General features: G+C 70.2%; 46 protein-coding genes (2 of these 46 only partly in view). 33 read left to right on the plus strand and 13 right to left on the minus strand.

The window, feature by feature from the left end; genetic code table 11:
* Together pip and AB0K67_RS18240 are read right to left on the minus strand one after the other, a co-directional pair.
* Nucleotides 1–282, minus strand: partial view of a prolyl aminopeptidase gene (gene pip / locus AB0K67_RS18235; RefSeq protein ID WP_364060852.1) — the start only. Its footprint begins 684 nt before the window's first position; only the first 282 of its 966 coding nucleotides appear in the window; it begins with the start codon at nucleotides 280–282; the stop codon falls past the left edge of the window.
* Nucleotides 283–305: 23 nt separating this feature from the next.
* The gene (locus AB0K67_RS18240) at nucleotides 306–881 is read right to left on the minus strand and encodes a hypothetical protein (protein WP_364060855.1); all 576 of its coding nucleotides are present in this window, start codon (nucleotides 879–881) and stop codon (nucleotides 306–308) included.
* Nucleotides 882–1156: 275 nt separating this feature from the next.
* Here AB0K67_RS18240 and glgX point away from each other — a divergent pair, with 275 nt between their 5' ends.
* The 4 genes from glgX (at nucleotide 1157) to AB0K67_RS18260 (ending at nucleotide 8702) form a co-directional block, all read left to right on the plus strand.
* A complete protein-coding gene (glgX, locus tag AB0K67_RS18245) occupies nucleotides 1157–3250 on the plus strand; it encodes a glycogen debranching protein GlgX (RefSeq protein WP_364060858.1) in 2094 nt (697 codons plus the stop codon).
* Nucleotides 3243–5390, plus strand: a complete 2148-nt coding sequence (treY, locus tag AB0K67_RS18250) for a malto-oligosyltrehalose synthase (RefSeq protein ID WP_364060861.1) — start codon at nucleotides 3243–3245, stop codon at nucleotides 5388–5390. The genes glgX and treY overlap by 8 nt, the downstream gene beginning before the upstream one ends.
* Nucleotides 5391–5415: 25 nt before the next feature.
* Nucleotides 5416–7149, plus strand: coding sequence for a malto-oligosyltrehalose trehalohydrolase (treZ, locus tag AB0K67_RS18255; RefSeq protein ID WP_364060864.1), 1734 nt, complete (start codon nucleotides 5416–5418; stop codon nucleotides 7147–7149).
* Between the two features lie 191 nt (nucleotides 7150–7340).
* On the plus strand, nucleotides 7341–8702 hold the full coding sequence (locus tag AB0K67_RS18260) for a hypothetical protein (protein WP_364060867.1): 1362 nt from the start codon (nucleotides 7341–7343) through the stop codon (nucleotides 8700–8702).
* Between the two features lie 92 nt (nucleotides 8703–8794).
* Here the strand turns inward: AB0K67_RS18260 and AB0K67_RS18265 are convergent, their stop codons facing one another.
* From AB0K67_RS18265 to AB0K67_RS18300, 8 genes are all read right to left on the minus strand, one after another.
* Complete coding sequence (locus AB0K67_RS18265) at nucleotides 8795–10387, minus strand: FAD-dependent monooxygenase (RefSeq protein WP_364060870.1); 1593 nt, start codon at nucleotides 10385–10387, stop codon at nucleotides 8795–8797.
* Between the two features lie 1429 nt (nucleotides 10388–11816).
* A complete protein-coding gene (locus AB0K67_RS18270; protein ID WP_364060873.1) occupies nucleotides 11817–12107 on the minus strand; it encodes an MTH1187 family thiamine-binding protein in 291 nt (96 codons plus the stop codon).
* An 817-nt stretch (nucleotides 12108–12924) separates the two neighbouring features.
* Nucleotides 12925–13251 (minus strand): hypothetical protein, encoded by a 327-nt coding sequence (locus tag AB0K67_RS18275; RefSeq protein WP_364060876.1) that lies wholly within the window; start codon nucleotides 13249–13251, stop codon nucleotides 12925–12927.
* Between the two features lie 10 nt (nucleotides 13252–13261).
* Nucleotides 13262–13939, minus strand: a complete 678-nt coding sequence (locus tag AB0K67_RS18280; protein WP_364060879.1) for a uracil-DNA glycosylase — start codon at nucleotides 13937–13939, stop codon at nucleotides 13262–13264.
* A gap of 540 nt (nucleotides 13940–14479) precedes the next feature.
* Nucleotides 14480–15391, minus strand: a complete 912-nt coding sequence (locus AB0K67_RS18285; protein ID WP_364060882.1) for a carbohydrate ABC transporter permease — start codon at nucleotides 15389–15391, stop codon at nucleotides 14480–14482.
* Nucleotides 15388–16728 carry a sugar ABC transporter permease gene (locus AB0K67_RS18290; RefSeq protein WP_364061382.1) on the minus strand — a complete coding sequence of 447 codons (1341 nt, stop codon included), beginning with the start codon at nucleotides 16726–16728 and terminating at the stop codon, nucleotides 15388–15390. The genes AB0K67_RS18285 and AB0K67_RS18290 overlap by 4 nt, the downstream gene beginning before the upstream one ends.
* A 48-nt stretch (nucleotides 16729–16776) precedes the next feature.
* On the minus strand, nucleotides 16777–18102 hold the full coding sequence (locus AB0K67_RS18295) for an ABC transporter substrate-binding protein (RefSeq protein WP_364060884.1): 1326 nt from the start codon (nucleotides 18100–18102) through the stop codon (nucleotides 16777–16779).
* A gap of 7 nt (nucleotides 18103–18109) precedes the next feature.
* Nucleotides 18110–19357: an ABC transporter substrate-binding protein gene (locus AB0K67_RS18300; protein WP_364060886.1), complete on the minus strand. Its 1248-nt coding sequence runs from the start codon at nucleotides 19355–19357 to the stop codon at nucleotides 18110–18112.
* Nucleotides 19358–19487: 130 nt separating this feature from the next.
* Between AB0K67_RS18300 and AB0K67_RS18305 the strand changes: the two genes are divergently transcribed.
* The 3 genes from AB0K67_RS18305 to AB0K67_RS18315 are packed head-to-tail and all read left to right on the plus strand — an operon-like array spanning nucleotide 19488 to nucleotide 22983.
* Entirely contained in the window at nucleotides 19488–19994 is a 507-nt protein-coding gene (locus AB0K67_RS18305; protein ID WP_364060889.1) for a PadR family transcriptional regulator, read from the plus strand.
* Nucleotides 19991–20719 carry an ABC transporter ATP-binding protein gene (locus tag AB0K67_RS18310; RefSeq protein WP_364060892.1) on the plus strand — a complete coding sequence of 243 codons (729 nt, stop codon included), beginning with the start codon at nucleotides 19991–19993 and terminating at the stop codon, nucleotides 20717–20719. Before AB0K67_RS18305 ends, AB0K67_RS18310 begins: the two co-directional genes overlap by 4 nt.
* Nucleotides 20716–22983, plus strand: coding sequence for an FtsX-like permease family protein (locus AB0K67_RS18315; RefSeq protein WP_364060895.1), 2268 nt, complete (start codon nucleotides 20716–20718; stop codon nucleotides 22981–22983). The genes AB0K67_RS18310 and AB0K67_RS18315 overlap by 4 nt, the downstream gene beginning before the upstream one ends.
* On the opposite strand, the gene treS is transcribed toward AB0K67_RS18315, so the two are convergent.
* Complete coding sequence (treS, locus tag AB0K67_RS18320) at nucleotides 22970–24733, minus strand: maltose alpha-D-glucosyltransferase (protein ID WP_364061385.1); 1764 nt, start codon at nucleotides 24731–24733, stop codon at nucleotides 22970–22972. The two genes, AB0K67_RS18315 and treS, sit on opposite strands and share 14 nt — an antisense overlap.
* A gap of 264 nt (nucleotides 24734–24997) precedes the next feature.
* Nucleotides 24998–26635, minus strand: coding sequence for an asparagine synthetase B family protein (locus AB0K67_RS18325; protein ID WP_364060899.1), 1638 nt, complete (start codon nucleotides 26633–26635; stop codon nucleotides 24998–25000).
* Between the two features lie 72 nt (nucleotides 26636–26707).
* On the opposite strand from AB0K67_RS18325, the gene AB0K67_RS18330 reads away from it, so the two are divergent.
* The 6 genes from AB0K67_RS18330 (at nucleotide 26708) to AB0K67_RS18355 (ending at nucleotide 35058) form a co-directional block, all read left to right on the plus strand.
* Nucleotides 26708–28558, plus strand: coding sequence for a glycosyltransferase family A protein (locus AB0K67_RS18330; RefSeq protein WP_364060902.1), 1851 nt, complete (start codon nucleotides 26708–26710; stop codon nucleotides 28556–28558).
* Between the two features lie 274 nt (nucleotides 28559–28832).
* Nucleotides 28833–29444 carry an anticodon-binding protein gene (locus AB0K67_RS18335; RefSeq protein ID WP_364060905.1) on the plus strand — a complete coding sequence of 204 codons (612 nt, stop codon included), beginning with the start codon at nucleotides 28833–28835 and terminating at the stop codon, nucleotides 29442–29444.
* A 120-nt stretch (nucleotides 29445–29564) separates the two neighbouring features.
* Entirely contained in the window at nucleotides 29565–30947 is a 1383-nt protein-coding gene (gene lysA, locus AB0K67_RS18340; RefSeq protein WP_364060908.1) for a diaminopimelate decarboxylase, read from the plus strand.
* Nucleotides 30944–32239 carry a homoserine dehydrogenase gene (locus AB0K67_RS18345; protein ID WP_364060911.1) on the plus strand — a complete coding sequence of 432 codons (1296 nt, stop codon included), beginning with the start codon at nucleotides 30944–30946 and terminating at the stop codon, nucleotides 32237–32239. The genes lysA and AB0K67_RS18345 overlap by 4 nt, the downstream gene beginning before the upstream one ends.
* Nucleotides 32240–32329: 90 nt before the next feature.
* Nucleotides 32330–33421, plus strand: coding sequence for a family 2 glycosyl transferase (locus AB0K67_RS18350; protein WP_364060914.1), 1092 nt, complete (start codon nucleotides 32330–32332; stop codon nucleotides 33419–33421).
* Nucleotides 33418–35058, plus strand: a complete 1641-nt coding sequence (locus tag AB0K67_RS18355) for a glycosyltransferase (protein ID WP_364060917.1) — start codon at nucleotides 33418–33420, stop codon at nucleotides 35056–35058. The genes AB0K67_RS18350 and AB0K67_RS18355 overlap by 4 nt, the downstream gene beginning before the upstream one ends.
* 270 nt (nucleotides 35059–35328) lie before the next feature.
* On the opposite strand, the gene AB0K67_RS18360 is transcribed toward AB0K67_RS18355, so the two are convergent.
* Nucleotides 35329–36891, minus strand: coding sequence for a glycosyltransferase (locus AB0K67_RS18360; RefSeq protein WP_364060920.1), 1563 nt, complete (start codon nucleotides 36889–36891; stop codon nucleotides 35329–35331).
* Between the two features lie 211 nt (nucleotides 36892–37102).
* Here AB0K67_RS18360 and thrC point away from each other — a divergent pair, with 211 nt between their 5' ends.
* The 20 genes from thrC to atpD all read left to right on the plus strand — a co-directional run.
* Nucleotides 37103–38161 carry a threonine synthase gene (gene thrC / locus AB0K67_RS18365; RefSeq protein ID WP_364060923.1) on the plus strand — a complete coding sequence of 353 codons (1059 nt, stop codon included), beginning with the start codon at nucleotides 37103–37105 and terminating at the stop codon, nucleotides 38159–38161.
* 27 nt (nucleotides 38162–38188) lie between these two features.
* Nucleotides 38189–39109: a homoserine kinase gene (thrB, locus tag AB0K67_RS18370; RefSeq protein WP_364060926.1), complete on the plus strand. Its 921-nt coding sequence runs from the start codon at nucleotides 38189–38191 to the stop codon at nucleotides 39107–39109.
* Between the two features lie 457 nt (nucleotides 39110–39566).
* A complete protein-coding gene (gene rho / locus AB0K67_RS18375; RefSeq protein WP_364060929.1) occupies nucleotides 39567–41489 on the plus strand; it encodes a transcription termination factor Rho in 1923 nt (640 codons plus the stop codon).
* A gap of 364 nt (nucleotides 41490–41853) precedes the next feature.
* A complete protein-coding gene (gene rpmE / locus AB0K67_RS18380) occupies nucleotides 41854–42072 on the plus strand; it encodes a 50S ribosomal protein L31 (RefSeq protein WP_364060932.1) in 219 nt (72 codons plus the stop codon).
* Between the two features lie 89 nt (nucleotides 42073–42161).
* Nucleotides 42162–43214, plus strand: coding sequence for a peptide chain release factor 1 (gene prfA, locus AB0K67_RS18385; protein ID WP_364060935.1), 1053 nt, complete (start codon nucleotides 42162–42164; stop codon nucleotides 43212–43214).
* Nucleotides 43211–44065: a peptide chain release factor N(5)-glutamine methyltransferase gene (gene prmC, locus AB0K67_RS18390; RefSeq protein WP_364060938.1), complete on the plus strand. Its 855-nt coding sequence runs from the start codon at nucleotides 43211–43213 to the stop codon at nucleotides 44063–44065. The genes prfA and prmC overlap by 4 nt, the downstream gene beginning before the upstream one ends.
* Nucleotides 44066–44186: 121 nt before the next feature.
* On the plus strand, nucleotides 44187–44834 hold the full coding sequence (locus AB0K67_RS18395) for an L-threonylcarbamoyladenylate synthase (RefSeq protein ID WP_364060941.1): 648 nt from the start codon (nucleotides 44187–44189) through the stop codon (nucleotides 44832–44834).
* An 89-nt stretch (nucleotides 44835–44923) separates the two neighbouring features.
* Nucleotides 44924–47863 carry a hypothetical protein gene (locus tag AB0K67_RS18400; protein ID WP_364060944.1) on the plus strand — a complete coding sequence of 980 codons (2940 nt, stop codon included), beginning with the start codon at nucleotides 44924–44926 and terminating at the stop codon, nucleotides 47861–47863.
* Nucleotides 47863–48240, plus strand: a complete 378-nt coding sequence (locus AB0K67_RS18405; protein WP_364060947.1) for a hypothetical protein — start codon at nucleotides 47863–47865, stop codon at nucleotides 48238–48240. Before AB0K67_RS18400 ends, AB0K67_RS18405 begins: the two co-directional genes overlap by 1 nt.
* A gap of 549 nt (nucleotides 48241–48789) precedes the next feature.
* On the plus strand, nucleotides 48790–50055 hold the full coding sequence (gene glyA, locus AB0K67_RS18410; protein WP_364060950.1) for a serine hydroxymethyltransferase: 1266 nt from the start codon (nucleotides 48790–48792) through the stop codon (nucleotides 50053–50055).
* A gap of 57 nt (nucleotides 50056–50112) precedes the next feature.
* Nucleotides 50113–51402: an undecaprenyl/decaprenyl-phosphate alpha-N-acetylglucosaminyl 1-phosphate transferase gene (locus AB0K67_RS18415; protein WP_364060953.1), complete on the plus strand. Its 1290-nt coding sequence runs from the start codon at nucleotides 50113–50115 to the stop codon at nucleotides 51400–51402.
* A gap of 131 nt (nucleotides 51403–51533) precedes the next feature.
* A complete protein-coding gene (locus tag AB0K67_RS18420) occupies nucleotides 51534–51956 on the plus strand; it encodes a hypothetical protein (protein WP_364060956.1) in 423 nt (140 codons plus the stop codon).
* Between the two features lie 66 nt (nucleotides 51957–52022).
* Nucleotides 52023–52238 carry an AtpZ/AtpI family protein gene (locus tag AB0K67_RS18425; RefSeq protein WP_355429926.1) on the plus strand — a complete coding sequence of 72 codons (216 nt, stop codon included), beginning with the start codon at nucleotides 52023–52025 and terminating at the stop codon, nucleotides 52236–52238.
* Between the two features lie 67 nt (nucleotides 52239–52305).
* Complete coding sequence (atpB, locus tag AB0K67_RS18430; RefSeq protein ID WP_364060960.1) at nucleotides 52306–53103, plus strand: F0F1 ATP synthase subunit A; 798 nt, start codon at nucleotides 52306–52308, stop codon at nucleotides 53101–53103.
* A 78-nt stretch (nucleotides 53104–53181) separates the two neighbouring features.
* Nucleotides 53182–53412, plus strand: coding sequence for an ATP synthase F0 subunit C (gene atpE, locus AB0K67_RS18435; protein ID WP_138666586.1), 231 nt, complete (start codon nucleotides 53182–53184; stop codon nucleotides 53410–53412).
* A 28-nt stretch (nucleotides 53413–53440) separates the two neighbouring features.
* Nucleotides 53441–53989 carry a F0F1 ATP synthase subunit B gene (locus AB0K67_RS18440; protein WP_364060963.1) on the plus strand — a complete coding sequence of 183 codons (549 nt, stop codon included), beginning with the start codon at nucleotides 53441–53443 and terminating at the stop codon, nucleotides 53987–53989.
* A gap of 88 nt (nucleotides 53990–54077) precedes the next feature.
* Nucleotides 54078–54887, plus strand: a complete 810-nt coding sequence (locus AB0K67_RS18445; protein WP_364060966.1) for a F0F1 ATP synthase subunit delta — start codon at nucleotides 54078–54080, stop codon at nucleotides 54885–54887.
* Between the two features lie 23 nt (nucleotides 54888–54910).
* Nucleotides 54911–56560 (plus strand): F0F1 ATP synthase subunit alpha, encoded by a 1650-nt coding sequence (gene atpA, locus AB0K67_RS18450; protein ID WP_364060969.1) that lies wholly within the window; start codon nucleotides 54911–54913, stop codon nucleotides 56558–56560.
* 3 nt (nucleotides 56561–56563) lie between these two features.
* A complete protein-coding gene (locus AB0K67_RS18455; RefSeq protein WP_364060972.1) occupies nucleotides 56564–57466 on the plus strand; it encodes a F0F1 ATP synthase subunit gamma in 903 nt (300 codons plus the stop codon).
* A gap of 1 nt (nucleotide 57467) precedes the next feature.
* Nucleotides 57468–57671, plus strand: the 5' end (the start) of a protein-coding gene (gene atpD / locus AB0K67_RS18460; protein ID WP_364060975.1) for a F0F1 ATP synthase subunit beta. The gene runs 1245 nt beyond the window's last position; only the first 204 of its 1449 coding nucleotides appear in the window; its start codon is at nucleotides 57468–57470; its stop codon lies beyond the right edge, outside the window.

Raw genomic sequence — 57671 nt, forward strand, 5'->3', positions numbered from 1 at the left:
CACCAGGTGCCAGGTCGTGTTCGTGCTCAGGTCGGTGGCGGGGTCGGAGGCGTGCGGCAGACTGCGTCCGCAGTTGCGCTGGTCGAACAGGACGATGCGGTAACGCTCAGGGTCCCACTGGCGCCGGTGGCTCGCGCTGCACCCGCCGCCGGGACCGCCGTGCAGCATGACCGCGGGCTTGCCTTCGGGGTTGCCGCAGACCTCGTAGTAGATCTGGTTGCCGTCGCCCACGTCGAGCAGGCCGGAGTCGTACGGGTCGATGGGCGGGTACAGAGTTCTCATAAGCCCAGATCCTGCCGCATCGGTCACTGAGACCACGTGTGCCGGTTGAGGAAGCCCCGTTCGCCGGTCGCGTACTCGTGGAACGCCTGCCGCACCTCCGCCAGCTCCTCCACCGTCGTGCGCACCAGCGTCCCCTCCTTGTACTCCAGCTCGTACCCCGGTGACACCTGGATGAAGTGCCGGCCGAAGTTGACCAGCGCCACGAACGGGTTCTGCGCCGACATCGTGCCCAGCACGTCGTGCACGAGCCCGAGGTCCGGATCGTGCACGATCATGCCGTCTCCGGTGTGGAGCTGCATGCCCTCGTAGACGCCGAGCGGCGCGACGTTGTGCACCAGGTCGCGCTGCGGGTCGTAGCAGACCATGCCGTGCGCGCGGGCCACGGTGAAGACCTGCGCGGAGACCTCGTCCATCGTGTCGAGGTCCATCGTCACCAGCACGTGCCCGGGGTAGAGCGTGATCTCCCCCGGGAGCTCCTTGGCGACGTCGGGTACGGGGCCGCCGCCGGGTTCGGTCCGCTTGACCGCCAGGTACGTCGCGCGCGCCTGGTCCCTGCTGATCGGTACCGGTTCGTCCCAGACCATCAACTCAACGCTCATCGGTCCATCTTGACGGACCCGCACCCGTGCCGTGTGTCACTACCTGGGTTTTTCCTAATCCGGCACCAGGTGGGCCGTGCATTGGCGCGCCTCGGGGCAGGCACTCGGGGCCGATCGGCGGCTTTCGCGCCGTCGGGGACGGCCCACCCCGTTGACCTGGGGCCCGGCGGAGTGATCACGGGCGTGGCGTGGGAAGGAACAGGGTCGTCCGGGGGGCGGGCTTGTCGCGTGGAGCGGGGGAACGGAACATGGGGAAAGACCGCAAGGGAGCCTCGATGATCGAGATCTGGCCGGGAGACCCCTATCCGCTCGGGGCCACGTACGACGGGGCCGGCACGAACTTCTCGCTTTACACCGAGGTCGCGGACAAGGTCGAGCTGTGCCTGTTCGACGACGACAACGTCGAGTCGCGGGTGCCGCTGACCGAGGTGGACGGCTTCATCTGGCACGGCTACCTGCCGGGCATCGGGCCCGGCCAGCGTTACGGCTACCGCGTGCACGGGCCGTACGACCCGGCGCGCGGGCTGCGCTGCAACCCGGCCAAGCTGCTGCTGGACCCGTACGCGATGGCCATCGAGGGCGGCGTGCAGTGGCACGAGGCGGTCTACGGTTACCGCTTCGGCCAGCCCGACTCCAGGAACGATCTCGACTCGGCGCCGTACGTGCCGCGCTCGATCGTCATCAACCCGTTCTTCGGGTGGGGTCATGATCGGCCGCCGGCGACGCCGTACCACGACACGGTGATCTACGAGGCCCACGTGCGGGGGCTGACGATCAGCCACCCCAAGATCCCGAAGCATCTGCGCGGCACGTACGCGGCGCTCGGCCACCCGGAGATCCTCGACCACCTCACCAAGCTGGGCGTGACGGCGATCGAGCTGATGCCGGTGCACCAGTTCGTCACCGATCACATCCTGGAGCAGCGCGGCCTGTCCAACTACTGGGGCTACAACTCGATCGGGTTCTTCGCCCCGCACAACCGCTACTCCAGCCAGGGGCAGCGCGGCGGGCAGGTGCTGGAGTTCAAGGCGATGGTGCGCTCGCTGCACGAGGCGGGCATCGAGGTGATCCTCGACGTCGTCTACAACCACACCGCCGAGGGCAACCATCTCGGGCCGACGCTGAGCTTCCGCGGCATCGACAACATCAACTACTACCGGCTGGTCGAGGACGACCCGCGCTATTACGTCGACACCACGGGCACCGGCAACAGCCTGCTCATGCGCTCGCCCCACGTGCTGCAGATGATCATGGACTCGCTCCGCTACTGGGTCATCGAGATGCATGTCGACGGGTTCCGCTTCGACCTGGCCTCGACGCTGGCCAGGGAGCTGCACGAGGTGGACCGGCTGAGCGCGTTCTTCGACCTGGTGCAGCAGGACCCGGTGCTGTCGCAGGTCAAGCTCATCGCCGAGCCGTGGGACGTCGGCCCCGGCGGCTACCAGGTCGGCAACTTCCCCTCGCGCTGGACGGAGTGGAACGGCCGCTACCGCGACACCATCCGCGACCTGTGGCGCGGCCAGCCGGCCACGCTGCCGGAGTTCGGCTCCCGCTTCACCGGCTCCAGCGACCTCTACAAGGACGACAGCCGCCGCCCCGCAGCCTCGATCAACTTCGTCACCTGCCACGACGGGTTCACGCTTCAGGACCTGGTGTCGTACAACCACAAGCACAACGAGGCGAACAAGGAGGGCAACCGCGACGGCACCGACGACAACCGGTCGTGGAACTGCGGCGAGGAGGGCCCGGCGGGCATCGCCGTCGAGTCGCTGCGCGAGCAGCAGAAGCGCAACTTCCTCACCACGCTGTTCCTGTCGCAGGGCGTGCCGATGCTCTCCCACGGCGACGAGCTGGGCCGCACCCAGAAGGGCAACAACAACGGCTACTGCCAGGACAACGAGCTGACCTGGGTGGACTGGTCCGACGTCAGGGAGAACTGGCTGCTGCTGGAGTTCACCCAGAGCCTGGCGGCGCTGCGCAAGAAGCATCCGGTCTTCCGCCGCCGCCGCTTCTTCTACGGCAAGCCCGTACGCGGCCTGAGCGACATCGCCTGGCTCACCCCGGCAGGGGAGGAGATGACCGACAGCGACTGGAACGTCGGCTACGCCAAGTCGCTGGCCGTCTTCCTCAACGGCGACGCCATCACCGAGCCCGACCGGCGCGGCCGGCCGATCAGGGACGACTCGTTCCTGCTGCTGTTCAACGCGCACCACGACACGATCACGTTCACGATCCCCAAGGACTATGGCGAGATGTGGCACACCGAGATCGACACGGCCATGCCGATCAGGCTCGACGCTCGCATGGTGAAGGCGGGGGACGCCATCGACGTGCCGGGCCGCAGCGTACGGGTGCTGCGCCGTGCCTGAGCCCGCCGTGGTGAAGCCCACGTCCACGTACCGGGTGCAGCTCACCCCCGACTTCGGTTTCGCGGAGGTGGCCGAGATCGCCGGCCAGCTGCGCGACCTCGGCGTCAGCCACGTCTACCTGTCGCCGATCCTGCAGGCCACGCCCGAGTCGCGGCACGGCTACGACGTGACCGACCACTCCCGCATCAGGGAGGAGTTCGGCGGCGCGACCGGCTTCAGAGAGATGGCGCAGCAGCTCGCCGCGCACGATCTCGGCATCGTGCTGGACATCGTGCCCAACCACATGAACACGATGAACGCCGCGTTCTGGTCGGTGCTGAAGGACGGGCCGGAGTCGCCGTACGCGAACTGGTTCGACATCGACTGGGTGGACGGGAAGGTCGCGCTGCCCGTGCTCGGCGACGACGTGGAGCCCGTCGTGGACGGCGACGTGCTGCGCTACCACGAGCACGCGTTCCCGTACCCGGGCCACTACCGGCTGGTCGACTGGCGCGAGGGCCCCGGCTACCGGCGCTTCTTCGACGTGTCGTCGCTGATCGGGCTGCGCGTCGAGGACCCGGCGGTGATGTTCGCGACCCACGAGGTGATCTTCTGGCTGCTGGACGAGGGGCTGGTGGACGGGCTGCGCGTCGATCACCCCGACGGCCTCGCCGACCCGCGCGGCTACCTCGAACGCCTGCGCGCCCGCGCGGGCAACGCATGGACGGTGGTCGAGAAGATCCTCGTCGGACCCGAGCGGCTGCCCGCCGACTGGGCGTGCGACGGCACCACCGGCTACGACGTGCTCAACCGGGTGGGCGGCCTGTTCGTCGATCCCGAGGGCAAGGAGCCGCTGATCGAGCTGTTCACCCGGCTGACCGGCCAGCCGGCCGACTACCGGCAGGTGATGGCGCAGGCCAAGCGCGAGGTGATCGACCTGTTCTTCGGTGCCGAGGTGGAGCGGCTGGCCAGGGTCACCTCGTGCGCGCCCGAGGCCGTGCGGGAGCTGCTCGCCGCGATGCCGGTCTACCGCGCGTACGTGGTGCCGGGCGAGCCGCCGCCGCCCGAGTCCGTCGAAATCGTCGAGCGGGCCGCCGCGACCTGCTCGCCCGCCGTCCGCCCGCTCGTCCAGGAGGTCCTGTACGGCTCCGCCGAGTCGATCGTGCGCTTCCAGCAGGCGTGCGGCCCCGTCATGGCCAAGGGGGTCGAGGACACCGCGCTCTACCGGTGGTTTCCGCTGGCCTGCCTCAACGAGGTGGGCGGCGAGCCGGACGTCTTCGGAATCCCGGTGGAGGAGTTCCACGAGTTCTGCGCGCGGATGCCGCCGTACGCGATGACCACGCTGTCCACTCACGACACCAAGCGCTCGGAGGACGTACGGGCGCGGCTCGCCGTGCTGTCGGAGATGCCGGGGGAGTGGGCGGCGGCCGTGGCCGAGTGGTCGGCGCAGGTCAGCTTCGACCCGCACCTCGACTACCTGGCCTGGCAGAACCTCATGGCGGCCTGGCCGATCTCCGTCGAGCGCTTCACCGACTACCTGCTCAAGGCGGCGCGCGAGGCCAAGACCGCGATCTCCTGGGTCAGCCCCGACCCCGCCTACGAGCGGCGGCTGCGGGCCTTCGCCGAGGCCGCCGTGCGCCTGCCGGTCGGCGGGTTCACCGAGCGCATCGACCCGTACGCGATGTCCAACTCGCTCGGGGCCAAGCTGGTGCAGCTCATGATGCCCGGCGTCCCCGACGTCTACCAGGGCAACGAGACCACCGACTTCTCGCTGGTCGATCCCGACAACCGGCGGCCGGTGACGTACCCGCGCAAGCCCGAGACCGCATGGGACTCCGCCAAGCTGCTCGTCACCACCCAGGCGCTGCGGCTGCGGCGGCGGCTCGGCGGCGAGGCCGCGTACCTGCCGCTGCGGGCCGAGGGCGAACGCGCCGGGCACGTGATCGCCTTCGCCAGGGGCGACCGGCCGCGCGCCGTCGCGGTGGCGACGCGGCTCCCCGTACGCCTGGCCGCCGCCGGCGGATGGGGGGCCACCACGCTGACGCTGCCCTCCGGCACCTGGAGGGACCTGCTCACCGGCTGCCTGCACACCGGTCGCATCCCGCTCGCTCACCTGCTCGGTCAGTACCCGGTCGCACTCCTGGAGAGACATGATCTTTGAGGTCTGGGCACCGAAGGCGACGGCGGTGGAAGTCGAGACCCTGGGCTCCCGCCGGGCGATGGAACGCGGCGAAGGAGGGTGGTGGTCGCTGGAGGTCGCGGAGGCCGGCCACGGCACCCGGTACGCGTACCTGGTGGACGGCGACGGCCCCTTCCCCGACCCGCGCTCCCGCCGCCAGCCCGAGGGCGTCTTCGGGCCGAGCGCCGTCTACGAGCACGACCGCTTCACCTGGTCCGACCACGACTGGAAGGGCCGCGACCTGCGCGGCGGCGTGATCTACGAGCTGCACATCGGCACGTTCACTCAGGAGGGGACGTTCGCCGCCGCCATCGAGAAGCTGCCGCACCTCGTCGAGCTGGCCGTGGACTTCGTCGAGATCATGCCGGTCGCGCCCGTGCCCGGCACGCGCAACTGGGGCTATGACGGGGTCGATCTGTACGCGGTGAACGAGACGTACGGCGGGCCCGACGGGCTCAAGATGTTCGTGGACGCCTGCCACCGGGCCGGGATCGGCGTCATCCTCGACGTCGTCTACAACCACCTCGGGCCGTCCGGCAACTTCCTGCGGCCGTTCGGGCCGTACTTTGCCGGGTTCGAGGGCAGCTACTGGGGCGAGGCGGTCAACCTCGACGGGCCCGGCTCCGACGAGGTGCGCCGCTACTTCATCGGCAACGCCCTGCAGTGGCTGCGCGACTACCACATCGACGGGCTGCGCCTCGACGCCGTGCACGCGCTCCACGACCGGCGCGCCACCCATCTGCTGGCCGAGCTGTCCGCCGAGGTGGACGCGCTGGCCTGCGCCGTCGGGCGTCCCCTGGCGCTGATCGCCGAGTCCGACCTCAACGACCCCCGCATGGTCCGCTCGCTCGACGCGGGCGGCCTCGGCATGACAGCGCAGTGGAACGACGACGTCCACCACGCCCTGCACTGCGCGGTCTCCGGCGAGAGCCACGGCTACTACCAGGACTTCGCCGATCTCTCCGCGCTCGCCAAGGTGCTCACGCAGGGGGTCGTGCACGACGGTACGTACTCCAGCTTCCGCGCCCGCTCCCACGGCGCCTCCTTCGCCGGCGTCCCCGGTCATCGGCTCGTCGCCTGCCTGCAGAACCACGACCAGATCGGCAACCGCCCGCTCGGCGACCGGCTCTCGTTGACGGCGCTCAAACTCGGCGCCGGGCTGCTGCTCACCTCGCCGTTCACGCCGATGCTGTTCATGGGGGAGGAGTGGGGCGCGCGCTCGCCGTTCCTGTTCTTCTCCGACCACGTGGACCCCGAGCTGCGGGAGAGCGAGGGGACGCGGCGCGAGCGGGAGTTCGTCGGCTTCGGCTACCGGTGGGACGCGCCCGATCCGTCCGACGAGGAGACGTTCCTGCGCTCCAAGCTCGACTGGAGCGAGGTGAAGGAGGAGGCGCACTGGTCGCTGCTGTGCTGGTACCGCGACCTGATCGCGTTGCGCAAGGCCATGCCCGAGCTGTCCGACCCGCGGCTCGACCGGGTGCGGGTGGAGATCGATCCTTTGTCGCGGTGGCTGCTCATGTGGCGGGGGACGCTGGCGGTGGCGGTGAACTTCGCGGACGAGACGGTGACGGTGCCGGTGGGGAGAGGGCCGGTGGGGAGAGGGCCGGTGGGGAGAGGGCCGGTGGGGAGGGGACCGGTGGGGAAGGGGACGGTGCTGCTCGCGTCGGACGAGCCGGTGAAGTACGACGAGAACGGCCTGCGCCTCCCCGGCCAGTCACTAGCGATCACCCGCCCCGCCTGACCCTCGTACGCACGGGCCAGAGGACTGTCCACAGACCGCGCCGCCCCGCAAGTACCTGTCCACAGAATGGAGTTCGGATCCTCGGGCCCCACCCGCCTTCGCCGATCCTGGGTGCCTCCTGATCCGGAGCTCGGCTCCCTTGGCCGGATCGTCGCAGCCCGTTCACCCACGTTTCCGCGAAGGCACGACCAATGAAGATCACTCTCCCCCTGCCTGCGACGACGACCTGCCGCTTCGTCGTCGCCATGGAGCGCCTGCCGTTCGATCCCACGTCCTTCATCCCGTGGCGAATAGGCGCCCCCTACCGGCGTGCGGCGATCACCGCCGCGTCCACCGGCATGCTCACGGTGACCCACCACCCCACGCCGTGGAAACCGGCGGGCACCGGCCTCACCGATGACGACAGACGCCGCCTGCGCCGTACCAAGCAGCACCTCGTGGTCACCTCGACGGCACCACCGCACCGGCTGCCCACCGCCGCGCAGGTGGCGAGAGCGGCGGCCAGAGCCCTGGCCAAGGAGTGCGACGGCATCCTGATCGACCCGCTGACCGCTACGACCATCCTCACCTGCGGCCGCTGCTCGGGCGAGCCCACCCACTTCCGCCTCACCGACGACTGGCTGTCCTGGGACGTCCAGGTCCACGACGCCGCCACCTGCCCGCCCTGGGACCCCGCCGACCCGGGCGCCTGCGACTGCCTGCGGGTCACGTCGAGGGGCCTGCGCCGCTTCGCCCTCCCCGAGATCACGCTCGACGGCGCCTCCTGCGCCCACAGCCTCTGCGCGACCAACCTCCTGCGCACGGTCGCCAACCGCCTGGTGACCGACCACCTGTCCTACCTCAACGCCCACCCGGGAGCCGCCGCCCGCAAGATAGACGACTTTCTCCGCATCCACCCCTCTGACCTGCCGGACGGCGGCCTGCCCTTCGGCGTTCAGCTCACGCCGTACGACGCCGACGCGGGCGAGCTGGGCCGCACTGGCAGCATCCGCCGCCTCAAGATCGGCCCGGCCCCCGGCGCCGGCCGGATCACCTGCCTCAAGGTCGGCCCGCCCTCGGGCTTCAGCGGCTCACTCAACTCCTGGCTCTGCGCCACCCAAGCTGGCCGCCACGCCCCCGTGGCTCGCTCTCAGGCCACCATCACCACCCCCGCCCCCGACCCCCGCACAGCCGCGACCGCAGAGACCTCAGGCACCCCGGCCCCTGCCGCCGCAACGGCAACCGTCGCCTCGCTCACGCCCGCCACCGGTACGGCTGCTGCCACGGGAGATTCCGGCGCTCCGGCCTCGGCCCCCTCCGTCACACCCGAAAGCCACAGCGCCGTTGCTGCCGAGGGCTCTTTCACCTCGGCCCCCGTGACAGTGCTCGCTTCCGATGCCCGCACCACCGTTCCTGCGGAGGAGGATCCTGCCGACTCGGCCACCGTCACCTCGCTCACCCCCGCTACCCGAGCTGCGCGCAGAACAACTGGTCCAGGCGAGCACGCCGCAGAGATCGCATGCGACCTGAGCAGGCTGGATCCTGGCGACTTCGACGCCGCCATGGCCGCATGACCCCCTTGGTGAGGGCCCGAACCTGCCGGTCGGCACCCGCCCGCGCAGGACCCCGCAGAGTCTCCTCGATCAGAGGCCGGGCGAGTCCGGACTCAGCGGCTGAGGATGCGGCGGAGGACGCGTTCCAGAGTGCCCATCGGGTCGGGGCCGGCCTCGGGGGAGCGCCAGGCCACGTACCCGTCCGGCCGGACGAGGACGGCCCCGCTCTCGGTCACGCCGTACCGCTCGGTGAAGCGCCCTTCCACGTCGATCAGCTCGTCACCCACGAGCAGCCGGGTGAGGCGGATCCCGAGCCGCTCCTTGACCAGCCGCCCAGCGTCCATCCACGCCTGACCGCCGGGCTTGGCGGCCAGCAGGACGAACCCGGAGCCGAACAGGTCGATGGTGGAGATCCGCTGGCCGGCCCAGTCGAGCACGACGTGCGGGGCGCGGCTGCCGGGCCGCCCGGTCGGGACGCGCGGGTCCTCAAGAAGCGAGCCGTCGTCGCCGGGCTCGTCGATGATGGCCGTGGAGTGGTAGCGGCGGCCGAGGAGCACGCCGACCGGGTCCTTCAAGGGCTCGGGGTAGCCGACGCGGGCCTCGGGCGGCATGCGGACGCCGAGGTTGGCGAGCTGCGCGTCGGCCATCAGCTCGCCGATGGGACGGCGCTCGGCGTCGTAGGTGTCCAGGAAGTCCGGTCCCGCCTGCCCGGTGAGCACGAGCCAGAGCCGCCAGGCCAGGTCGCAGCCGTCCTCGAGGGCGGTGCTGCCGCCCTGCCCGCCGGTGGGCGGCATGGTGTGGGCGGCGTCGCCGGCGAAGAACACCCGCCCGACGCGATAGGTGTCGGCCAGCACGTGGGAGATGCTGAACACGGGCCGGTCGAGGACGCGTACGTCGAGGTCCGGCCGCCCGGTGGCCAGGCGTACCAGCTCGACGCAGCGTTCGTCGGTGAAGTCGGCCTCGGTCTCGCCCTCCTTGAGGTTGACGCCGAGCACGTGGCACCCGGTCCCGGTGCCGGTGACGATCACGCCGGTGAAGACGTCGTTCTGCAGGTACCAGAGGGTGACCTCGCGGTCCCTGACCAGGCCGGACAGGTCGGCGTCGAACATGATCGAGCACAGCCGGCTCAGCGGGCCCTTGCCGGAGGTCGGGACGTTCAGCGCCTTGCGGAGCGGGCTGCGGGAGCCGTCGGCGGCCACCACGTAGTCGGCCCGTACGAGGCGGTCGCCGTCCTTGTCCCTGATCCGCGCGGTCACGCCGGTGCCGTCCTGCTCGAGGGAGATCAGCTCGGTGGAGAAGCGCAGGTCGGCGCCGAGGTCTTCGGCCTTCCTGCGCAGGATGCGCTCGACCTCCGCCTGCGGCGCGCCCACCCTGGGGGCGGGGCTGAGGTCGGACAGGAAGGCGAGATCCTCATCCTCGTGGATGATCATGTGGGGCTGCGGGTCGGCCAGGCTCGAGGCGATCGCGATGCGCATGTCGTCCCCGATGCCCGCCCAGATGGCGTTCAGCTCCTCCTCGATGCCCGGTACGATGCGCAGGAGTTCGAGCGCCTGCGGCCCCACCCCGAACGCCTTGGGCTGCACGGACGTGCTCGCGTGCCGCTCGACCAGCATGACGGGGATCTCGCGCCAGGCCAGGAGCGTCGCCGCGCTCAAGCCCGCGTACCCGCCGCCGACCACCAGGACCGGCACTCGCTCTTGCTCCATTGCCCGCTACCTCCGAGTCGCGTACTATCGCGTTTACGCGAGTCACGATATGTCGCGTGCATCGCGACAGTCAAGATATATCTCGACTTCGTTCTCTGCGATCTTTGGGGACTGCTCGGTGTCGTACGTGCCGTACGGCCCTGGCGTTCTAGCCAGTCCCTGGGCGGAGCGAGCGGCGCACAGCGTTCCCGAGCCGAGCGGAGGAGGTGGCGGTCGGCCCTCCCGTTCGAGACGGGAGCCCACCGGCGGCTTCACCTCGAAAGTCGCGGCTGCCCTGTTCGCGTCAGGGGCTCACCGACGGTTCCGCCTCGGAGGTCGCGGGGTGCCCGGTTCACAGCAGTTGACCCATCGACGGCTTCCATCTCGGAGGTCGCGGGGTGCCTGGTTCGGGGCATGACCCATCGACGGCTTCCATCTCGAAGGTCGGTCGCAGCGGTCGCGGAGGGGTGCCCGGCGGCGCGAGTCGCCGCAGCGCGTCCGGGCGGTACAACGGGAGGCGACGGCGGTGAAGAACGCCATCCGATTGCGGAACGGCAGCGTCCGGTCGAACCTCACGCCGGCAGGCTCGACGTTCCGGTCTTCGTACAAGGGACCTTGGCCGCCTCCTCCTTCGACGCCCGCGGCACGACGACGCGGTCAGCCGACTGCGGCGGCGCGGCGGTGCGGTCAGCCGACTGGGGCGTGGCGGTGCGTTTAGTCCACCGCGGTGTGGTGTCGGTGCGTTTAGTCCACGGGGGTGTGGTGGCGGGGTCAGCCGACGACGGCATGGCGGCGCGGCCGGCCGATCGTGGCGTGATGGTGAGGTCAGCCGACGGTGACGCGATGGTGGGGCCGGCCGATCGCGGTGTGTCGGTGCGGCCGGCCGATCGTGGCGTGATGGTGAGGTCAGCCGACGGTGACGCGATGGTGGGGCCGGCCGATCGCGGTGTGTCGGTGCGGCCGGCCCACCGTGACGCGAGGGCATGGCCAGCCGGCTCTGGCGTGACGGCGCGCCATCATGATCGGGACGCCACGATCGCCACCATAGAGCGGGTCTGCTCAACGGCGTGTGTGCGACCCTGCTTGTCCTGCGCCGTCGGCCTTGCGATCAGGTCGGTGGTCCGGTCTGAGCGCTCAGGCTACGACCGGTCCGAGCGGTCGGGTTGAACGACCAGTCCGAGCGGTCGGGCCGAGCGGTCGGTCCGAGCGGTCGGGCTGAACGGCCGGTCCGAGCGCTCGGAGGGAACGCTGGGCGGTTGAGGTGGGCTGAGGGGGCAGACGGCGGGCGCGAGCCCCGGCCACGTATGCGTTCGGCGCGGAGGCCGGCGCGAGGATGGCGAGCCATTAGATGGCGGCGGTGCAGGTCAGCGCAGTCCCGGTGCTCAGGGGCCAGCCGGCCGAGGAAGGCGGCGATGGCCGTACCGAGCAGGGCTGAGTGCGAGGCCGGAGGTCAGGAGAGGTGGCGTTCGAGGGATTCGAGCTTGGACGTCATGCCGTCCGTGACGCCTTCCCTGATGTCGGCCTTCAGTACGAGGCTGACCCGCGGCGCCACCTCGGCCACCGCGTCCACGGCGCGCTTGACGACGTCCATGACCTCGTCCCACTCGCCTTCGATGGTGGTGAACATCGCGTCCGTACGGTTGGGCAGCCCGCTGTCGCGGACGACCTTGACGGCGCGGGCGACGTGCTCGGCGACTCCCTCGCCGACGCCCAGCGGGGTTATGGAGAATGCGACGATCATGGGAGCTTCCTCTCGGCGATCTCAGAAGCAGATCCTAACCAGCGAGCGCCCATGCCCTTCCTGGGGCCGAGTCCTTCTTGCGGGCCGAGGTGCCTCTGTGGGCCGAGGTGCCTCTGTGGGGTGAGGTGCTTCTATGGGCTGAGGCGTTCCTGTGGGCGACGTGGGAAGGCCGTTGCGTCGCCGCAGACCCTCTTTCCGCCAACCCGTCTTCCGATACCGCCTCCTCCGCACTCCCCTTGCTAACGCCTCCTTCGCAGACCACGCTCCTTCGAATTGCGCTCCTGTAGGCCGTCTCGGGTGGGTCGCCGCGGGCCTGGGCCGTGCTCCTGTGGGCTGTGTTCGCGTGGATGGCGTTAGTGCGGTCGTGCTCGCGTGGATCGCGCTGGTGCGGGTCGTGCTTGCGTCGGTGGTGCTGATGCGGGCTGTGCTCGCCTGGGGCGCGCGGGTCAGGGCATGCTCGCCTGGGGCGCGCGAGCCAGGGGTGTGCCCGCGTGAGGTGCGCTGCCGCGAGCCGTGCTCTTGTGGCTGTGTTCGCGTGGACCGCCTTGGTGCGGGTCGTGCTCGCGTGGGTGGTGCTGGACGGGCTGTGCTCGCCTGGGTCGTGCTTGTGTGGACCGCGGGCCGTGGCCGGCGCTCCCGTGAATCTTGAGCTCGGCTGGAGAAGCGCACCAAGGTCAGACGGGTGAAGCCGACACCTGTCCTAGCCGGCCGTCTTGCCTATGCCGGGGGCGTTCGAGTCGGGAAGGGGGGAGTGGGGGGAGGGTGATCGAGCGAAGAGCCACGACGCTCGGAAAACGCCGTGGCCGCCGCCGTACGGTCACGCGTGGTCGTGCTCTTCCTCGTCCTCTTCCTCGCTCGGCCCCTCGGACGGCTCGACGCCGAGGACGGCTTCGCGAGGTTCGATCTCGTCGATGTGGTCGACGAGCTGCAGCACGTGATCGGGTTCGATCAGCCACTGCAGGGCGGAGGCGCCGCTGTCGTCGGATGCGACCAGTTCGGCCTGCTCCGTGCGCTCCTCCTCGGTTAGGTCGGCGTCGGGGTGCCTGATCTCACGCAGCGCCGCCGCCTGAAGCGCGTCCATGTCGAGCACTTCGACGGTCAGCTCGACCGTGAGGCGCAGGAACTTCGGTTCTTCATCACTCATGGCGACGATGCTAGGGCAGCTTCCACTCGACAGGCGCGGCGCCTTGCTGGATGAGGAGCTCATTGGCACGGCTGAAGGGCCGCGAGCCGAAGAAGCCGCTGCGTGCGGAGAGCGGGGAGGGGTGGGCGGACTCGATGCGCGGGACGTCGCCGAGCATGGGGGCCAGGTTGCGGGCGTCGCGGCCCCACAGGATGGCGACCAGGGGCTTGCCCCGGGCGACGAGGGCGCGGATGGCCTGCTCGGTGACCTCTTCCCAGCCCTTGCCGCGGTGGGAGGCGGGCTTGCCCGGCATGACGGTGAGCACCCTGTTGAGCAGCAGCACACCCTGCTCGGCCCACGGGGTGAGGTCGCCGTTGGAGGGGCGGGGCAGGCCGAGGTCGCTCTCCATCTCCTTGAAGATGTTGACCAGGCTGCCCGGCAGCGGCCTGACGTCGGGGGCGACGGAGAACGACAGCCCGACGGGGTGTCCTGGCGTGGGGTAGGGGTCCTGCCCCACGATCAGCACCTTGACGTCATCGAAGGGCTGGTTGAAGGCGCGCAGGACGTTCGCGCCGGCGGGCAGGTACTGCCTGCCTTCGGCGAGCTCCTTGCGGAGGAAGTCGCCCATCTGGGCGATCCGATCTGCGACGGGCTCCAGCGCGCGGGCCCATCCGGCTTCGACGACTTCGTGCAGTGGACGACCGGCCATGAAGGTTGAGCTTAGTCAGGTCTGGTACGGCTTGCCGCCGAAACGTCTGCCCTGGCCGTACCAGAATGATCACAAGGGAGCCCTGCACCGTCCTGGGCGCCGGCCCATCCTCGCAGGCGGCACATCCCGTGCTGGGGGCGAAGACGAGGGTGTTAGGAGGTCCTGCGAGGGGCGCGGGCGGCGGGTGCCGGTGACGTACTGACGTCCCAGCGGTGGGTGCCGGTGACGTGCCGATGTCCCAGCGGTGGGTGCCGCTGACGTGCCGACGTCCCGAGACGCGCGAGCGCCCGCATGCGAACGCGCCAAGACGCGCCAAGACACGCCGAACGCACTAAGACGCGCCGAACGCGCCAAGACGCGCCGAACGCGCCAAGACGCGCCCACGCGCCCGAGGCGCGCGAGCGCCCACTTGCCGAACGTGCCTAAGACGCGTCCACGCGTCGAGCGCGCCCAAGTCGCGCGCCCACAGCCCTCGAAACGTGCGAGCGCCCGCCCACCTCGAGCGGGTGGGCGGGCGCCTCCGTCAGCCGGCGTGGCCCGTCACTTCACGGAGCCGGCCATCATGCCCTGGACGAAGTACCGCTGGAACGCGAAGAACAAGATCAGCGGAATGATCAGCGACATGAACGCGCCCGACGACAGGATGTCGACGTTCGATCCGAACTGCCGCATCTGAGACTGCAGATACTTGGTCATCGGCTGGTTGCCGGTGTTGGCGAAGACCAGCGCGATGAGCATGTCATTCCACACCCACAGGAACTGGAAGATGCCCAGCGAGGCGATGGCGGGCTTGCCCAGCGGGAAGACGACCGAGCGGAAGATCTTCCACTCGGAGGCGCCGTCCATGCGGGCGGCCTCCAGCAGCGAGGCGGGGATGCCGACGAAGAAGTTCCGCAGCAGGAAGATCGCGAACGGCAGGCCGAACGCGACGTGGAACAGCACCACGCCGGGGATCGAGCCGAAGATCCCGGTGGCGCCGTAGAAGGACGCGATGGGGATCAGCGCGATCTGGATCGGCACGATGAGCAGGCCGACCACGACGAGGAAGGCGAGGTCGCGGCCGGGGAAGTCGACCCAGGCGAAGGCGTACGCCGCCATGGCCGCGATGCCGATCACCAGGATCGTGCTGGGCACCGTGATGAGGACGGTGTTCCAGAACGAGGCGGTGAACCCGCTGCCGAGCAGGTTGGCGTAGTTCTGCAGGGTCAGCTCGGCCGGCTTGGTGAAGATCGTCCACCAGCCTTCGGCGTTGTTGACCTGCGTCGTACGCAGCGAGACGACGAGCAGGCCGAGGGTCGGCACCAGCCAGAACAGGCCGAGCAGGATCATGACGACCTGGACGACTCCGCCGCCCACGCGATCGACGATCTTGCCCAGCGTGCCCCGCTGCGGCGCGCCCGAGGCCACCCCCGACGGCGCGCCGGAGGATGCGGTGGCGGTCGCGGTGGTCATGACTCTCCCCTCCGGAACCGTCGGATGTTCATGATCATGAAGGGAAGGACCAGGATGAGCAGGAAGACGGCCAGTGCGCTGCCCAGCCCCTGGTTGTTACCGCCGCCGAACGACACGCGCCACATCTCGAGCGCGACCACGTTCGCCTGCGGCTGCACCGAGGACGGGGCGATGATGAACACCAGGTCGAACACCTTCAGGGTATTGATGATCATCGTCACGAAGACGACGAGCAGGACCGGCGACAGCAGCGGCACGGTGATCTTGCGGAACACCTGCCACTCCGTGGCGCCGTCGATGCGGGCGGCCTCCAGCGCGTCACGCGGGATGCCCGCGAGGCCGGCGGCGATGAGCACCATGGCGAAGCCGGCCCAGACCCAGACGAACGCGCCGATGATCGCCGGGGTGATGAGCGTCGGGCCGAGCCAGGTCAGGCCGTTGTAGGCGGCCTCGAAGTTGTCCTTCGGCAGCCGTACGGTGTAGGCGCCGTCGGCCAGGCCCTCGAAGCGGAAGGTGCCGTCGGCGGCGGTCGTGGCGGTGGCCTTGACCTCGCCGTTCTGCACGGCCTCGACGGTCATGCCGGGCAGGCCCTTCTCGGTGCCGTCCACGACGTTGGTCTGGCCGCCGCCGCCCGGCGTGAAGTCGAACCACACCGTTCCGGACAATCCCGGTCCGGCCGTGGCGGCCTTGGCGGGCTCGGCGTCGGCGGGCAGCACGTCCGGCTTGACGCCGACGATCGGGATCAGCACCGGCTGCCCGGTCTGGACGGGCTGCTTGGTGACGACCGCGCCGTTGTCGGCGGCGACGGGCGACTGGTCGCCCTCGCGCGGACGGGCCTCGGGGTAGCCCTGCGAGGAGGAGAACGTGTCGTGGACGGTGGTGAGGATGGCGTTGGCCAGGCCCTTGTCGGGGTTCTCCTCGTAGACGAGGCGGAAGATGACGCCCGCGGCCATCAGGGAGACGGCCATGGGCATGAACACGATCAGCTTGAACGCGGTGGCCCACTTGATCCGCTCGGTCAGCACCGCGAAGATCAGTCCCAGCGTGGTGACGATGATCGGTGCGACGACGACCCAGATGAGGTTGTTGCGGATCGTGGTGAGCATGCCCGAATCGGTGAAGATCGTGGCGTAGTTGCCCAGGCCCACGAATCCGGTGCCCGCGGCGTCGAAGAGGCTCCGGAAGATGGAGTAGACGATCGGATAGACCACCCAGATGCCCAGCAGCAGCGCCGCTGGGAGGAGGAAGGCGATGGCGACCGCCGGGGAGGGGCCGAGGCGTTGTCTCGTGCGGGGGGTTTCAGCCGGTCCGGTGGGAGGCTCGCCCGCGGTGGCCACGGGCGAGTCCTGCCGGCCGTCCAACCGTTCGGTCACGGCCTTACCTCTTTACTTCCAGGCCTTCTTGGCCTCGGCTTCGAGCGCCTCCTGGGTGCCCTTGACATCGCTGGGGTTGCGCAGGAAGTCCTGCAGGACCTTCCACTCGCCCTTGCCATCCGTGCCACCGAACGCGCTGGGGGCGAGGTCGGACATGTCGTAGCGGACCGCGTCACCGGCGGAGACGATGGTCTGGCCGAGCTGCTTGGTCAGCGGGTCGGGGTAGTTGTCGGGGGAGACGTTCTTGTTGGGCGACAGGTAGCCGGGGAGCTTGGCCCAGACCTCGCCGCCCTCCTTGGAGGCGAGGAACTGCACCAGCGCCATCGCGCCGGGGCTGTCCTTCATCGCCACGGCGACGTCGCCGCCGAGCACGACCGGGGTGGTGTCACCGGCCTTGGGGAACGGGAAGTACTTCGCCTCCTCGCCGACCTTGGCGCCCGACTGGTCGGCCTCGACGGCCACGAAGTCGGCCTCGATGACCATGGCGGCCTTGTCGGTGCCGTACACCTTGCTGACGCAGGTGGGGAAGTCGGTCTGCATGGTGCCGGAGGTGCCGTCGACCAGGAACTCGCTCTTGGAGACGATCTGCTGGATCTTCTCCAGGGCGGTCTTGACGGAGTCGTCGGTCCACGGGATCTCGTGCTTGGAGAGCTTGTCGTAGTTCTCCGGGCCGGCGGTGGACAGGTAGACGTTCTCGAAGAGGTCGGTGAGCGTCCAGCCGGAGGCGCCGCAGAACGAGAACGGCGGGGTGCCGGAGTCGGCCAGCGTCTGCGCGGCCTTGACCATCTCGTCCCAGTTGGTGGGCGGCTGCACGCCGGCGTCCTCGAACGCCTGCGAGCGGTACCAGACCAGCGACTTGTGCGCGGCCTTGACCAGCACGCCGTACACCTTGCCGTCGACGGAGCCGAGCTCCTTCCAGTACGGCGTGTAGTTGGCGTCGATCTCCTTGATGACGTCGTCGGTGAGCGGCTTGAGCGCGCCCTGCTCGGCGTACTGCTGGACCAGGCCCGGCTGCGGCAGGATGGCCACGTCGGGCGGGCTGCCGCCCTGGATGCGCGGGCCGAGGTAGGCGCCGGTGTCCTCACCGGTGGAGGCGTAGGTGACCTCGGCGCCGGTCTTGTCGGAGAAGGCCTTGAGCACCTGCTCGAAGTTCTTCTGCTCCGCCCCGGTCCACTTGGCGGCGACTTCGAGCTTCACGCCCTGGAGCGGCTTGGCGCCGCCGTCGGACGCGGAGGCCGACTCCGACGCCGTGGGCTCCGTGGTGGTCGGCGCGTTGCCGCAGGCGGCGACGGCTACCGCGAGCCCGGCCAGGATCGCTGCTGCTCTGCCTTTTCGCATGGCTGCCTCACTGGGTTCTGATGATCTCTTCGAGTTCGGATTTCATGGAGGCCGCCACGTCGTCTGCGGCCCCGGGGGAGGGATTGCTGAGCGCTTCGGCGACCGAACTGGCGATCACGAGGCTCAGCTGGTTGTAGTTGGCGCTCACCGGCCGTGGCCGGGCGGCGAGAATGCTCTCTTTGAGCACGGGCAGGTAGGGGAAGCGCTTGATCAGCGCGGGGTCGTCGTAGAGCTCGGCCCACACGGGCGGGAACGAGCCCTCAGTGAGGACCCGGCGCTCGTTCTCCAGGCTCGTGAAGTAGCGGATGAACTCCTGCGCGGTCTGCTGGTGCTTGGAGAAGGCGCTGACCGCCAGGTTCGCGCCGCCCAGCGTGCTGGAGCCGGGGCCGTTCAGCCCGGGCAGCCGGGTCACGCCCAGCTTGTCGCCCAGCTTGGCCCTGGCCGGTCCGTACGCGTGCGGCCAGTTGCGGGCGAAGGCCAGCCGTCCCTCCTGGAACGCCAGGCGGGACTCCTCTTCCTTGTAGCTCAGCGACTCCCGGGGGATCCATCCCTCGCGCAGGCCCTGGAGCAGGAACTCGATCGCGGTCGCGCCCTTGGCCGGATCGAGGGTCACCTCGGTGCCGTCGCGGTTGACGATCTCGCCGCCGGCCGACTGGACGGCTTCGGAGAAGTTGACCGTGAGCCCCTCGTAGGCCAGGAACTGCCCGGCATAGCCTCCTATGTTGTGCTTTTTCGTGATTTGGCGGGCCTGGTCGCGTAGCTCGGCCCATGTCCTGGGCGGCTTCTTGACCAGGTCCTTCCGGTAATAGAGCAGCCCCGCGTTACTGGTGAACGGGACGGCCCACAGCTTGTCCTTATAGATCGCCGTCTCCACGACGGGCGGCAGGAACCTGTCGAGCGGGAACAACCCGCGCTCCAGGGGGATGATCCAGCCGTTCTCCGCGAATTCGGCGGTCCAGAAGACGTCAAGCCCGAGCACGTCGTACCGGCTGCTCTGGGCCTGGAGGTTCGCCGCCATCTGAGCGCGTTGCTCGTCGGCGGCTTCGGGCAGCTCCAGCAGCGTCACCTTCTCGGCCGGGTGGGCCTGGTTCCAGCGATCCAGCAGGGGTTGCAGGTACGCCGTGGTGTCGCGTCCGGTGGCGAAGGTGATCGGGCCTGTTCCGCTCGTTCCCTTTTCGCCGCCGCCCGCATCGCCCGTCGCCGCGCAGCCGGCCGCCAGGAGCACGGCCAGGAGCAGCGGCAGCGGACGAAGCACCCTGTTTCCTCCGTGTTCAGAGTGTTTTACATACGTGTTAGGTAGATGGATTCATGTTATGCACACCTGTAATCTGTAGGTCAACGGATTGCTTCGTAACGCCTACGTAACAGGACGCGGGGAGGTGGCGGTGCGGCTTCACCTGCTGGCGCTCCTGGCCAAAGAGCCGGCTCACGGCTACGAGCTCAAACAGGCACTGGAGCAGACCTTCGGCAGTGCCTATCCCTCCCCCAACATCGGCCAGATCTACGTCACCCTCGGCAGGCTGGAGAAGGACGGCCTGGTCCGGTCGGTCGACGTCGAGCAGTCCAACCGGCCCAACAAAAAGGTCTACTATCTGACCGCCAAGGGCCGGGAGGTGCTGGAGGCCTGGGTCGACGAGCCGACCGAGGGTCCCCGGGTGCGCGACGAGTTCTTCATGAAGCTCGTGCTCGCCCCCCTCACCGGCATCGCCGACCGGATGGTCCTGATCAACCGCCAGCGCCGCCACTATCTGTCACTCATGAGCGATCTCAACGACCTCCTGGCCGCCACCTCGCCGACGGACCGCGTGGCGATGCTGCTCATCGAAGGAGCCATGCTGCATCTGCAGGCGGATCTTGACTGGCTCGAGAGGTGCCAGGAGGATCTGGCATGAGCTCGGTTGTGAAAACGGTCAATCTGGTCAAAATCTACCAGGATGGCGCGGTGCCGGTTCCCGCGGTGCGCGGGGTGGACCTCCAGGTCGAGCCGGGCGAGTTCGTCGCCATCATGGGGCCGTCGGGCTCGGGGAAGTCCACGCTCGTCCACATGCTGGGCGGGCTCGACGCGCGTACGAGCGGGGAGATCTGGCTCGACGGCAAGCGCGTCGACACGCTGTCGGAGAGCGCCTGGGCGCTGCTGCGCCGCAAGAAGATCGGCTTCGTCTTCCAGTTCTTCAACCTGGTCGCCAACATGACCGTCGGCGACAACGTCGAGCTGCCCGCGCTGCTGGCCGGGGCCTCGCCCAAGGTCGCGCGCGAGCGCCGCGAGACCCTGCTGACCGCGCTCAACCTCAGCGACAAGGCCGACGCCGCGCCCGCCCAGCTCTCCGGCGGCGAGCAGCAGCGGGTGGCCCTCGCCAGAGCGCTGGCCAACCAGCCCAGCCTGCTGCTGGCCGACGAGCCCACGGGCAACCTCGACAGCCGCAACACCCGTGACGTGCTCAACCTGCTCAGCAAGGTCCACAAGGAGGGACAGACCATCGTCATGGTCACCCACGACGCCCGCGTGGCGAGCCTCGCCGACCGGGTGGTGTCGCTGTTCGACGGCGAGATCGTCGACGACGGCCGCATCGCCCGCCGCCGTACCCGCACCGCGGGCGAGGTGATCGACCTCCGATGAGCGCGTCACTGGCCGGAAGCCGGTGGATCAGGGCCGATCTACGGGCGAGGAAGGGCCAGGCCGCGCTGACCGTGCTGGTCGTGGCCGGCATCGTCGCCGCGCTGATCACCGCGGCGACCCTGCTCGAAGAGGGCACGAACCCGTGGCGCAGCCTGTTCGCCCAGACCGACGGCGCGCACGTGTGGCTCTACACCAAGGACAGCCCCCAGGTCGCCCTGGGCGGCATCGACGGCGTCACCCAGATCGCGGGCCCCTACCGGTCGGCCCCCGTCACCGTGGCGCAGAACGGCAAGAAGGAGCCGGCCGCGCTGCGCGCCATGCCGGCCACCCCGCCCGCCGTCGCGCATCCCGTGGTCTCCGAGGGCAGGTGGCTCGATCCGTCCCAGCCCGACGGGGTGGTGGTCGAGCGCTCCTTCGCCGAGTCGCTGGGGTTGCGCATCGGCGCCCCGTTCACGATCATCGCGCTCAGCGGCGAGCGGCACACCCTGTACGTACGCGGCATCGCCGACTCCGCCGAGCAGGGCTTCTACCCTGAGTGGACGCCGGGCCTGGCGTACGTGCTGCCGCTCATGCTGGACCGCATCGAGCCCATGCTGGGCCGCAGCGAATGGGTGACCGGGCTGCGCCTGGACGACCCTGAAGCCTCCCAGGTGGTCTCCCAGCGCGTCGTGGTCATGCTGGAGGACCGCCTCCAGCGCGTCTACACCTGGCGCGAGGTACGCGCCGCCATGGAGCTGGACAACCGCCTGCTGGGCACGCTGCTCGCGCTCTTCGGCGTGGTGGGCATCGTGGCCGCCGCGCTCGCGCTGGCCAACGCCGCCGGCGGCCGGGTGCTCGGGCAGCTCCGCGACCTCGCCACGCTCAAGTCCATGGGCTTCACCAGGGGCCAGATCGCGCTGCTGCTCCTGGTCGAGCACGGCGCGCTCGGCCTGCTCGGCGTGGCCGTCGGCACGGTGGCGGGCTGGGCGCTGATGGTCGCCCTGCTCGGCCCCACCTCCGTCGCGCCCGTCCCCGTGCTGGCCATCGTGGCGGGCACGGCCCTGCTCGTGCTGGCCGCCGTCGGCGTGCCCGCCTGGCGGGGCGGCCGTACGCCGCCGATCCCCGCCGCGCCCGCGGCACCGCCCCAGGGCCACCTGTCCAGGCTGGCCCGCCTGGCCCTCCTCGTACGCCTCCCGCCCGCCCTCGTGCTCGGCACCCGCGACGCCTTCACCCGCAGGGTGCCCGCGTTCCTGACGGCGTTCGGGCTCGCCGTGCCGATGATGATGATCACCATCGGGCTGGGCGTGTGGGCCACGCTGGACAACTTCCTCGCGCACCCCGAGCAGGTGGGCCAGCACGCCGCGCTCTACGTACGCCCCGGGAAGATGGAGCCCGCCGCGGCCGAGCGGCTGGCGCAGCAGGACCGCGACGTCAGCGCCGTCTACGCGGGCACCGACGTCAACGCGCTCGCCCCCGGAGAGGCCCGCTCGGTCAGGGTGCGGGCGATCGGCAGCTCCACCGACCCCTACCCGTTCCCGGTGGTCGAAGGCCGCATGTACGACCGCCAGGGCGAGGCCGTGGCCGGTCAGGGCCTGCTCGACCTGCTGGGGGTCAAGATCGGCGACCGGGTGCGGCTCACGGTGGGCGGCACCCCGCTGATCGTCAGGATCGTCGGCAGGACCGTCGAGCCCGAACAGGACGGCGAGGTGCTCTCCGTCGGCATCGACAGCCTGGCGGCCAAGGACTCCGTGCCGCCCGAGTACTACGCGCTGGCGCTCAAGCCCGGCGCCGACCCCGGCGAGGTGCGGGGGAGGCTGCTCGCGGAGTCGGGGGAGAGCCTCGACGTGCAGGTGGCCGTCAACCCGGCGGACCGGCTGTCGATCATCCGCGTGGTGATCGTGGCGATGATCGCCGTGCTGGCCCTCATCGGCCTGGCCAACCTCCTCACCGCCAGCGCGCTCGGCCTGCGCGACCACGCCTTCGACCTGGCCGTGCTCAAGGCCATGGGGCTGACCCCGCGCCAGGTCATGGCCACGCTCGTGACCGGCGCGGGCCTGCTGGTCGTGCTCGGCGTGGGCGTGGGCGCGGCGGCGGGGGTCAGCGTCGTCACCGGTCTGATCGACCTTCAGGGCCACAACAGCGGCGTTGGCGCGGGCATCGGCCGCGCGCCGTCGCCGCTGACGCTGGCGGTCACCGTACTGGTGGCCGTGGGCACGGCCCTTGCGGTCGCGCTGATCCCTGCGCGCCGCGCGGCCCGTGCCCAGGTGCCGGTCACTTCCCGCTGACCGTCTCCAGCTCGCCCTCACGCGCCTCAGACGCGGACTGCCCTGACTGCGCCGTCTGCTCGTCCTTCTGGAGCGCGAACCAGTAGAAGCCGTGCCCCGGCAGCGTGAGCAGGTAGGGCAGCTCCCCGATGCGCGGGAACTGCACGCCGCCGCGCGCCTCGACCGGGATCCAGCCCTCGAAGCGGCGCAGGTCCAGCTCCACCGGCTGCGGGAACTTCGACAGGTTGTTGACGCACAGCATCACGTCGTCGCCGTCCTCGCGCACGTACGTCAGCACGCACGGGTTGGACGACCACATCTCCGTGTACGCCCCCACGCCGAACACCGGGTGCTGCCGCCTGATGGCCAGCATCCTGCGGGTGAAGTGCAGCAGCGACCCCTCGTGCCGCTGCTGGGCCTCCACGTTGACCGCCTGGTACCCGTAGATCGGGTCCATGACCGCGGGCAGGTAGAGGCGGCCAGGGTCGGCCGTGGAGAAGCCGGCGTTGCGGTCGGGGCTCCACTGCATCGGCGTGCGGACCGAGTCGCGGTCCTCCAGCCAGATGTTGTCGCCCATGCCGATCTCATCGCCGTAGTAGATGATCGGCGAGCCGGGCAGCGACAGCAGCAGCGCCGTGAACAGCTCGATCCGGTCCCGGTCGTTGTCGAGCAACGGGGCGAGACGCCGCCGGATGCCGAGGTAGGCCCGCATGCGCGGGTCCTTGGCGTACTCCTTGTGCATGTAGTCGCGCTCTTCCTCGGTCACCGTCTCGAGCGTCAGCTCGTCGTGGTTGCGCAGGAAGATGCCCCACTGGCCGTTCTCGGGCAGCTTGGGGGTGCGGGACATGATCTCGGAGATCGGCTCGCGGGTCTCCTTCTTCACCGCCATGTAGATACGCGGCATCAACGGGAAGTGGAACGCCATGTGGCACTCGTCGCCGCCCGTCGTCGGGTCGCCGAAGTACTCCACAACGTCCTCAGGCCAGCCGTTGGCCTCGGCCAGCAGCACGCGGTCGGGGTAGAGGCGGTCGACCTCGGCCCGGATCTTCTTCAGGTACGCGTGCGTCTCCGGCAGCCCGGCGCAGGCCGTGCCCTCACGCTCGAACAGGTACGGCACCGCGTCCAGGCGGAACCCGTCGATGCCCAGGTCCAGCCAGAACCGCAAGACCTCGAGCATGGCCTCCTGCACCGCCGGGTTGTCATAGTTCAGGTCCGGCTGGTGGTGGAAGAAACGGTGCCAGTAGTACTGCTTGCGCACCGGGTCGTACGTCCAGTTGGACTCCTCGGCGCCGACGAAGATGATCGGCGCGTCGGGGTAGCCGCCGGGGTGGTCGGCCCACACGTAGAAGTCGCCGTACGGCCCTTCGGGGTCATGCCGGGATGCCTGGAACCAGGGATGCCGGTCGCTGGTGTGATTCATCACGAGGTCCGTGATGATCCGCAGGCCGCGGCTGTGGGCGGCCTCGACCAGCTGTACGAAGTCCCCCAGGTCCCCGAAGTCCGGAAGGATCTTCATGTAGTCCGAGATGTCATAACCGCCGTCGCGCAGCGGCGACTCGTACAACGGCAGCAACCACAGGCAGTCGACACCGAGCCACTTGAGGTAGTCAAGCTTCTCGATGAGACCGCGAAGGTCACCGGTCCCGTCGCCGTTGGAGTCCTTGAACCCCCGGACGAGAACCTCGTAAAACACCGCCCGCTTGTACCAGAGCGGATCCTCCGAGATGAAGTCCTCGGAGACCGGCTCCGGCGTTGGGGATGCGTTGATCATGATGTCGCTCACAGGAAGAGATGTGGGCAGGACGAAGTCACCGGTTACCCCGGCGTTGTTGATTGGTGACCGCGCCGCGTGGGGTCGTCATCCCTGCGAACCCCACTGCCCTGGACGGGACCGGATTTGTGATCTGGTGCCCGTTTGTTGCGGCGCTTACGGGCCGAACACTACCAGCCCGTTGGCTTTCCGGAACCCGCTTCTGCTGTGCGACCGTTAATACCCGAGAGATCCGTATGTAATCGCCCTGTTACCCAGAGTTCACTAAAAAGGTGGCGCGAGGTCCGAGAGGTCGTTCTCGAAGTCGCTCAGCCACAGGCCGAACAGCACAAGACCGCGCACCCAGAACCGGTCGTTCCAGCCGTTGAACCTGGTCAGAGCGTCGGGACCACCGGCGATCACCTCGTGCATCTCGTCCGACAGCAGGGCCGGTATCCGGTCGGCCAGAATCTCCAGCATCCGATGCGAGTAGCTCCGGGCGGGAGCCGCCGTCGATCGCAGCGGCACCCTCCTGAGCGGCTGCTTGATCACGTTCGTCGAGGGCAGAGCGGCCACCCTCGGGTTGGCGGCGTGCAGCACCTCGCGGTAGAACTTGCCCTGGTGCTTGCGGGCCACCCCCACCGACAGCGCCGCGTCGAAGAACTCCGGGTGGATGAACGGCGCCAGGAACGACGCCTCGGGCCCCACGAGGTTCACCGCCGAGCGCGCGATGCCCCGCACGGTCCTGGTGTGCAGCACCGACAGCGGCAGCTCCGCCCGGTGGCCGTGGAACATGGAGGTCGTCGCGAGGAACTGCTCGCGTACGGTCTCCTCCATCCACTCCGCCGCCGACTTCGACAGGAACGGCTGCGACGGCCGTCCGAGCGAGAGCGAGCCCAGCACCGCCGCCGACCGCTCGGCCTGCGTCCTCGCCTCCAGCGCGGCCCCGCTGACCATGAAGTTCTTCAGCAGCGGCCCGCCCGCCAGGCCGTCCACCAGGATCCGGCCCGCGCCGTGCACCTCCTTGGCGAAGGGGGCGTACCAGGCGTGGTGCGGCGTCAGGTACTCCAGCCTGCGCGCCACCTCCATCGCGTCGGACGGATAGGAGGCGGGGTCCTGCGGGATCACCCGGTGCGGGATGCCCAGCTCCCTGGTGATCGCCCTGGCGAAGTCGATGTCGGTGTCGGTGCCGTCGTCGGGGCTGGTCGTCCACGACTCGACGTCCGCGCCCCTGGCCTTGGCCACGCTGGCCAGCAGCCGCGAGTCGTAGCCGCCGCTGACCGGCACCAGCAGCGGCCGGCCGTCGTACTCGGAGTAGACGTGGTCGAGCAGGTCGACGATCTCCTGCGGGCTGATCCACCGCTCGTACGGCTCCGTGCGCAGCCAGCGCGGCAGCCTCCGCTCGGTGGTGAGCCTGCCGTGCTCCCACACCAGCGCGCTCGCCCCCGGCAGCCGTTTGACCTCGGTGTACGGCGTCGCCTCGCCCAGCGGGAACGTCACCTGCAGGATCGAGGCCCACGCCGACCAGTCGATCTCGATGGGCACCAGGGTGAGCAGCGGCTGGATGAGCGACGAGAAGTAGACCGCGTCGTCCAGGCGCACGTAGTAGACGTCCACCAGGCCGAGCCCGCCCGTGTGCAGCGCCACCCGGCGGCCGTCGCCGATCAGTCCGGGCGTCTCGTACGTCTCGGCGACCGTGATCCAGTCCTCCTCGGCCGTCTTCGGCCGGCGCTCGCCCCAGGCGAACGCGTACGCGTCACCGGACCTGTGGTACGGCGGCAGCGGGGTGGAGCTGAACAGCGCGGCCTCGTCCGACTGCAACGCCGGCCAGACCTTCGGCCCCGCGGCGGTCAGCTTGCCGAGCAGGGCGGTATCGATCCGGCCGAGAGCGCCGCAGACGTAGGGCCGTACGTTGAACTGCACCGGATCTCATCCCTTCGAGACGCTTCCCGCAAAAGAGTATCCTTTGCCGGGCTGAGAGAGTGGAGGTCCGGTTTGTCGACTGAGCTGGAGAGTACGCGCCGGGCGTTGCGCGACGCGATCGCGCATGCCGAGCGTGCCGCCGAGCTGGCCAGGCTGCTGGACGACGCCCAGGCCAAGCTGGCCGCGGCCGAGGAGCGCGCCGCGCAGGCCGACGCGCTGGCCGAGAAGCTCAGCGAGACGGAGGAACGGCTGGCGGCCGAGCAGGCCGCCGCCGACAAGCTCCGCAAGGAGCTGGCCGAGCAGCGCTTCCAGGCCGAGGTGGCCAACTGGAAGCTCTCGTCGATCAAGGTCGCCCGCTGGAACCGGCTGGGCGACGCCATCAAGAGCGGCAAGAGCAACCCGGTGCGCCTGGCCAAGGGCATCAAGGGCGCGGCCAAGCCGGTCAAGCGCCCGACGGCGCCCAAGCGCAAGCCGGTGGCCACCACCGCGAACAAGCCCAAGGAGGAGCGTCCCGGCGCCGCCTACCAGGCGACCACGTCGACCAGGACGCTCGAAGGCACCTCGTTCAAGCTCAAGCCGTTCCGCGTCCCGACCGGCCCCAACACCCGGCCGCACCTGACCGCCGCGGTGATCGCCGACCCGCACGCCGAGGCGCTGCTGCGCTACGAGTGGCGGCAGACCACCGGCTTCACGCCCCGCGACTTCGCCAGGGTGCTCCCGCTGGAGGTGCCGCACCTGCTGGTCGTGGAGTCGGTCACGCAGGGCCCGTGGGCCGAGGAGATCATCGGCGAGCCCGGCGAAGGGCTCAAGGCGTTGCTCGCCTGGTGCGCCGAGCGCGGCATCCGCACGGTCTTCTGGCACACCAAGGGCGACGTGTCGGCGTACGCGGCGGCGGCCGACCTGTTCGAGCACCGCTTCACCGCCGACCTGACCGTGGCCTGGCCGCGCCTGCAGTTCGGTGTGCAGCCCAGGGTGCACAACCCGCTGCCGCTGTCCGGCGGCCGCATCGACCGGGTGCTCACGCTCGACCAGCTCCTGCCCGAGCACCTGTCGTACCCGGACGTGCTGACCTCCTACCGCTGGCCGGCCGCCGCCGACTGCCCGCCGGGCACCCCGCAGTGGCGGCTCGCCGAGATCGCCGCCTGCGGCACGCCCATCGGCACCGAGCCGGACTCGCGGCGGGCGCACGTGGCGCTGCGGCGGGCGTACTCGATGGGCACGATGAGCGAGCGCATCGACGAGATGCTGGACGCGATCGGCCTGCCCAGCGCGCGGCCCACGCTCAACACCTCGGTGCTGCTGCCGATCCGCGACCCGTACTCGATGGAGCACGCGCTCGCGCAGGTCGCCCGGCAGTCGGGCGTCGACCAGCTCATCATCATCGGGCCGCCGGAGGCCGAGCTGCGGGCCCGCGACGTGCTGCCGGACGTGGAGGTCGTCTACCGCCGCCCGTCGCCGTCCATGACCGAGGGCGCGATGCTCAACGCCGGGCTCGACCTGTGCGAGGCCGATCTCGTCGCGGTCATGGACCCGCGCGACGTCTACGGCCCCCACTACCTGTCCGACCTGCGCAGGGCGTTCCTGTTCACCACCGCCGACATCGTCGGCAAGGCCGCCTTCTACGCCCACCTGCGCAAGCCGCAGGCCACGCTGCTCAAGCAGCCGGAGGCCGAGTACACCTACCTGCCCGAGATCGCCGGCGGCACCCTGCTCGCCCGCCGCAACGCGATGCGCGAGCTGGGCTTCGCCGACCTGACCGAGGGCTGGGACGAGGTGCTCATGCGGCAGTGCCGCGCCGACGGCGTCAAGGTCTTCTCCGCCGACAGGTTCGGGTACGTGCGGGTGCGCGACGAGGACCGCTGGCTGCTCGGCGCGGCCCAGCTCGTCGAGTACGGCTCCGCCGAGCCGCACGCCCTCATCTGAGCCGCACTCAGCCGAGCCAGAGCACCAGCGCCAGGGCCGTCAACGCGAAGCCGCCGACCACTCCGGCCCCGGTCCTGGCCGCCGTGCCGAGGCGGAACCTCGCCTGGGCGAGGGCTTCGGCGACGACGGCGAGCGCGAGCCACGGACTCCACGCGATGAGCAGCCACGCCCAGACCGATCTCGGCCGCCAAGCCGTCCCCCTTTACCCCGCTTTCCCCTGCAGAGGGAGACGATCCGCCCGCATGCCGCAGTTCCCTCGCGTAAGGTCGTCGCGATGACGCTCGATGAGCTGGCCGCCGCGCTGGGCGAGCCGCCCGTGCCCGACGGCACGTGGGAGCGCGAGTTCGGCTACGTCTCCGCGGCCGCGCTGCGCCGCCGGATGCCGCCCGAGGACCTGGCCGGCAGGGTGCGCGGGATCGACGGCGTGGTCTCCGTCGAGGTGCGGCGGAACGGGTTCCTGCGCATCGTCGTGGACGACCCGTTCGAGCTGGTCGAGGCCGCGCCCGTGCCGTACGAGCCGTCCTGGCCCGACTTTCCCCGCACCTGGGACAACCCGGGCTTCGTCGTGCGCTACGCACGTGCGCGCGCCTGCGCCGTGCTGCGGTGGGCCGCCGATCTCGGGGTGCCGAGGAGCCAGGCGGGCGTGCCAGGCGATCCGGCGCATCGGCAGGTGCTCAGGGTGCTGGCCGAGCTGCCGGGGCGGCGGGGAAGCAGGGATCCGGGGTGGGAGGCGTACCTGCCGCGGCTGGCGCTGGCCTACCACGACGCGCATGAGCGCGCGCCGGCGGTGCCCGTGGGGGACGAGGCGCCCGGGCCCGAGCACGCCGCGAGGGTGCGGGTCGCGGATGTGGTACGGATCGTGCTTCCCGGCCCCGACCGCCTCTGAGCAGAAGATATCCGGTAAAACGGCGAAAAAGAGTAAAAATTACCCTGCCAGAGCTTGATCGCGTCTCGATACGTGGTCACAGGGTCATGGCTTACTTGCGCTTCCGATAGCCTCGATCGGGTGAGTCGATTCGCCCATCCCGCAGGGGACCGGCACGCCGAGATGCTGCCCCAGGAGCGCCCGCCGCAGGCGCCCGCCGACCTCAACCGGATCAACCCCGCGATCTGGCCCCGAACGTCGAGCCGGACCGACGGGGCGCTGACCGTTGGCGGGGTGGACGTACGCGACCTGGCCCGCGAGCACGGCACCCCGCTCTACGTCATCGACGAGGACGACGTGCGCTCGCGCATGCGCGACTACGCCACGGCCTTCGCCGGCTCCGAGGTCCACTACGCAGGCAAGGCGTTCCTGTGCAAGGAGATCGTGCGCTGGCTGATCGACGAGGGCCTCGGCCTCGACGTCGCCAGCAACGGCGAGTTGGCCGTCGCGCTCAGCGTCGGCTTCCCGCCCGAGCGCATCACCATGCACGGCAACAACAAGTCCACCGCCGAGCTGACCAGGGCGCTTGAGGCCGGCGTCGGCATCATCGTCGTCGACTCCTTCGATGAGATCGCCCGCCTCGGCTACCTCGCCGAGCAGCACGGCAAGCGGCCCAAGGTCATGGTCAGGGTCACCACCGGCGTCGAGGCCCACACCCACGAGTTCATCGCCACGGCACACGACGACCAGAAGTTCGGGCTGTCGCTCAGCTCGGGGGCGGCGGCCGAGGCCGTACGCAGGATCCTCGCCCTGCCCCAGCTCCAGCTCGTCGGCCTGCACTCCCACATCGGCTCCCAGATCGTCGACACGGCCGGGTTCGAGGTCGCCGCGCGGCGGCTGGCCGGCCTGCTCGTGCAGATCAAGGAGGAGCACGGCGTCGTGCTGCCCGAGCTCGACCTCGGCGGCGGCTACGGCATCGCGTACGTCGACGACGACGCCGCCCCCGACATCAAGGAGCTGGCCGACGGGCTGCGCGAGATCGTCACCAAGGTCTGCGCCGACGCCGGCCTGCCCGTGCCGCGCCTCACCGTCGAGCCGGGCCGCACCATCGTCGGCCCCGGCGGCATCACGCTCTACGAGGTCGGCACCATCAAGGACGTCGAGGGCCTGCGCACGTACGTGAGCATCGACGGCGGCATGAGCGACAACGTCCGCACCGCGCTCTACGGCGCCGAGTACACCGCCGTGCTGGCCAGCCGCGCAAGCGACGCCCCGCCCATGCTGAGCCGCCTGGTCGGCAAGCACTGCGAGAGCGGCGACATCATCGTGCGCGACTTCCACCTGCCGTCCGACCTCGCGCCGGGCGACCTCATCGCGGTGGCCGCCACCGGCGCCTACTGCCGCTCGCTTGCCAGCAACTACAACTACCTGCCCAGACCCGCCGTGGTGGCCGTCTCGGGCGGCACCTCGCGCGTGATCGTGCGAGGCGAGACCGAAGAAGACCTGTTGAGGGGGCAGCTGTGAAACCGCTGAAGGTGGCTCTGCTGGGCTGCGGCGTCGTCGGCTCCCAGGTCATCAGGCTCATGCACGAGCAGGCCGCCGACCTGGCCGCCCGCGTCGGGGCGCCGCTCGAGCTCGCCGGGGTGGCCGTGCGCAGGCTGGGCCGCAAGCGCGACGTCGAGATCGACCCCGCGCTGCTCACCACCGACGCCGAGTCACTGGTCACCCGCGACGACATCGACATCGTGGTGGAGGTCATCGGCGGCATCGAACCGGCCCGTTCGCTCATCGTCTCCGCCCTGTCCAAGGGCAAGAGCGTGGTCACCGCCAACAAGGCGCTGCTCGCCGAGGACGGCGCCACCCTCCACGAGGCGGCCAGGGCCGGCAACGGCGACCTCTACTTCGAGGCCAGCGTCGCCGGCGCCATCCCGCTGCTGCGCCCGCTGCGCGAGTCGCTGGCCGGCGACCACGTCAAGCGGGTGCTCGGCATCGTCAACGGCACCACCAACTACATCCTCGACAAGATGGACTCCACCGGCGCCTCCTTCACCGACGCGCTGGAGGAGGCCCAGACGCTCGGCTACGCGGAGGCCGACCCGACCGCCGACGTCGAGGGCTTCGACGCCGCCGCCAAGGCCGCCATCCTCGCCTCGCTCGCCTTCCACAGCCGGGTGCGGGCCGAGCAGGTGCACCGCGAGGGCATCACCGAGATCACCGCCACCGACGTCGCCTCCGCCAAGGCCATGGGCTACGTCATCAAGCTGCTGGCCATCTGCGCGCGCTCCGACGACGGCCGCTCGTTCGGCGTGCGGGTGCACCCGGCGATGATCCCGCGGACCCACCCGCTGGCCGGGGTGCGCGAGGCGTACAACGCGGTCTTCGTCGAGGCCGAGTCGGCGGGCCAGCTCATGTTCTACGGCAAGGGCGCGGGCGGCGCCCCCACCGCATCGGCCGTGCTCGGCGACCTGGTGGCCGTGGGCCGCAACCGCCTGGCCGGCACCCGCGGCCCCGAGGAGTCCACCTACGCCGAGCTGACCGTCCACCCCATGGGCGAGACCGTCACGCGCTGCCATGTGGCGCTCGACGTCGCCGACAAGCCGGGCGTGCTGGCCCGGGTGGCCGAGCTGTTCGCCAAGCACGACGTGTCCATCCAGACCGTCCGCCAGGAGGGCCGCGGCGACGACGCCCAGCTCGTCATCGTCACCCACCGCGCCACCGACGCCGCGCTCTCGGCGACCATGGAGGAGCTGCGCGAGCTCGACATCGTCCGCGCGGTGGCCAGTGTGATGCGCGTGGAGGGCGACGACCCGAGCTGAGCCTCCGGAGGGGGAGTAAGCGTCAGATCGCCGTCGAAACGGGCGTAAGGTAGGCGCCGTTCCGTACCCGCGCCCGAGGAGCACCCAGCGATGTCCGAGACCCCCTGTGGCTTCGCGCGTACGCCGGAGAAGGGGCTGGCCCGCCTCCATTGGGCCGCCGGTGACGGCGGCGCGAGCGGCGAGTGGGCGGTCGACGGCGGGCCGCCCGACGTGCCCGCCCTGCGCCCGCTGCGCGGCCTGGAGGTCGAGTGGCCGGACGAGCAGGTGCCGCTCGACGGGCTGATGCGGCTGGCCGCCGCCGGTGTGCCGCTGACCGCCGCGTCCGCGCCCGCGTGGGTGCCCGCCGACCTGGCCGCGCTGCTCACCGACCGCGACTGGCTCGCACACCCGGCCGACGGCACCGCGCGCTCGCTGGCCGACCTGCGGCGCGAGGAGCACAGCGTACGCCTGCGCCGTCTGGCGCACCCGACGCCCGCTCCCCACGTCAGCATCGTCATGGCGACCAAGCGGCCCGCGCTGGTGGGCGCCGCGCTGGCGCAGATGGAGCGGCAGCGCGACGTCACCGCGGAGGTGGTGCTCGGCCTGCACGGGGTGGCCTTCGACGAGGTGCGCGAGGCGGTCGAGTCCTGCTCGCTGCCCGTGCGCTGGGTGGAGGTGGACGCCTCGGTGCCGTTCGGTGAAGTGCTCAACCGGGCGGCGGCCAAGGCCGAGGGCGACCATCTGGCGAAGTGGGACGACGACGACTGGTACGGCCCCCGCCACCTGGCCGATCTGTTCATGGCGATGACGTACGCGAAGGCCGACGTGGTGGGCACCACGGCCGAGTTCTTCTACCTTGAGCCGCTGGAGGCGACCATCAGGCGCACGACGTTCGCGAGCGGGGCGAGCTATCCGAGCGAGGTCTACTCCGATCACGTGGCGGGCGGCACGATCATGGTGCCTCGGTCGAAATTTCATGACATAGGCGGATTCCCTGCGTTGCCACGGGCCGTCGATCTCGAATTTCTCAAGAAGGCCAAGAGCGCGGACGCCACCATCTACCGCACCCACGGCCTCGGCTACATGCTGCGCCGCGGGCTCAGCCGCGACCACACCTGGCAGCTCCCGCTGGCCCACTTCGTCAAGGTGGCCGCCAACCAGTGGCGGGGCTTCCGCCCGAGCCTGCTGATGGAAGCCGCGTGATCCCCCGCGTACGCGGCAACGACTACCGCGTCCTCACCCTCGACGAACCGCTCGACCCGCGGCTCACGGTCAGCGTCGTCGTGCCCGCCTACGGCGGCCAGGACAAGCTCGACCTGGTGCTCGCCGCCCTCGCCAGGCAGACCTACCCGGGCACGCTCACCGAGGTCATCGTCGTCGACAACGGCAGCGAGCCGCCGCTGCGCCTGCCCGGTGAGCGGCCCGAGCTGACCAGGATCGTGCGCTGCGAACGCCCCGGACGCGCCGCCGCCCGCAACGCCGGCCTCGCCGCCGCCACCGGCGAGGTGATCCACTGGCTCGACTCCGATGTGCTGCTCACCCCCGGCGCGCTCGAGGCGCACATGCGCTGGCACCACGCCGCTCCCTACCTCTCCGTCACCGGCTACCTGCGCTTCACCGAGGCCCCCGTGCCCGCCGAGCTGCCCGACGACCTCGAAGCGGCCTTCGAGCCCGCCGAGCCGCACTCCTGGCTGGTCGACCTCGTCGAGCGCACCGACGGGCTCACCGACAACCCGCAGCGCCCGTTCAGCCTCCACGTGGGCGGCGCGACCTCGGTCAACGCCGCGCTCATCAAGGCCGCCGGGCCGATGGACGACGACCTGGTGCTCGGCCAGGACACCGAGATGGGCTACCGGCTGTGGCAGGCGGGCGCGGTCTTCGTGCCCGAGCCGGCCGCCCGTGCCTACCACATCGGGCCGACCATGCGGATGCGCGACAAGGCGCCCATCGACCGGGTGAGCCACGCGTTCGTCGCCGACCGCATCCCCGCCTACCGGTGGCTGCGCGGGCATCCCGGACGGCAGTGGAAGGTGCCGTACGTCACCGCCGTCGTCGAGGCCGCGCCCGGCTACGACGAGGTGCGCGCCACCGTGGACGCGCTGCTCGCCGGCACGGTGCCCGACGTGTCCGTGCTGCTCGTCGGCCCCTGGGACACTCTCGAACGCGACCGCCGCGCGCCGCTCAAGGATCCGTCGCTCGACCTGGTGCTCATCGAGGGCCACTACCGGCACGAGGGCCGGGTACGCCTGGTCACCGCCGCCGAGGCCGACCCCGCCGTGCCGTACACGCTGCGCCTGCCCGCCGGGTGGATCCCCGGCGACGACACCCTCGCCCGGCTGCTCGACCTCGCCCGCGCGCAGGGGCTCGGGCTGGTGAACGTGCTGCTCGACGAGTCCGCCGACGGCGTCGTCGCGGCCCGGCTCGAACGCACCTCCGCCTTCGCCAGGGCCCGCATCGTCGCCGAGGCGGGCGAGAACCTCGACGACGTGGTGGACGACGTCGCGGGCGTGCTCTGGGTCGACGGGGCCGCCTACGGCTTCGCCGCCGAGGCCGAGCCGCCGCAGGGGCGGCGCAGCGCGTACAAGGAACGCAAGGCCGCGCTGGACGAGGCGGCCAGGCTGCGCAAGGAGACCGAGCGGCTGCGGGCGCAGGTGGCCAAGTGGCGCGACGAGGCCGGCAACTGGCGCAAGTCGGCCGTGGAGCTGCGGCGCGAGGTCGGCACGCTGCGGCGGGAGATCGGCACGTTGCGCCGCCGCATCGCCGCCGCCGACCGCGCCCAGAAGAACCTGCGCTCGATCGTCTCGACGACGTTCCGACGCGCGCTGCGCCGCAAACGCTGACCGCCGTCACCCGGGACGGGGCCGAGGTCGTGGCTTCGGCCCCGTCCGGCGGCTTCGTTCGCCCCGCTGTCCACGGCCCCGCTAACCACGGCCCTGCTGTCCACGGCCCTGCCCGTCGCGGTGCCGCCGACGACCTCACCCGCCCAGCGGCACCTTCGGCCCCTGAAGGCGGCCACCCGCCGGCGCGCGCACGCAGCGATGTCCGCGCGGCGCGCTCCCCACACCTGGCGGGTCGGTGCGGGCCGGTGGCCCCCCTTCCAGCGGGCGGAGTCAGTTGTTGCGGAGGGCCGACTTGATGCGGCGCAGCAGGCGCTTCTGCGGCGGCGCGCTCGGAGTCTGCGCGGCGGCCTTCGGCGCGGAAGACGGGGCTGCGGCACCCTGACCGGGCCGCTTCGGCTGCCCGGACTGCTGCGCCTGGCCGGTTTGCTTCTGCTGCTCGGGCTGTTTCGGCTGGTCGGGCTGTTTGGGAGCGGGCCAGAAGCGGTCGGGCGGCTCGTGCCGTACGCCGTGCGTGACGTCGATGATCTTGTCGACGTCGTCCACGCCGCTCAGGTCGGTCACGCCGTCCGCACCGTCCACGACCGCGCCCGCGCCGGTGAGCAGCAGCGCGCGGCCGAGCGCGGAGGTGCGTTCCAGCCGGGCCGTACGCCCGTCGGGCAGGTCCACGACCAGCACCCCGGTCAGGTCCTTCTGCACCGACTCGATCATCCGCTCCAGCGTCACCCGGTGCAGCGGCACGTCCACCGGCCCCCGGTAGCGGAACGGGATCGGCGCGGGCGAAGGCGCGGCCTCGTCGATGAGCCTGATGCGTTCGTCGTGCGCGAACAGATCCCGCAGCAGCCGCAGGTCGAAGTCCGGGTCCGACAGCGAGTGACGCCCGCCGGCCAGCCGCGACCACGGCCCGACCAGCGTCACCACGACGTCCTGCAGCTTGCCGTCCAGCGCGGCGGACACCGCCTGCCGCACCTCCTGCTCTGACGCGCCCGCGATGTCGTACACGATCTCCACGTACGGCACCAGCCACCGCCGCCCGGGCTCCTTGCGCAGGTCGCGGCGGAGCGGGATGCGGTGCGCCAGGTACGGCTCCACCGCCCGCACCGCGCGCTCCCTGTCGCGGTGCTGCGACGGCAGCCCCAGATGCACGGCCTGGGCGTCCATGTCGGGGATGAAGACCACGCCGTGCATGGCCAGCCGGTAGGAGAACTCGGTGTCCTCGCCCCTGGCGACCGTCGGATCGAGACCGCCCACGGCGTGGAAGACCTCCCTGGGAAGGGCGAAGGTCGGCCCGGTGCACACGTGGTACGGATTGCGGCTCTTGCGCAGACCGTCGGTCTTGGCGATCGTGGCCTCCGTTGAGCTGGCCACCGCCGTCTCCAGGTCGAACAGCTCTCCCAGGTGTCCCGCCCGGAAGACCTGCTCAGGGGTGACGGGAGGCGCGTCCACGAACTTCTTCATGCCGATCGTGACCAGGTAGTCGGTCACGTGATGCCAGCGCGCCAGCGCCTCGATGTGCTCCTTGCAGGCCACCATGTCGGAGTCGAGCCGCTGGATGATCTCGCCGTCGGCGGCCTTGACCCCGGTGTTGACCGCGTTGGAGATGCCCCAGCCGTCGCGCACCCGTACCAGGCGGGTGTTGAACGGGCGGATCTCGGGCAGGCGGATGGGCGGGTCGCTGCCGTCGTCGACGACCAGCACCTCCATGAGGTGCTCCGGATACGTCTGGGCCGCCAGCGCCGCCAGCGTCAGGTCGAGCTTGTCCTGCCCTCCGCGCGCGGGAACGACCACGCTGACGGAAAGGGCGGGTGACCAGGCGCCGAGCCGCGGTGCGGACACCGGTGAATAGTCGTTCTGCCTCAGAGCAGGACGCGCGTTCATGGTCGTTGACCCCCTGGCCGAGACCTTATCGGGAGATGCTGAGTATTTCCTGAATAGTGCGACTGTCCAATGCAGAAGTGCGGCGGGTGTCCGACCCGTGGACGCCGCTCCGCGACCGTCCCCGGCACCCCGTACACTCTGTGCCCAACAGCGCAGGTAGGGAGTCACTATGAGCAGGTCATGGCGTGGCCTCATCGAGGAGTACCGCGAGCGTCTTCCGGTCACCGCGAAGACCCCCGTCATCACGCTGCTCGAAGGCGGCACGCCGCTGGTGCCCGCACATCGCGTCTCCGCGCTCACCGGGTGCGAGGTCTACCTGAAGGTCGAGGGGGCCAACCCGACGGGCAGCTTCAAGGACCGCGGCATGACGATGGCCATCAGCAAGGCCGTCGAAGAGGGGGCCAAGGCCGTCATCTGCGCCTCCACCGGCAACACCTCCGCCTCGGCCGCCGCCTACGCCGTGCGCGCCGGGCTGACCTGCGCCGTGCTGGTGCCGCGGGGGAAGATCGCCATGGGCAAGCTGGCCCAGGCGCTCGTGCACGGCGCCACGCTGCTGCAGGTCGAGGGGTCGTTCGACGACTGCCTTGAGATGACGCGCAAGCTGTCGTCCGAATATCCGATCGCGCTGGTCAACTCCGTCAACCCGTTCCGGCTCCAGGGCCAGAAGACCGCCGCGTTCGAGATCGTCGACGCGCTCGGCGACGCCCCCGACATCCACTGCATCCCCGTCGGCAACGCCGGCAACATCTCGGCCTACTGGATGGGCTACTGCGAATACGCCGAGGACGGGGTGGCCACCAAGCGTCCGCGCATGTTCGGCTTCCAGGCCAGCGGCGCCGCGCCGATCGTGCACGGCGCGCCCGTGTCCCACCCCCACACCATCGCCACCGCCATCCGCATCGGCAACCCGGCGTCCTGGTCGCTGGCCACGGCGGCCCGCGACGAGTCGGGCGGCGTCATCCAGGCGGTGACCGACCGGCAGATCGCGGCGGCGTACAAGCTGCTGGCGCAGGAAGAGGGCGTGTTCGTCGAGCTCGCTTCCGCCGCGAGCGTAGCGGGGTTGCTGCACGCCCACGCGCAGGGCATGGTGGAGGCGGGGCAGCGCATCGTCTGCACGGTTACCGGTAACGGGCTCAAAGACCCGGACTGGGCGATCTCGGGGGCGCCCGCGCCGGTGGTCATCCCCATCGACGTCCACGCCGCCGCGGCGGCGCTCAACCTCGCCTGACGGGGGAGTACGAGGAAAAGTGAACGAATGAGGACCGTTGACATCCGCGTGCCCGCGACGTCGGCCAACCTGGGGCCGGGTTACGACGCGCTCGGGCTCGCGCTGAGCCTCCACGACGAGGTCACGGCCACGCTCACCGGGGAGCGCGGCGTCCACGTCGTCGTGGAGGGCGAGGGGGCGGGGGAGGTCGACACCGGCGAGGGGCATCTGGTCGTCAAGGCCATGCGGGTGGCGTTCGACCGCATGGGAGTGCCTCAGCCGGAGGGCATACGCCTGCACTGCCGTAACCGCATCCCGCACGCACGGGGGCTCGGGTCGTCGTCGGCGGCGGTGTGCGCCGGCATTCTCGCCGCGCGCGCCCTGGCAGGTCCCGACCTGCCGCAGACCGCATTGAGCGACGACGACGTCTACGCGCTGGCCACGGAGATGGAAGGGCATCCCGACAATGTGGCGCCCTGTCTTTCCGGTGGGCTGACCGTCGCGTGGTCCGACCACACCGGGCGGCCGCATAGGCTGAAATTGGTCCCCGACCAGCGCATCCGTCCGGTGGTCTGCGTCCCTTCGACGCGGCTGTCCACGGAGGCCGCACGGGGGCTGCTGCCGAAGGACGTGCCCCACGAGGACGCCTCCTTCAACGCCGGCCGGGCCGCGCTGCTGATCGCCGCGCTGACCCAGCGGCCAGAGCGCGGGCTGTTGCTCGCCGCCACAGAAGATCGGCTCCATCAGCAATACCGCGCGCCTGCCATGCGGCAGAGCGCGGATCTGGTAGAACGTCTCCGTGCAGTGGGCGTGCCTGCGGTCGTTTCGGGAGCGGGTCCCACGGTCCTTGCGTTTTCGTCATCGGATTCGCAGGATTTGATCGCGCCAGAAGTGGGTAATGACTGGCACATCCAGCAAATGGACGTCGACCCGGTCGGTGCGAACGTTCAGTTCCCCGAGACACGCTGAAACCTCTTTAGACCTTCAGGGAATAGCCGTGTGCGCTGGTGATGTTAGGCTGATAGCCGCACCAGATGCCCCCTTGGTGGGTGCGTGCTTGTCAGCCATACATCGCTGCATCATGCTTCACGTCGCGAGGCGTGGGCAGCGCGGCTGTCTCCCCGGAATCCGTTGCCTCCGGTTGGCCCACACCCGGTTGGCGCAACGCGAGGTGGCGACGACGGGGACCTGCGCGTTCGAATCATCTCGACATCTGGTTGGCGACAGCAATCTGGGGGGTGTCAGTCACGCGCCAAGGGCCATCGGCGGCGTTGACGAACCCCTCCCCAAGAGTGGCGGCCGTCTCAAGCGACAGCCGAAGATCGCAGAGTGCACCCCGACCCGGTCTGTCCCGCCGGATCGCAAGCACCTCCGGGACGCCCGGAAGAACAAATCCGGCGCCCGACCCCTGGGAAGGACCTTTTAGTTGAGCGACACCACCGAACTCCTCTCCGACGCATCAGGCGCTGAGCCGGCGTCCGGCGACACCCCCACCCGCGCAGCGGCCAAGCCGCGTGCGCGTCGCTCCGGCACCGGCCTGTCCGCCAAGGTGCTGCCCGAGCTGCAGAAGATCGCAGCGGAGCTGGGCATCAGCGGGACCGGGCGCATGCGGAAGAGCCAGCTCATCGCGGCCATCCAGGAGAAGCAGGGTGGCGGTTCCGGAGAAGGCGCAGCGCAGGCCGCGACGGTGGCCGAGGCCCCCGCGGCCGCTCCTGCGGAGGCGCCCGCGGCCGAGCGACCCACCCGTACGCGCAGGGAACGTTCCCGCGCCAAGACCACCACGGAAGAACCCGCGCAGCAGCCCGCCGCAGCCGCGCCCGAGCCCGCGGCCAGCGCGCCGGAGCCGGTCGCCGCGGCCCCGGCGGAGCCCGTCGTGGAGCAGCAGTCGCAGCCCACCGAGGCCGGCCAGGGCGAGTCGCGCTCCGAGCGCGGCGAGAGCCGTCGCGAGCGCCGCAGCCGCGGTGAGCGCCGCGAGCGGGGCGGCGACCGTAACGGTGAGCGCAGCAGCGAGGGAGGCCGCGATGGGGGTCGCGGCGACCAGCGCGAGCGCGCCGCCGCGGCCGAGTCCGGCAGCCGTTCCGAGCAGCGCACCGAGCAGCGCGGCGAGGAGGAAGAGCGCAGCGGGCGCAGCCGCAGGGGACGTTTCAGGGAGCGCAACCGCGGACGCGGCCGCGACCGCTACGACAGCGGCGAGCCCGTCATCAACGAGGACGACGTCCTCATCCCGATCGCCGGCATCCTCGACATCCTCGACAACTACGCGTTCGTCAGGACGAGCGGCTACCTGCCCGGCAGCAACGACGTCTACGTCTCGCTCTCCCAGATCCGCCGCCACGGCCTGCGCAAGGGCGACGTCATCACCGGCGCCGTGCGCCAGCCGCGCGAGGGCGAGCGCCGCGAGAAGTTCAACGCCCTGGTCCGCCTCGACACCGTCAACGGCATGGACCCGGAGCAGGCCCGCAACCGGCCCGACTTCAACAAGCTGACGCCGCTCTACCCGCAGGAGCGCCTGCGCCTGGAGACCGAGCCCAACGTCCTCACCACGAGGATCATCGACCTGGTCTCGCCCATCGGCAAGGGCCAGCGCGGCCTCATCGTCTCGCCGCCCAAGGCCGGTAAGACGATGGTGCTGCAGGCGATCGCCAACGCGATCACCCGCAACAACCCCGAGTGCCACCTCATGGTCGTGCTCGTGGACGAGCGGCCTGAAGAGGTCACCGACATGCAGCGGTCGGTCAAGGGCGAGGTCATCCACTCGACCTTCGACCGTCCCGCCGAAGACCACACCACGGTCGCCGAGCTCGCCATCGAGCGGGCCAAGCGCCTGGTGGAGCTGGGCCACGACGTCGTCGTCCTGCTCGACTCGATCACCCGGCTCGGCCGCGCCTACAACCTCGCGGCCCCCGCGTCCGGGCGCATCCTGTCGGGTGGTGTCGACTCCACGGCGCTCTACCCGCCCAAGCGCTTCTTCGGCGCCGCCCGCAACATCGAGAACGGCGGCTCGCTGACGATCCTCGCCACGGCCCTGGTCGAGACCGGGTCGAAGATGGACGAGGTCATCTTCGAAGAGTTCAAGGGCACCGGCAACATGGAGCTCAAGCTCAACCGGTCCCTGGCCGACAAGCGCATCTTCCCCGCGGTCGACGTCGACGCGTCCGGCACGCGTAAGGAAGAGATCCTCATGGCCAAGGAGGAGCTGCAGATCGTCTGGAAGCTGCGCAGGGTGCTGCACGCGCTCGACATGCAGCAGGCGCTGGAGCTGCTCCTGGAGAAGATGAAGGAGACCAAGTCCAACGCGGAGTTCCTCCTGCAGGTCCAGACGACCACGGTGAGCAACGACCGCGGCTAGCGCGCGCGTCGTGAGGGGTGGCGGGCCATCCGCCACCCCTCACGCGTGTCCGAGATCGGCCCGCACGTGATCTCGCTTGCGGCCCGCACGGTCGGTCCGCAGGTGATCCCGCTTCCGGCCCCGCACGGCCGGGGTCGCACGTGCTTCCGCAGCCGGTTTCCGTACGTTCCCGCTGCCGGCCCGAGCATGGCGCCGCGCCCGGACCTCGTGCGCTCCCCGCGCGGCCCTTTGATCAGGGGAGCGGGGAATGCGCGATGGCCTGGGATGGTTTCACGATCTGGCACACTGGTAGCTGACCATTTCGCGGCTCCGGTTCACGCCATGCGTGAAGGCGACCCGGCGGCCGCACCCCGAAAGGACAGCAATGAAGCCCGACATCCACCCTGACTACCACGTGACGCAGGTCTCCTGCTCCTGCGGCAACACCTTCGTCACCCGCAGCACGGCGAAGAACGGCGTGATCCACGCCGACGTGTGCTCGGCCTGCCACCCGTTCTACACGGGCAAGCAGAAGATCCTCGACACCGGCGGCCGGGTGGCCCGTTTCGAGCAGCGCTTCGGCAAGAAGTCCACGGGCAAGTAGCTCCACGTACGCCGGCCCGGACGCACACGCGTGCGCCGGGTCGGCGTTGTTGGTGAAGAGCCCGAACCTCGAAACACAAAGGACCCGCGGTGAACCTCGACGAGTTGCTCAAGGAGTATTCCGAGCTGGAGTCGCAGCTCGCCGACCCCGCCGTGCACGCCGATCAGCAGAAGGCCCGCACGCTTGGCAAGCGCTACTCCCAGCTCACTCCCATCATCGCCACCTACCGCGAGCTCGAGTCGGTCCGCGAAGACCTGACGGCCGCCAAGGAGCTGGCCGGCGAGGACGAAGCGTTCGCGGCCGAGGCCGCCGAGCTCGAAGCGCGCATCCCGCAGCTCGAAGAGCGGCTGCGCCACCTGCTCATCCCGCGCGATCCCAACGATGACAAGGACATCATCATGGAGATCAAGGCGGGCGAGGGCGGCGAGGAGTCCGCGCTGTTCGCCGGCGACCTGCTGCGGATGTACCTCCGCTACGCCGAGCGGCTCGGCTGGAAGACCGAGATCATCGACGCCCAGCCGTCCGACCTCGGCGGCTACAAAGACGTCACGGTCGGCATCCGCGCCAAGGGCGAAGAGGGCGTGTGGTCCCGGCTGAAGTACGAAGGCGGCGTCCACCGCGTGCAGAGGGTGCCCGTCACCGAGTCACAGGGCCGCATCCACACCAGCGCGGCGGGCGTGCTCGTCTACCCGGAGGCGGAGGAGGTCGACGTCCAGATCGACCCCAACGATCTGCGCATCGACGTCTATCGCTCCAGCGGTCCCGGCGGCCAGAGCGTCAACACCACCGACTCCGCGGTCCGCATCACCCACATCCCCACCGGCGTCGTCGTCTCCTGCCAGAACGAGAAGAGCCAGCTCCAGAACAAGGAGTCGGCCATGCGCATCCTGCGCGCCCGGCTGCTCGCCATGGCGCAGGAGGAAGCGGAGGCCGCCGCCCAGGCGGAGCGCAAGTCGCAGGTCCGCACCGTCGACCGCTCCGAGCGTGTCCGCACGTACAACTTCCCGGAAAACCGCATCTCCGACCACCGCGTCGGCTTCAAGGCGTATAACCTCGACCAGGTTCTCGACGGCGAGCTCCACGCCGTCACCCAGGCCCTCATCGACGCCGAGATGGCGGAGAAGCTCGCACAACACTCATGACACTGCTGCTGGACGAGATCGCGCTCGCCACCGCCCGGCTCGCCGAGGCAGGCGTTCCTTCGCCGCGCACCGACGCAGAGGAGATCGCGGCATTCGTCCACGGTGTGCGCAGAAGCGAGCTGCACACCGTCAAAGACTCCGACTTCGACGCGCTGTTCTGGGAGGGCATCGCCAGGCGCGAGGCCCGCGAGCCCCTGCAGCACATCACCGGCCACGCCTACTTCCGCTACCTGGAGCTGGCCGTCGGCCCCGGTGTGTTCGTGCCGCGGCCGGAGACCGAGGTGATGGTCGGCTGGGCCATCGAGACGCTGCGCGCGATGGACGTCACCGCGCCCCTCGTCGTCGACCTCGGCACCGGATCCGGCGCCATCGCGCTGTCCATCGCCCAGGAGGTGGCGCTGGCCGAGGTGCACGCCGTGGAGGTCGATCCCGAGGCGTACACGTGGGCCAAGCGCAACATCTCCGAGCTCGGCCAGGGGCGCACCCACCTGCACCCCGAAGACCTCGCCGAGGCGCTGCCCGAGCTCAACGGCAAGGTGGACCTCGTCATCTCCAACCCGCCCTACATCCCGCCGGGCTCCATCCCACGCGACCCCGAGGTGCGCGACTACGACCCCTCCAGAGCCCTCTACGGCTCAGGTGAGGACGGGCTCGGCGAGGTGCGCGCCGTCGAGCGCACCGCGCGCCGGCTGCTGCGGCCCGGCGGCTGGGTCGCCGTCGAGCACGCCGACGAGCAGGGCAGGGCCGTCTACCTGACGTTCCCCGAGGATCACGGCTGGCGCGACGTCCGTTTGCGGCAGGACCTCACCAGACGAGACCGCTTCGTCACGGCCAGGCTGGGCCAGGACTAGGATGCAGGCGAAACGGCGCTGCCTGCTCCTGACCGCCGGGGTGCCGCGGCGACCGTACGTGGAGGAAGGAGGGCGCCTCGTCAGCGCCGTTCACCGCTGAGCGGAGCGAGGCTTACCAACCGTGGGACGACGTTTTGACTGCTCCGACCCCGACCAGCGGCAGATCGGGCTGATGGAGGCCGCGGCCGCCGTACGCCGTGGCGACCTGCTGGTGCTGCCCACCGACACCGTCTACGGCATCGGCGCCGACGCCTTCACGCCGGAGGCGGTCGCCAAGCTGCTCGAGGCCAAGGGGCGCGGGCGTGACATGCCGCCGCCGGTGCTGGTCGGCACCGTGCGCGCCGCCACCGCACTCGTCGATGACCTGGGGCCGTACGGGCAGGACCTCATCGACGCCTTCTGGCCGGGGCCGCTGACGCTCATCTGCAAGGCCAACAGGGCCCTGTCGTGGGACCTGGGCGACACGAAGGGGACGGTCGCCGTACGCATGCCGCTCCACCCCGTCGCGCTCGACCTGCTCAAGGAGACCGGGCCCATGGCCGTCTCCAGCGCCAACCGGTCGGGCTCGCCCGCCGCCACCACCGTCGCCGAGGCCGAAGAGCAGCTCGGCGACGCCGTCGAGGTCTATCTCGACGGCGGCAAGAGCACCGACAACACCCCGTCCACCATCCTCGACCTCACCACCGCCGTCCCCCGCCTGTTGCGGCGCGGGGCCATCCCGGTGGAGAAGCTGCGCGGCGTCATCGGTTACGTCGCCACCGACGATTAGGTCGTATACCCGCTGCTTATTCCGGCTGCCAAGCCGCTCTCGCCGTGGTTACGTGAGGCGCGGAGCGGCTAGACGTCGGGGAGTGGCGCATGGGCAAGTACGACGGCATGGACCCCAAGCTGGTCCGTGACCTGCTGGCCGAGGTGCAGCGGGCGGCGACGCGGATGCGTACCACCGAACAGCGGGTCCGCAACGCCATGCACCAGGCCGGACTGCCCACGCAGACCACGCACCGTCCCGTGCAGGTCGCCGACGCGATCGACGTGATGGTGCGCGACGTCAACAAGCGGCTGGCCACGCTGGAGAAGCGGGTGGACCCGCCGAAGACGGGCTCGGGCACCGCCGGCGACGACTCCGCGAAACCCGCCAAGCCCGGCGTCCCCGACGAGAAGCCCAGTGACAAGCCCGCGAGGCCCGGCGCCTCCGACGAGAAGCCCGACGACAAGCCTGCGAGGTCCGGCGCCTCCGACGAGAAGCCCGACGACAAGCCTGCGAGGTCCGGCGCGCCTGACGACAAGCCCGACGACAAGCCCGCGAAGCCCGACGCCCCTGCGGACAAGCCGGACGCGAAGCCTGCCAAGCCCGGCGTCCCCGACGAGAAGCCCGATGCGAGCGGCAAGCCCGAGGGCAGTGGCAAGCCCGACGCCGGGGAGCGTCATGACTCCAACGGGAAGCCGGACTCCAACGGGCGGTCGGACTCGGGTGAGAAACCGGGCACCGGTGACAAGCCGGGTGTCGGGAACAAGCCTGACGTCGGCGACAAGCCGGGCACGGACGGGAAGCCGGGCACGGACGGGAAACCGGGCACGGGCGACAAGCCGGATGCCGGCGGTGAGCGTTGCGAGAACGACCAGAACCGGCGCCCGGACCAAGGCACCCGCCCCGACCAGGGCGGCAACACCGGCCGTGACACCGGAACCGGCCAGGACGGTTCGACGGGCCGGGACGGTTCGACCGGCCGGGACACGGGGACCGGCGGCGACGGCAGGACCGGCGACCAAGCCGCTGATCAGCCCAAGGACGACGGTCTGGACAGCCGCCGCGACCGGGGCACCGACGCCGGCACCCGGGACACGGGCACCGGCACAAGCGGCGACGGAACCACGGGCAGCGGCGGCTCGGACAACGGCACTTCCAGCGACGGGACGTCCAGCGATGGGACGGCGACCGGTCAGCCCGTCGGGGACGGTCAGGACGCGAGCAAGCCGCAGGTCGTGGTGGTCGACGGCGTCAAGGTGCTGCAGGTGCCGCTCGACCCGCCGTCCGCCGCGGTCATCGAGGACATGCTGCGCAACCCCGACAAGGTCCAACCGGCGGAGATGCCGAAGGTCGGCGCCGAGAACGTCACCCTTCCGCCGAACGACGGCTCGTCCACCTCGACCGGCACCGGGAACACCTCGACCGGCACCGCGAACGCCAACGGCTACGCGAACGACGGCAGCGACGTCGTCTCGGCCGAGGCCCGCCGCCCGGACGTGGACGCGTACCAGACGATCGTCGACGACCACCGGAACATCGCACCCCAGGACATGCCCGGCGTGCAGGCCCCGGCGGGCGAGTACGGCAGGGGCGAGTGGGCCGAACGCGCCATCCGTCCCGACGGCCCAGCGGGCTCGATCGACCCCGGCAACCCGGCCGGCGGGGCGGATCCCGTGCGTACGCTCCCGCCCGTCGAAGCGGCCTCAGGCGGTTTTGCGGGGGACGGCCACGTGACGTCGGTGGCAGGTGCGGCAGGAAGCGCGTCTCCAGGAGCGGTGACGGGCGGCTATCCACCCACGGACATGTCCACCGCCGACACCGCGAACGGCACCCAATCCGACGGAACGTGCCCGCCCGCCAAGGACGCCACCCCACCCGCAGGCAACCAGCCCGGCACCGACCAAGCCCCAGGCGACCGCGGCACGGGCACCGGGGACCGAGGTGGTCAGGGTTCCGGTAGTGCGGGTGCCGGCGATCAGGGGACCGGCGACCGGCCGAGCGGCGGCCAGGGTTCTGGCGGCGCAGGGGCCGGAGAGCAGGGAACCGGCGGCAGTGCGACCGGCGATCGCGGCGCCGATGGCACTGGCAACGGGGATCGGTCGGCTGGTGGCGGCGGGACCGGCGATGGCGGCACAGGCGACGCAGGGACGGGAAACCGGGGGACTGGCGGGACCGGGTCCGGTGAGCAGGGCGCCGGCCGGGGTGGCGAGCAGGGCGTTGGTGGTGGGAGTGGAGATCGGGGTGCGGGTGGCGGGGGTCAGGGTGCCGATGGGGGCGGGGGACGAGGCGAGCCGGGTGGTCAGGGTGTCGGTGCCGGGGCTGACGGCCAGAGTGCGGATGGCCGGGGCAGGCCCGTCACGATCCCGCCGACCAACCCGTCCGTCGAACCCCCCAACGGCACCGCCACCGACCCTCCGGGCACAACGTCCGACCGAGGGACCGGTGGCGCACCGCAGGGAAGCGGCCAGAACGGGACAGGACAGGGCTCCAACGCGGGCTCCGCAACGGCACCGGACTCGAACGCGGGGTCCGGCACGGCGTCGGGAGCGGGCGCAGGGGCCGGGGCGGTACCGGGCTCGGACCCGGTACCGGGCTCTGGTGCAGGGGCCGGGGCCGCGACGGGCACCGGGTACGGCTCCGTGGTGGCCCAGGAGGCGAATTACGGCCTCGGCGCAGGTCAAGGGGTCGGTCACGGGGCGGAGGCGGTCTACGACGCTCTGGGACGGGACAGCGAGGGTGCCGGCCAACACCGCGGGGCCGGTGCGTACGACGTGCTGATCGCGTACGACGTCGAACCCGGCCAGGACACCACGGCCGGCCGGCACGGCGGCGGACGGGCGGGTGACGGGGACGAGGTCGTGTCGATCGACGTACGTCCGCCGGACCTGGAGGCCATCGGGACCGTGATCGACCACCACCGCGACATCCGGCCCCAGGAGATGCCGTCCGTGCAGGTCCCGCCCGGCGAGTACGGCAAGGGAGCCTGGGCCCCCGAGGACATCAGGCCGGACGGCCCGCCCGGTGCGGTGGCCCCGGAGAGGAGAGCGTGATGTACGTCGACCCGCCGGCACCCAAGCCGAAGGGGCCTCACGAGACGCCCCCGATCAACACCACCGGCCCGCTCGAGGACCCGCAGCGCGCCTGGCGCTTCAACCCCGACTACGAACGCCTGGTCGTCGCCTGGCAGACGGTCAAGCCGCAGCTCGATGAGCTCAGGACCGTGCTGGACAAGGCGTACCAGCTGGCGACGAGCCCCCAGACGTGGGACGCGCCGGTGGGGAAGCGCTACGTCGAGGACATCAGGGAGTGGCGCAACCGCCTGGCCCTCTACCGGCACGCCGTGCTGACCACGATCAGCGACGAGGCCGCCGACACCCCGCGCTGGCTCCCGACCACCGCCAACGCCCCCCACGCCTACCCGTCCTGACCCGCAGGCAACCGGCTCGGACAGGCACGCGGGGGCACACCCACCACCAGGCGGGGGACACCCACCACACCGCTGGCGGGCCCACCGCCTTCGAGCCTTCGCCGATGGCCGCGCCTTCGGCGGGTACGCCTCTCGCGCCTTCGACGAACGGCCGTACATCCCGCGCCTCCAACGGAAGCCGCGTCCCCTGCATCTTCCGCGTGCCCCCTGCGCGGGCAGGAGTTCAGCGCGGTGCGAAGGATCCGGACGCCCGTCACGTGCGGGGCGGCCGGAGGGCGCAGCGGTCGTGAGCCCGGTGGCCGGTCTGAGCTGCCGATAGGCGTGTTGCGGGTGGGGGACTGCCGGTGGTCGGGTGGCGGCAGGTGGGACAGCACCGGGGCAGGGCAACGCCGGGTGAGGCGGTGCCGGACGAGGCAAGCGGGGCCGGGGCAGCGCCGAGTGGGCGGTGCCGGACGAGGCGAGCGGGGGTGGGGTGGGTTGTCATGAGGGCGGTTTTCGGGGCAGCCATCGTGTATGGGAAAAACGGACATCCGGTCGTACAGTGGGGAAATGGGTGCGGAGCCCTACTACGGCCCGGACTTCGGGCTGCTGCGGGAGCGCGATCCCGAGATCGCGCAGGTGCTGCTCGACGAGCTGGACCGGGTGCGCGGCGGCATCCAGCTCATCGCCAGTGAGAATTTCACCTCGCCCGCGGTGCTGGCCGCCCTGGGCTCCACGTTGACCAACAAGTACGCCGAGGGCTATCCGGGCCGGCGTTATTACGGTGGTTGCGAGGTCGTGGACCGGGCGGAGCACCTGGCGGTGGAGCGGGCCAGGAGGTTGTTCGGGGCGGAGCACGCGAACGTGCAGCCTCATTCGGGGGCGTCGGCGAACCTTGCCGCGTACGCGGCGCTGCTGCAGCCGGGCGACACGATGCTGGCGATGGCGCTGCCGCACGGCGGCCATCTGACGCACGGCTCGAAGGTGAATTTCTCGGGACGCTGGTTCGACGTGGTGTCGTACGGCGTGCGTCGCGACACCGAACTGATCGACTATGACGAGGTGCGCGATCTGGCGTTGCGACGCCGGCCGAAGCTGATCGTGTGCGGGGCGACGGCGTACCCGAGGTTGATCGACTACTCGATTTTCCGCTGCATCGCCGACGAGGTGGGGGCGTGGCTGCTGGCCGATGTGGCGCATCCTGCCGGGTTGATGGCGGGCGGCGCGATCCCGTCGGCGGTGCCGCACGCGGACGTCGTCACGTTCACCACGCACAAGACGCTGAGGGGCCCGCGCGGCGGCGCGATCTTGTGCACGTCGGAGCTGGCCAGGCGGATCGACCGGGCGGTGTTCCCGTTCGTGCAGGGCGGGCCGCTGATGCACGTGGTGGCGGCCAAGGCGGTGGCGTTCGGCGAGGCGATGCGGCCGGAGTTCGCGCGTTACGCGGAGAAGGTGGTGGCGAACGCGCGGGCGCTGGCGGCGTCGCTCGCGGCGGAGGGGCTGCGGCCGGTGTCCGGCGGCACGGACACGCACCTGGCGCTCATCGACCTGCGCGAGGCGGGCGTGACGGGGGCAGAGGCGGAGCGCAGGTGCGCGGCCGTGGGGATCACGCTGAACAGGAACGCGGTCCCGTACGATCCCGAACCCCCGGCGGTGACGTCGGGCATCAGGGTGGGGACGCCGTGCGTGACCACGCAGGGCATGGGCGAGGACGAGCTGGCCGAGGTGGGCAGGCTGGTGGCGTCGGCGGTGCGCAGGCCGAGCACGGCGGGGGAGGTCAGGGAAAGAGTTGCGGCACTTCTGGCCATACATCGCCCATATCTCGGCGAATATTAAGCTGGTCTGTGTCGTTTTCCGGTCACAGCTGGCCGGTGGATCCGGGAAACTAGGGTCGTGCGCGAATACCTGTTCATGGCGCTCATCTCAGCGGCGGTGACCTACCTGCTGGTGCCGTTGGTACGCCGCTTCGCCATCCGCATCGGCGCCATGCCCGAGGTTCGCGAGCGAGATGTGCACACCACGCCGACGCCCAGGCTCGGCGGCTTGGCGATGTACGGCGGCCTGGTGGTGGGCCTGCTGGTCGCGAGCCGGCTGCCGCACAGCGGCGCGGCGCTGTCGGAGTACGACGCGAACGTGGTCACGGCGCTCATCGTGGCCGGCGCCCTCATCACGGTCACGGGCTTCCTCGACGACTGGTGGGGCATGGATGCCTTCATCAAGCTCGGCGGGCAGATCGCGGCGGCCGGCGTGCTCGTTGCCTACAACCTGCGTTTGCTGTACATCCCGCTGCCGAAGGACTGGGGCGGCTCGACCAGCCTCGACTACACGCTCAGCACGATCATCACCATCCTGGTGGTGGTGGTGACCATCAACGCGGTCAACTTCGTCGACGGGCTCGACGGTCTCGCGGCCGGCATCGTCGGCATCGCGGCCCTCGCGACCTGGGCCTACTCGATCTTCCTCGCGCAGAGCATGAGCGTGGGCAACATCACCACGACCGCCGCCATCGCGGCCGTGCTCATCGGCACCTGCGTGGGCTTCCTGCCGCACAACTTCCACCCGGCGAAGATCTTCATGGGCGACACGGGCGCCATGCTGATCGGCCTGGTGCTGGCCTCGTCGATCGTCACGGTGACCCCGCTCGACCCGGCGGCCATCGAGAACATGAACAAGTTCGGCGTGCTGCTGCCGCTGATCCTGCCGGCCGCGATCCTGGTGCTGCCGCTGGTCGACCTGATCACCGCGGTGGTGCGGCGCACGTCGCAGGGCCTGTCGCCGTTCGCGCCCGACCGCGGTCACCTGCACCACCGGCTGCTCGACATCGGTCACTCGCAGCGCCGCTCGGTCCTGATCATGTACGCGTGGGCGTTCCTGTTCGCCTTCGTCGTGGTGCTGATGTCCCGCCAGGGTGTGCCGGTGCTGCTGTTCCCGGTCTTCATCGTGCTGGCGCTGGCCGTTCTGGTGCTGATGGCGGCCCCGCGCTGGCGCGGCAGGGGCGGCTCCCGGCCGGCGCCGCGAGGCGACGAGCCGGACGGCGACGACGGCCCGCCCACCGGCCCGATGCCGCCGGTCCTTCCAGATCCGCAGGTCAGGCGGCAGATGCCGCCGCCGGGCGGCGCCGCTCAGGAAAAAACGACAGAAGACGGCAATGCGGTCATCACCGCATTTCCGCATCGTTCATGATCGTGAACTAGAAACGGCAGGTAAAAGCGGTCTTCCGTGAGCTTGTGATATCTTTCACGAGCAGGGGCCTCCAGATGCACCGGTTCTGGAGGTAGCAAACGCTCGCTTGATAACTTGCCGATGGAGCATTGATGCAGGCCAACGACGTGCGCGTACTCAAGAGCGCCGCGCTTCCGACTCTCGCGGTCGGGGTGGTCGCCGTGCTCGTGTCCCTCGTGGTGGCAGGTGGCAAGGGAGCGCTCGGCGCAGCCCTCGGCACTGCGCTCGTCGGGGTCTTCTTCAGCATCAGCGTGGTGGTGGTGTCGTACGCCGCCCGCATCTCTCCCCAGATGATGGCGATCGCCGCGATGCTGAGTTACCTCGTCAAGGTCGTCGTCATCATGGTCGTGCTCAACGCGTTCCGTGACACCACGGCGTGGAACACGCTCGCTTTCGCATGGTCGGTGGTGATCTGCACTCTCGTGTGGACCGGCTTCGAGGCCCGCGCCTTCATGAAGACCAAGATGCTGTACGTCGACCCCGAGGCCCGGGTGCCTGGTAGGGGCGACTCATGAACCCTGTTGACCGGGCGGGGTCCGATATGACTAGCCCTCCGTCCGCCTGCTATCGTCGGGGCCGCGATGAGCGCACAGGAACGCCGACCGGAAGAAGACGGTCGCGACTTCGCCGACGCCATGTGGTCAGTCCCCAGCTATCTGCTCGCGGGGATGGCCGTCTACGGCGGTCTCGGGTGGTTGCTGGACCGGTGGTTGGACATGTCCGCGTTCTTCCCCATAGGCGTGGTTCTGGGGGTTGTGCTCGCCGGCTATCTGGCCTACCGCAAGTTCAGTCGCTAACCCGGCGCAGCGATCACTTCGCCGAGGTAACTCTTGTGATCCACTACGACGTTGAAGGGAACGCCGCGTGAGTGCGCTGACGGTCCTCGCTCCACATGGCGATCAGTTCGGGGCGCCTACGCCTGAAGAGCTGTTCGACCTGCCCCCCATCATCGCGGGTGTCGACTGGTTCACCAAGCCGGTCCTGCTCGCGATCCTCACGTCGATCGTCGTGATCGCCGTGTGCTGGGGCGCCTTCGGCAACCCGAAGGTCGTGCCCAGGGGCCTGCAGAACGTCGTCGAGTACGGCTACATGTTCGTCCGCGACCAGGTCGCCCGGCCCTTCCTGGGCAAGGACGCCGACCAGTGGATGGGGCTGCTCGTCTCGATCTTCTTCGTGGTCCTGCTGTGGAACCTCATGGGCGTCATCCCCATCCTGCAGTTCCCGGTGGCCTCGCACATCGCCTTCCCGGCCGTCCTCGCCGGTCTGATCTACATCCTCAAGATCTACCTCGGCATGAAGCACCAGGGTGCGGTCGGCTACTTCAAGAACATGATGTTCCCTCCGGGGCTGCCGAAGTTCATCTACGTCCTGCTTGCCCCGATCGAGTTCCTGTCGAACCTCATCATCGCCCCCTTCACGCACGCTGTCCGACTCTTCGCGAACATGTTCGCCGGCCACATGCTGCTGGCCTTCTTCAGCATGGTCGGCTTCTGGTTCCTGTTCGAGAAGCTGACGCCGCTGGGCGCCCCCGTCGGCGTGATCGGCGTGGTGATGACGATCATCCTGACCGGCTTCGAGATGTTCATCCAGTTCCTGCAGGCCTTCCTGTTCGCGATGCTGGCGGCGATGTACATCGGCAACTCGCTCCACCCGGAGCACTGAGAACCACCGCACGACTCACGGAATGTCCATGACCGGTGATACCCAATCCACCGGCCGTTAAGTAAAGGAATACGAACAATGAGCGTTCTCGCTGAGGTCTCCGGCAACGTCACCGCCATCGGTTACGGTCTCGCCGCCATCGGCCCCGGCATCGGCGTCGGCATCATCTTCGGTCAGGGCGTGCAGGCCATCGCCCGCCAGCCGGAGGCTTACGGCCTGATCCGCCAGAACATGCTCCTCGGCTTCGTCCTCACCGAGGCCCTCGCCCTGATCGGCCTGGTGGCGCCGTTCATCTTCCAGGGCATCTGATCGCCCCTAACTGACGGAAGGCTGCAACATGGTCATCAAGGCAGCTACGCTCCTTGCGGCGGAGTCGAGTCCGCTCATGCCGCACAAGTACGAGCTCGTCGTCGGTATCTTCGCGTTCCTCGTCGTCTTCCTCGTCGTCGGCAAGCTGCTCGTCCCGCGCATCCAGAAGACGCTGGCCGAGCGCACCGACGCCATCGAGGGTGGCATCAAGCGGGCGGAGGAGGCGCAGGCCGAGGCACAGGCCCTGCAGAAGCGCTACCAGGAGCAGCTCGAGGAGGCCCGTCGCGAGGCCGCCAGGCTGCGCGAGGAGGCGCGTGAGCAGGCCGCGCAGATCAAGGCCGAGCTCCGCGAGGAGGCGCAGGCCGAGGCCCGCCGTCTCGTGGAGGCCGCGCACGCCCAGATCGAGGCCGACCGCCAGGCGGCCTTCGCCCAGCTCCGCGCCGAGATCGGCCGTCTGTCGACCGAGCTGGCCGGCCGCATCGTCGGCGAGTCCCTGGAGGACGAGGTCCGCCAGAGCCGCATCGTGGACCGGTTCCTCGACGAGCTGGAGAACAGCAACGCGCAGGCGGTGCGCTGATGCTGGAGCGAACCCCCCGCGGTGAGCGGAGCGGACACGCGCGCGGCGTGCGCGTCCGCGCGGCGAACGAGGAGCGGGTGAGCGATCGATGAGGGGTTTGAGCAGGGCCTCGCTTGTCGAGGTCGAAGAGCGGTTCAACTCGGTCGCGGGCAGCGCCGACCTCGGCGCGCTCTCTGACGAGCTGTTCGCGATCGCGGACCTGCTCGACCGCGAGCACGGCCTGCGCCGTGCCCTGTCCGACCCGGCCAGGCCGGCCGAGCAGAAGGCGGGCGTGCTGCGCTCGCTGCTGCAGGGCAAGGTCGGCGAGGCCGCCCTGGCCACGGCCGAGGCCGCGGTCTCGGCGCGCTGGTCGCGTACGGGCGACCTGGCCGACGTGCTCGAGCGGCTCGGTGTCGTGGCCGCGGCGGCGGAGGCGGAGAGCCAGCGCAGGCTCGACGATGTGGAGGACGAGATCTTCCGCTTCGGCCGCATCGTCGCCGCCAACCCCGACCTGCGCAGGGCGCTCGCCGACGCGTCCGCTCCCGAGGAGGGCAAGCGCGCGCTGCTGCGCAGCCTCCTTGAGGGCAAGGTCGCGCCGACCAGCCTGCGCCTGATCACGCAGCTCGTTGTGCATCCGCGAGGACGTAGTCTGGAAGCCGGCCTGGAAGAAGTCGGCCGACTGGTCGCCCAGCAGCGCCAGCGCCTGGTGGCGGTGGTGCGCAGCGCGGTCGAGCTGACCGACGCGCAGAAGCAGCGCCTGACGGCGTGGCTGCGCGCCTCGTACGGGCGGGACGTGCACCTGAACGTCGAGGTGGACAAGCGAGTGCTCGGTGGGTTCTCGGTCCGCATCGGCGACGAGATCATCGACACCACCATTGTGGGACGAATCGAAGAAGTCCGCCGCCGGTTGGCCGGCTAGGCGAATAGGGAGACAGAGTAGAGATGGCGGAGCTTACGATCCGGCCGGACGAGATCCGGGACGCGCTTGAGCGCTTCGTCCAGGCGTACGAACCGGAAGGCGCCGCGCGCGAGGAGATCGGGACCGTCGTCGACGCCGGCGACGGCATTGCCCATGTCTCCGGCCTTCCCTCGGCGATGGCGAACGAGCTGCTGGAGTTCGAGAACGGCACGCGCGGCCTGGCACTGAACCTCGACACCCGCGAGATCGGTGCCGTTATCCTGGGCGAGTTCGCCGGCATCGAGGAGGGCCAGACGGTCCGCAGGACGGGCGAGGTCCTGTCCGTGCCCGTCGGCGACAACTTCCTCGGCCGCGTGGTCGACCCCCTGGGCAACCCGCTCGACGGCAAGGGTGCCATCGAGGCCGAGGGCATCCGCGCCCTCGAGCTGCAGGCCCCCTCCGTCGTGCAGCGGCAGCCGGTGAAGCAGCCGCTGCAGACCGGCATCAAGGCGATCGACGCCATGACGCCGATCGGCCGCGGCCAGCGCCAGCTGATCATCGGTGACCGTGGCACCGGCAAGACCGCGATCGCCGTGGACACCATCCTCAACCAGCGCGAGGGCTGGCTCTCGGGCGACCCCGAGCAGCAGGTCCGCTGCGTCTACGTCGCCGTCGGCCAGAAGGGCTCGACGATCGCGCAGGTGAGGGCCCGCCTCGAGGAGGCAGGCGCGATGGAGTACACCACCATCGTCGCCGCCCCGGCCTCCGACCCGGCCGGCTTCAAGTACCTCGCCCCGTACACCGGTTCGGCCATCGGCCAGCACTGGATGTACCAGGGCAAGCACGTTCTGATCGTCTTCGACGACCTGACCAAGCAGGCCGACGCCTACCGCGCCGTGTCCCTGCTGCTGCGTCGCCCGCCGGGCCGTGAGGCCTTCCCCGGCGACGTCTTCTACCTCCACTCCCGGCTGCTGGAGCGCTGCGCGAAGCTCTCCGACGACATGGGCGGTGGCTCGATGACGGGTCTGCCGGTCATCGAGACCAAGGGCAACGACGTGTCGGCGTTCATCCCGACCAACGTCATCTCCATCACCGACGGCCAGTGCTTCCTGGAGACCGACCTGTTCAACGCCGGTGTCCGCCCGGCGATCAACGTCGGTATCTCGGTCTCCCGCGTCGGTGGCTCGGCGCAGGTCAAGGCCATGCGCAAGGTCGCCGGTACGCTGAAGCTGTCGCTGTCGCAGTACCGCGACCTGGAGGCGTTCGCCGCGTTCGCCTCCGACCTCGACGCCGCCTCGCTCGCCCAGCTGGAGCGCGGTCAGCGACTGGTCGAGCTGCTCAAGCAGCCCCAGTACAAGCCGTTCCCCGTCGAGCACCAGGTCGTGTCGGTGTGGTCCGGCACCACCGGTGAGCTCGACGAGGTGCCGGTCGAGGACATCCGCCGGTTCGAGGCCGAGTTCCTCGACTACCTGCAGTCCTCGCACAAGGGCATCCTCGACACCATCCGCGAGACGGGCGAGCTGTCCGACGACACGGTGACCGCTCTGAAGGACGCCATCACGGAGTTCAAGAAGGGCTTCACCACCTCCTCGGGTGAGCTGCTGGTCAAGGACGAGCCGGTCGCTCCGCTGGCCTCCGACGAGGTCGGCCAGGAGAAGATCAAGAAGGTCGTCCGTCCGGCGGAGAAGAAGTAGCAGATGGGTGCCCAGCTAAGGCAGCTGCGGCGGCGGATCAACTCGGTGAAGTCCACCGCGAAGATCACGCGCGCGCAGGAGCTCATCGCCTCTTCACGGATCGTCCGGGCGCAGCAGCGGATGCAGGCGGCGCTGCCGTACGAGCGCGAGATCACGCGCGCCGTCACGGGCGTCGTCAGCAACGCGGCCAGCATCGACCATCCGCTGATCGTGGCGAAGGAGAACCCCGCCAAGGCGGGCGTGCTCATCGTCACCAGCGACAGCGGATTCTGCGGCGGCTTCAACGCCAACGTGCTGCGCGAGGCCGAGGCCCTGCGCGGGCTGCTGGAGGGCCGCGGCATCGAGGCCGTGCCGTTCGTGACCGGTCAGAAGGGCGTCACCTGGCACACCTTCCGCAACAGGGAGATGGGCGGCAGCTGGACCGGCTTCACCCGTAAGCCGTCCTACGCCGACGCCAAGGAGGTCGCCGGCACGCTGATCGAGTCGTTCAAGGACGACAACGGCATCGACGAGATCCACATCGTCTCGACCGAGTTCGTCTCGATGCTGTCGCAGAACGTCGTGGTCAAGCGCATCCTCCCGCTGGAGATCGAGGAGACCGAGGCGACGGAGTCCACCGTGATCCCGCCGTACTTCGAGTTCGAACCGACCGCCGGCGATGTGCTGGAGTCGCTGCTGCCGCGCTACGTGGAGTCGCGCATCTTCACGGCGCTGCTGCAGTCCGCCGCCTCGGAGGAGGCCGCGCGGCGGCGTGCGATGAAGTCGGCGACCGACAACGCCAACGAGCTGATGCGGGTGCTCACCCAGCAGATGAACCAGGCTCGCCAGGCCGAGATCACCCAGGAAATCAGCGAGATCGTCGGTGGCGCCAACGCGCTCGCTGACGCCGCAGCGGGGAAAGAGTGAAATGACTGCAGAGGCTGTAGAAACTACCGAAGCCCCCGCGGCCGGCACTGGCCGCGTGGCACGTGTCACCGGCGCCGTCGTCGACGTGGAGTTCCCCGTCGATGCGATGCCCGACATCTACAACGCGCTCAAAGTCGAGGTGACCCTCGGTGGCGAGACCAAGACCCTGACGCTCGAGGTCGCCCAGCACCTGGGTGACAACCTC

This window comes from Nonomuraea sp. NPDC052634 (assembly GCF_040678535.1).
Classification (GTDB): Bacteria; Actinomycetota; Actinomycetes; order Streptosporangiales; family Streptosporangiaceae; genus Nonomuraea; species Nonomuraea fastidiosa.

Excerpts from the sequence above, each read along its gene's own strand:
- AB0K67_RS18425 (WP_355429926.1), top strand. The coding sequence starts at position 52,023 with ATGAGCGCACAGGAACGCCGACCGGAAGAAGACGGTCGCGACTTCGCC.
- rpmE (WP_364060932.1), top strand. The coding sequence starts at position 41,854 with ATGAAGCCCGACATCCACCCTGACTACCACGTGACGCAGGTCTCCTGC.
- AB0K67_RS18280 (WP_364060879.1), bottom strand. The coding sequence starts at position 13,939 with ATGGCCGGTCGTCCACTGCACGAAGTCGTCGAAGCCGGATGGGCCCGC.
- thrC (WP_364060923.1), top strand. The coding sequence starts at position 37,103 with ATGAGCAGGTCATGGCGTGGCCTCATCGAGGAGTACCGCGAGCGTCTT.
- atpA (WP_364060969.1), top strand. The coding sequence starts at position 54,911 with ATGGCGGAGCTTACGATCCGGCCGGACGAGATCCGGGACGCGCTTGAG.
- AB0K67_RS18240 (WP_364060855.1), bottom strand. The coding sequence starts at position 881 with ATGAGCGTTGAGTTGATGGTCTGGGACGAACCGGTACCGATCAGCAGG.
- AB0K67_RS18310 (WP_364060892.1), top strand. The coding sequence starts at position 19,991 with ATGAGCTCGGTTGTGAAAACGGTCAATCTGGTCAAAATCTACCAGGAT.
- AB0K67_RS18440 (WP_364060963.1), top strand. The coding sequence starts at position 53,441 with ATGGTCATCAAGGCAGCTACGCTCCTTGCGGCGGAGTCGAGTCCGCTC.
- AB0K67_RS18405 (WP_364060947.1), top strand. The coding sequence starts at position 47,863 with ATGTACGTCGACCCGCCGGCACCCAAGCCGAAGGGGCCTCACGAGACG.
- AB0K67_RS18350 (WP_364060914.1), top strand. The coding sequence starts at position 32,330 with ATGTCCGAGACCCCCTGTGGCTTCGCGCGTACGCCGGAGAAGGGGCTG.
- AB0K67_RS18295 (WP_364060884.1), bottom strand. The coding sequence starts at position 18,102 with ATGCGAAAAGGCAGAGCAGCAGCGATCCTGGCCGGGCTCGCGGTAGCC.
- AB0K67_RS18270 (WP_364060873.1), bottom strand. The coding sequence starts at position 12,107 with ATGATCGTCGCATTCTCCATAACCCCGCTGGGCGTCGGCGAGGGAGTC.
- atpE (WP_138666586.1), top strand. The coding sequence starts at position 53,182 with ATGAGCGTTCTCGCTGAGGTCTCCGGCAACGTCACCGCCATCGGTTAC.
- AB0K67_RS18455 (WP_364060972.1), top strand. The coding sequence starts at position 56,564 with ATGGGTGCCCAGCTAAGGCAGCTGCGGCGGCGGATCAACTCGGTGAAG.
- AB0K67_RS18400 (WP_364060944.1), top strand. The coding sequence starts at position 44,924 with ATGGGCAAGTACGACGGCATGGACCCCAAGCTGGTCCGTGACCTGCTG.
- AB0K67_RS18445 (WP_364060966.1), top strand. The coding sequence starts at position 54,078 with ATGAGGGGTTTGAGCAGGGCCTCGCTTGTCGAGGTCGAAGAGCGGTTC.
- thrB (WP_364060926.1), top strand. The coding sequence starts at position 38,189 with ATGAGGACCGTTGACATCCGCGTGCCCGCGACGTCGGCCAACCTGGGG.
- AB0K67_RS18260 (WP_364060867.1), top strand. The coding sequence starts at position 7,341 with ATGAAGATCACTCTCCCCCTGCCTGCGACGACGACCTGCCGCTTCGTC.
- AB0K67_RS18265 (WP_364060870.1), bottom strand. The coding sequence starts at position 10,387 with ATGGAGCAAGAGCGAGTGCCGGTCCTGGTGGTCGGCGGCGGGTACGCG.
- AB0K67_RS18315 (WP_364060895.1), top strand. The coding sequence starts at position 20,716 with ATGAGCGCGTCACTGGCCGGAAGCCGGTGGATCAGGGCCGATCTACGG.
- AB0K67_RS18335 (WP_364060905.1), top strand. The coding sequence starts at position 28,833 with ATGACGCTCGATGAGCTGGCCGCCGCGCTGGGCGAGCCGCCCGTGCCC.
- AB0K67_RS18420 (WP_364060956.1), top strand. The coding sequence starts at position 51,534 with ATGCAGGCCAACGACGTGCGCGTACTCAAGAGCGCCGCGCTTCCGACT.
- glgX (WP_364060858.1), top strand. The coding sequence starts at position 1,157 with ATGATCGAGATCTGGCCGGGAGACCCCTATCCGCTCGGGGCCACGTAC.
- AB0K67_RS18275 (WP_364060876.1), bottom strand. The coding sequence starts at position 13,251 with ATGAGTGATGAAGAACCGAAGTTCCTGCGCCTCACGGTCGAGCTGACC.
- glyA (WP_364060950.1), top strand. The coding sequence starts at position 48,790 with ATGGGTGCGGAGCCCTACTACGGCCCGGACTTCGGGCTGCTGCGGGAG.
- prmC (WP_364060938.1), top strand. The coding sequence starts at position 43,211 with ATGACACTGCTGCTGGACGAGATCGCGCTCGCCACCGCCCGGCTCGCC.
- AB0K67_RS18285 (WP_364060882.1), bottom strand. The coding sequence starts at position 15,391 with ATGACCACCGCGACCGCCACCGCATCCTCCGGCGCGCCGTCGGGGGTG.
- treS (WP_364061385.1), bottom strand. The coding sequence starts at position 24,733 with ATGATCAACGCATCCCCAACGCCGGAGCCGGTCTCCGAGGACTTCATC.